Below are 44,170 nucleotides of genomic sequence, written 5' to 3'. Positions count from 1 at the left end.
ACCCAACCCTGCAAAGCGACCAACGTTGCCGGGGCCTGGCTTCTTCGAGCCTGCCTTTCCAACCGGCTCGAGAGGCCGGTTCGCCAATATTTCGCCTGGACGTTTCAACACCATATTGCGGGCCTCATCTTCCCCACATCGCTTCGCGGCAACGGCGACCGCCTGCGAAAGCCCAGGCGGCCGACGGGTGGCGCCATGGGTGTCCGATGCGATAATATCTACCCTGCCCTCGTCAATCAGCTTTTCCGAATAGTAAAGCGCCGTGCGCCCAAAAGCACCAACAATCGAGTCTGCGGTAAGCTGAACAAGGCAGCCGATTGCATTCAACCTCTCGACAACGTCGTAATTTGCCTTGATCCAGGTTAACCGCTCAGGATGGGTAAGAATCGGAATGAACCCGGCGTTTATGAGGCGCAGAGCAAGATCCTCCAGTCTTGGGGGTAGAACGTGATGCGGCGGTTCGAAGAGAAAATAACGAGATCTGTTCAAGGTCGGCACGCTACCTAGCGCCAATTGCTCCGGAAGATCCGGCGCTATATGCACGTCGGCCCCAACGTAAAGAGCAAGCGGTATTGCCGCGCGGCGTAGCGCCTGCTCCAAACCTTGAACTGCTCGGGCAATATTTGCCGATCCGTTTTCGTACATGCCTGGCACGATATGCGGCGTACACGCCATATGCGTCGTTCCATCTGCCACCGCCAGCCGCGCCATTTCCAGCGATTCAGCAAGACTGGGCGAGCCGTCATCAAGACCGGGCAAGATGTGGGAATGCAGGTCGATCATTGGCGTTTGTGGCCGCACTGAAGCAACGTGAGGACTTCTCCCCGATAATAGGCAAATGCGCCACCCGCGCGATAGCGAATGACGCATCTATCAAGCTCATGCAATGCGGTAGATGCCAGATCCAAGCTATTCGCCGACAGCGCTGTCGTCATTCTGCAAGCTGATAACCAGCGCTGCCGCGCCACCTGTCACAGCGCCGCCCAGCGGCGCGAGATGAACTCGCCCAGCACGAAGCGCATTCAGCTTCAACTCAAGCAATAGAGCGGTATGGTTGACGAATTCCATCAATATCCCGACTCCAACCGACGCGCCAAGGCTACGGCACAGAGGCGCCGGTAATACAACACAGCAGAGGCAGTCAAACGCCTCTGCTATATTGTCTACTGGGCCTAAGGGCTGACGCCGCCGCGGCCGTCGCCATCGTCCTGCGTTGCAGCAAGAATACCGGCCGCACCAACCATGCCCCCAAAAATATAGAGGTCCGTATTATCATTATTGTTGTTGGGATTGCCTGTCTGGGCGGTCTGCTCAGAACCCAGGACATTGAGGCAGATCTTGTTCTCGACGCGCGAGATGTCGAGCGTCGAATTTGCCGGGACGCTCAGATTGCAGCCACCGACATTGACGGAAGCCGATCCCCTGGCACCGACCACTACGCGGCTGCCGAAATCCAGAGCATTTCCCGCCTTGGCCGGGCCATAGCCAGCGGCTTGCGAAACCATTACGTCGCCATCGGCGTGCCCAATGGAACCAATCGAATTCGCCGCTGCCTGATAGGGTGTCGTACAGGTGCATGACGTGTCCTGAGCGAAAGACGAAACCGGGCCGAAGCCGATCGAGGCGACAAATCCGGCCAACGCAAGTTTTACAGTAAGGTTCATTCGTTTCGATCTTTTTTTCCCGCCGTACCTCAGCCCCGCCCAAGCACTAAGGTATTGAGTAAGCGCGTAACAGCTTTTTGCTTTGATTCCAATCTGTTTCGCATTTGCGAGATGACTTTTTGGTTTCCCCTGTGTTTCATTGGACACACTCACTTGGCAGATTTGAATCTTCCATTTTCGCGCCGCCCCGCTGGAAATTGTAGGAAAGACAAGTTTATTTCGCGGCATTTGATAGCCGCCATCGCGCCGATGCTTGGTACAGGGATTGTGGCCAACGCTGTTTAACGTGGGGCGTTATCGCACATTCTGTCTTTCGTTTTATGACAGGCAGTTGGCGAGCCGTGAGCTACGAACCTGATAAGCAAGATTTGTAGGTCGAACCGGCCTGCGCGGGCTGTCCGCACAAGATGCCATTCTCGGCAAGTTTCGCCGCTAAATCCATGCCATCGGACGTGAGGCACTGCACAACGATGGCATCACCAAACTTTGAGGCGACATTGCCGTCGCAAGGTGTCCCCGTGCCGACCGGCTTGCAGGTCAGAGCGAGCCCTTGGTAATCCCGGCGCGCTGCCTCCGTTACCATCGCACGCATGGATCCTGGCTTGGTAAACGCCACGCCGCACAGCACAATCTTGCGGCCGGCGACGCGAAGATCATCGACTGCCTGGACGGAAAGCTTGCCCTCAAACGGCTCAAGTGCCGCTTGTAGCTTTGGGGGTTGCGGACGAACAGGCGCCCCTTTTTCCACGATAATGACAAAGAAGCCAACCGCAAACGCCAAGGCAACAAATGCAAGCAAGCCTATTTTCTTGAGCGACAATATCCTACTCCGCCATGGCTAAGTACGCATCTCGATCGCCAACGGAAACGCCCGCGCAACCACACCGTTGTTTGGTCGCATCGATAGCGGCTGATGGGCCCCGACATTGGGTCAAAAGACCGATGTTTGGCTCGAAAAACAACAGACCGATTTCAATCGAAGGGACTTTTTTATTCTGCCAACCGCTCTATCGAGATTTGCCGATGGTGCCGTCGAGATACTGGGTCAGCGCACAGACCAGATGGTAAAAGATACTTGCCGGCACATCGGTCGCCAGCGAGCGGCCACGTTCGTCGATCCGGTCTATCCACAGGCCAAGCGGTGCCGGGTCGATGTGCCAACGGAACAGGCGACCGACACGCGCTTCGATCTCGGGCTTGAGGTCAGGTCCGCCTGAACCGTCCAGCGCAATCGCCGCCTTGATCGCTTCCGCCTGTGGCCAACTGCGTGAGACACGGTCGAGCGGCAGACCTTGCCGCGAGACGGCACCATAGGCAAGGCCAGTGGCGCGATTGAGGCCGTTGGCGATGGCTGAGGCATAGAGCTTTCTGGCAAAGCCGGTCAGTTCACTCTGGCCGCTGCGCCCGGCAAAGTCGACCAGCAGCGAGGCCCATTCGAAATGGTGGCCGGGTTCCGTCCATGTACCCTTCTCGCCCTCCGCCGGTCTCCACTCGGCGTCGAAATATTCGCCCAGCGTCCAGCTTTCCGGATCGAAGAAATGGCTGCGAAACAGATCGACGATGCGTGCGGCGCGGCGAAGATAGGCGAGCTCGCCGGTCGCTTGATGCCAGGCCAGAAAAGCCTCGAGCAGATGCATATGCGGGTTGGAACGCCGGTCGCCCGCGCCGCTCGACGTTTCGAGAAAGCCGGTCATGCGGTGATCCTCGAGATGCGCGTCTAGAAACGAAAACGTTTCTTCGGCAAGCCGTAATGCATCAGGATTGCCGACCATATGAGCATGCGCCAGCGCCAGGAGCACGCAGGAATGATCATAGGCATCCTCGACGGCGTCGGCGACCGTGCCGTTGACATTGAGCGTGCGCACCCAGCCGCCATTGTCGGTGCGGCCGTTTCTGGCCATGAATTCGAGGCCGTGGCTGATCAACCGGTCGGCAGGCCCGTCCCAGCCGCGCGCCTTGGCGACAGCGAAGGCGTAGACTTGCCTGGCCATGGTGCGCATGCGCTTGGGCTTCATCAGCGGTGTGGCGTCAAAGCCGAGCGCCTCGTGGAAACCGCCATGGCGCTCATCGACCCCGACCGTGGACCACAGCGGCACCGTCTCTTCAAACAGCCAGTGGTGCACACGGCGCCGCCAGGCGCCGCTTTCGATCACACGGTCGGCGGCGGGCGTGAACCTGGTTTCCAGCCGACCGCTCTTTTCGAGTTGCTCGACGATCTTCTTGACGTTCTGGCTGCGGCTGACCGGGGCGACGAAGGTGGCATCGGCGGTAGAGACGACGGCAACGTCCTTCAAGCCGATGGCCGAGAGCAAGCGACTGTCGCTGCGGATGTAGGAGTTCTCGCAATCGATGGCGACGACATCGCCGACGATGACATTGCCGTCATTGTCGGACGGGCCGACATCGAGCAACGACTGCCAGGAACCGAGATCGTTCCAGCGGAAGCCGGCCGGCACCATGGCGATGTGGCTGGCGCGCTCCATGATCGCATAGTCGATCGACGTCGAGGGAATGGCGGCGTAGAGCTCCAGAGGCATATACAGACCGGAAAGATCTGATGTCGCGGCCTGGTAGGCAATTTCGGTGGCCTGCCATATCTCGGGCTCGAAAGCCGTGAAGGCGTCGCGCATGGCGCTGGCGCGAAACAGGAAGATGCCGGTGTTCCAGTAGAAATTACCTGCAGCCAGGTAATTCTGCGCGGTCGCGAGGTCCGGTTTCTCGACAAAACGCGAGACATCGCAGATGCCATCCCTCTCGCCGGCGATCTCGATATAGCCGTAACCGGTCTCGGGGTGGCCAGGCTTGATGCCGAATACCACCAGCCGGCCCGCACGCGCCGCGCCGGTGCCGTTTTCCACGCTCTGCCAGAATTGCCGTGCAGTCGTGATCTCATGATCGGACGGCACCACCAGCACCAGGCTGTCACCATATTCGGACAAGGTGCGCAGGGTTGCCAAGGCAACGGCGGCGGCAGTGTTGCGGCCGGTCGGCTCGAACAAGGGGCCGCCACCGGAAAGGTCGAGGCCAGCGAGGTCGGCGTGGACGCGGTCGGCGTGCCGCTCCGAGGCAATCAGGAAAATCGGCGTTTCGCCATCCGGCCGCGCCGCCAGCCGGCGCAACGTCTTGGCCAGCATCGAGCCATCACCCGAAAAATCGTGGAACTGCTTGGGATTGTCCTCGCGCGACAGCGGCCACAGCCGTGAGCCAACGCCGCCGCTCATGACAAAACTGACGATCCGCTCGTTCATTGGGTGACACCTCTGACATTTTCAAACAAAGCAAGGAGCGCTGCCGCGTAGTCTCGGCGGCGCATTTGTTGCCGACTTTGCAGCACGGCGACACTGTCGCGGGCTAAGCGTGGGCGCTGCCCGGCTTCCAGGAGTCGCTGCGCCAGCGCTTCTGCACTATCGGGTGCGAAGAAGAGCGCGCCCGGCGCCTGCTCGCGATGCAGAGGAATGTCGGACAGCAGCATCGGCGTGCCCAGCGACTTCGCTTCCTCGACCGTGGTTGACCACCCCTCGAAGTGCGAAGGGTTCAGGAGATAGTCTGCGGCCCCGATCAGGGCGACGACATCGTCATAGGGAATCAATCCGAGGTGTCGAAAATGGCTTCCGAGCCGGTGCGTTTCCGCAAGCTCCATCAGGCGCTTGAACAATGTCGGGTCGCGCGGATCGGTGGTGCGCCCCGTGAGGATTATCGGCGGCAAGGAGTCCAGCGCCCCGATTTGGTCTATATGCTTCAACGCCTCTATGACCAGCCTATGGTTCTTGTGGATCCAAAACTGGTTGGGGAGGAAGAAGAAACGCGCAGGCAGACCATGTGCCTGGCGCGCCTCATCGGCACGCGCCACGATGGCGCCGGGATCGAGGTCGATAGCGAAACGCACGACAGCGGCCTTGTTGCGCGAGGCCGGATAGAATTTTTTGCAGTCCGCCAGCGCGTCCCCACTCGAGAGCATTATGGTGCGATTTCCGGACGTCTGCAGGCGATAGCCGAGATCCCTGCGCCACCAAGCGCTACGCGGAAAGAGGTGCGGCAGACGACGGTGCTGGAAATCCGGAATCCAGGAAACGACCGGCACTGGAAACCGGTTGCCGAACCACTGGGCGACTTCAAACACGACATCGATGCCTTGCGCAGCGACAAGATCCGCGAAGGCACGGTCACTTCCGCCAGCAAGTGCGATCAGCCCTCGCCTGCCGAGCCCCGCGCCCGTGACCCGGTCATCAACAATAGCAGGCGCAGCCAACATATGATCGAAGGCCGCGCCAATGCTTGAATGCTGCTCAGGTGCAAGAAACAGTTTCGCCTGCACCTTACCACGCAACTCAGAGGCTATGACGCTCAGCATGTTGCGTAGATAGGACTCGCCGCCTGACCAAGTTCCGCGGCCGATGAGAGTGAAGCCGACGGTAATCAAGGCGCGGAGCGTCGCAGATGACCGACCGGCTCGGCGAGAATTTCAGCGCGATACCAATCCACATAGCCGGCAATGCCCCAGCTGAGCGGCACCTGCAACTGAAGCCCCTCCGGGACGCCGGAGGGATCCGAGATCAGATTGACAGGGTCGCCCCGCCGGGATTCTCCAGAAAACGAGAGGCGATGGTTCCCTCCCCAGGCCTCCAAAACCATGCTGGAAATCGTGCTGACGGACGCAGCAGCGCCCGCACCGCCATTATAGACGGCGAAGCGCGGTTCGCCGGCAGGCAAAATGCGATGGATCAACCGCACGACATCCGAGACATGGTGCCAATCCCTCATTTCCCTACCCGTGCCGCCAAGCACAATGTCGGTTTCGCCTGCCGCGAGCCTTCCGCAGAGATCCCAGAGCAATTGCTTGCGCAACCCTTCGCCATAGACCGAAAAGAGGCGAGCCACCGAGACTGGCTGGCCGTATGCGGCACAATAAGACCGGCCAAGCTCCTCGACCATGCGTTTGTGATAGCCATAGGGAGAATAGGGATCGAGCGCCGCGTCGACCCTGATCGAACCCGCATGGCCGCCGCCATAGACGGCCGCAGAGGATGCAAGAACGACAGGTGCATCGGGTGCGCGTCGGCGCAAGAAATCGAGGACACGAGCCGCAGAGACAACGCTTTGTTCAAAGTCCTTCAGGGGATCGGCAATCGACTGGCCGACCGTCGCGCCACCCGCCAAATGATACACGGCCGATGGGCGACCATGTGCTGCCAGAGCCGCATCCATTGTTTCCACGGCTATTCCTCCGGAAAAAAATACGCCGCCGGTCGCCAACGCAAAACCCGGTGCCTCTTTTCGACCGAAGCCGATGACATGGCAGCCCTTTTGACCAAGAAAACGAGCGAGGTGCAGGCCGATGAAACCGCCGGCCCCGGTCACCCAGACAAGCTTAGCCTCTTTTGATTGCGTCAAGAAATCAGTCCTTCCCGTGCTTGTGGCAAAGGAAAGAGACCAAGCGCCCAGGCCGGCGATCAAGCGAGGCGGCAAACCTGGCGACGGCACCAAAGGGCACAGGCGAAAGGGCCAGGCGAACAACCGGGGAAAACGGACCAAAGATTTTGGCGAGCCTCTCGCGAATCTCCGATGGTGTCGTCGGGTCATAATTCACGACGGACTGGAACGAGATCAATTCGCGATCGATCGTCAGCCCGGCCCCCTGGATTGCAGCGCGGTAGCCCGCCAGCGTAAAGGCGTTCTCTCCACCATAGAGATGATGAAGCGGGTGGGCGCGCAGGAAAGGCTCGAGTTGCTGCGGCCCGGAGACCACGTGGTCACGCAACGACAGCACCGTCGCGCCTTCGCGAGAGAGACGCGCCATTTCGCGGCAGAAAGCCGGAAGGTCATGGGCATGATGGAGCACCTGCCGTGCGACGACCAAATCATAGCCTGCGGCGGACAACGGGATCGCCTCCCCAAACGCTTCGACCACATCGATGGGCGTGCCTGTGCTTTCGGCAAGCGCCCGGATCGCAGCGGCACCGACGAGTGCGCTCGGATCGGGCTCTACAGCGGTTACAGACCACCCCTCGCGCGCCAAGGCATAGGAGAGAATGCCGTTGCCGGCGCCAAGATCGAGAGCACGGCCCACCTTGCGCGGGATCATGCTGCGAACCGCGTCGAACTCCGCGCTTTCGTGATAGCGCTGCGCGGCCACGACTGGATCGTCGAAATAGGCGGCGCGGGCGAGTTCTTTCATCGAAGGCTCGCTCATGCACCAGCGGACGGCGTCTTCCCAAGTCATGGCCGCTTCAGGCATCGAGAGAAACCATGTGCTGGATCAGCGGCGCCGGATTTCCGGCGATAACTGCGCAAGGCGGCACCTTCTTTGTCACAACGATCTCGACCTTCTCGTCAGATTTGTAGATGCGCCCACAACAGCGCCGCAAGGCTCAGCTTGACGCGTGCGACAGCGCGTTCGGTCATAGGCTTGGATGCTTCGCCCGTCCACCGCTCCAGGCGGATAGTTTCCGGCGTCGATCACGCTTTGGTCAGGAGGTTGTTCCAAGCGTCCAGCTAAGCTACCGTTTCCAGACTCGTCAAGTTCAGGTCACGAGAATTAGAACCGCGCGAATTTCGTCCGCGTAAAACTCACCCCGTTGACGGCCCCGGAGCATCATGTTTTTCAAGACAGTATTCTGCGCGATATGCCTTCTAGCCGGCTCATGGCCGGCGACGGCGCAAACGCGCGAGCCATTCAAGCTTTTCGAGGCTCTGTCATTCACTGGCAGCCCCCCCGACTTCCACTCGTTCGGTTTCGAGCATCTAACGATCGCAGACCCTCATGTTCTGGGGCGGGATGTTCCCGACGCCGGCCAAGTGCAGCGAGCGTTGGCATTGCCGAGGAGCAACGAACTTCTCGCCATCGACATTGAGACCTGGCCTTTGCAAGGCGCAAAGCAAGCGTCGTCCATCGCGAAATTCCAGACGACGCTTAGCGCCTTCAGAAAGGCAGACCCGAGCATCAAGCTTGGCCTCTATAGTATGTTGCCACTCAGGGATTATTGGAGAGCGATCGGACGTCAGGGTGCTGCTGCAAGAGACGAATGGAAGCAGCAAAACACCACCATCGCGTCCTCCCTCATCCCTCATGTCGATGTGCTATTTCCCTCTCTGTATACATTTTACGGCAACAAGGATCGTTGGGTGTCCTATGCGGAAGCCAACATCGCGGAAGCGCGAAGAATCTCACAGGGAAAGCCGGTCTACTGTTTTTTGTGGCCGCAGTTTCATAAGAGCCTGGCTTTCCTGCCGGGCGACTACTGGTATACCGAACTTGACACTTGCAGGAGGCTGGCTGACGGGATCGTGATCTGGGGTACCATCGGCGGACATTCGTCGTATCGGCCCGCAAAATGGGATGAAAGAGTGGAGTGGTGGCAGGCCACCTTGAGATTCCTAGACGAGCTTAAACGAACGCCTTAGCCACGGTGCGCATGACGTTATACGCGGTCGTTGCATGTTCAACGCATTTGCCCACGGCGGAGTTATGTCCAGTTTATCTAGCGCCGCTGACGGCTCCAAATTGGGCATATGAGCGCTCCATCACGCGTCGACGTACCTGCAAATTAAACGACCTCATGGCGTTAACGCGGAAGATCAACACCGTAACGACAATCCAAAGGAATGCCGTTCCCCAGAGCGACCCGGAAAATTGCGCTCCGACGAAGGCTTGCATGGTCAAAAGCGGCAGCAGCACCAAGCGCCTGTCGGCCAGGAACTTCACCCCCATTGCTATCTTCACGAAAACCAGAACGAATATCGCAATGCCAACAAGCCCCATGGCTTGAAGGATCTCCATGAACATATTGTGCGGATATCCGAAGAAAGGCAGTTGCGTCCCGTAGCCAAACCATGGGTTTTGCTTAAACAACTCCCACGAATAAGAAATCGATGCCACACGTGCCAGCGTTGAATTGGTTTCTGCAGTTCCAGTCTCCGTAAAATGGAACTTATCGAGCAATGGAGTCATGTCCACAGTCGCCAATACCAATACCGCGGCGGCGACAAACACCCAACCCATGATCATAGTCATGAACCTGGGACGGAGCATAGGAAACAAAATGATGCAACAAGCCAAGGCAACAATTGGACCGCGAGCAGCAGCCAGATGCATAGTGAACGCCGCGGCCACAGCTACGGAAAAAATTGCGAATTTAAGAATTTTTCTTTGGGGGACTCTTATCAGAGTGTATGAAGCGATAAGTGTGGTCAGACCGACGTGGCCTATGGAAATGGGGTTCAAACGTTCGAGAGAAAGCCGGTCCGAATTATCGAACAGAACGGCATCGGAACCACTATACTCAAGCCAGACGATACCCGTCACGGCCAATGCCCCGACAATAAAAACGGCCCAAGCCACGTTGATTTCCGACCATCTGTTCGTTGCAAGGGCTAGAAGAGCCGCAGGCAGGATCGAAGTGATCGTGGCGAACACAAGACCTTCCGTCGCCTTGCCGATTCCGGAGTTGGCATCGATGCCAAGTCTCAACATGTAAAATCCGACAAAATAAAACAACCATACATTTCCGAAGCGCCAGGCTTTTTGCCGATCCGAAAACAAAAACGACAGCCCACAGAGGCAAATTACCAGAATGCGAAAGACGATCGAAAGTTGTCCATCTTCTCTTGCGGTCAAAGATGAAAGGATTGCGACCAACGGATAGCCGGCAATTGCCAGGGCAAAGCTCCATGCCCACAAATCCTTATAGACCGGAATGGGTCTGCTGACATGCATGACGATCACGGCACCTTTGAAACGGCAACATCGATACCATGTCCCTTCCAATCGAGACAATGGGCTGGCGCCGGCCAGCCAATGCGTCGCCCAGAGCCCGCGTCACGCACGGAGCGTACGATCGCGATGGAATACAAAGAACCCAATTGTCCGCTACGCCAATTCGAGAAACCGCTCGAACTGGTGTTTCTTACTATATTCTTCGCGTATGGCGCGGTTTCCCGCCCAACCGATCCTGTCCCAGTTCCCGTCTTCCAGTTGCCGCTCGATCTTTTCTGATACGTCTTGCGGGTGCTCATAGACGACCATGGTTTCTCCATCACGCATCGGCTCGGGATAGTTGCCGGAATCGGAAACCAGCAAAGCACCAGCTCCCATGGCTTCGAAACAGCGCATATTGCCTCGATCCGGCCCCGCCATGTCGATCGAGGCATTGACCACGATCTTGGCCCTTCCGAGCTGTTCATACATCGCGCGCCCGAATACGGGGGGAGCACTGACTTTACGGATCGCACGCGGGCGGCGCACCGCTCCCAGAGGGCCAAACCAGCCGAGCGGCGTTTCGGCGAGTGGCGTATAGCGTGACAGATCCAAATGGAAGACAACGCGGCGACGGCCGGAAAGACCTGCGACAGCCTCCAAAATCTGCCGCCGACGCTGATGGTGGCGGCTGTAGCCGCCGAAGAAGAGCACATCGATGTCCCTGTTCCGGTTCGCGGCAACAGCATCGAGTTCCGGATCGTGAGCAGGAAAGAAGTGGGCGGTCCTGGCGCCCTGCTCTTCCCAAAGCTTTCGCATCGACGGGAAATTGCAAACGACGAGATCATAACCGGAAAAGTCAATCCTGCCAGGTGCTGCGCGCCAGGCAATCTTTCGCCTCACATGCCCCGGCAGCCGGCGCACGAAAGAGGCGTCGTAACGAAATGGGTCGAGATTATAGAAGATTTCCGTTTTGTGATGCTCGATCTGGGCAAGGAGGATGTCAGCCAGCGGCGCAGCGTCGCCAAGTCCGTTGTCGCGCGCCCACGCCCGCTGAAGCTTTTCGTCGTCTCCGTTTGTAAAGAAAGCTTCGGGGCTGCCGGCGTGGACCGGCGACAGGATATGCGCCGCCCCGTAACGGTCGTTCAAAAACACTTCTTTCTGCCGGTCAAACCCACCAATACCCGCCACAAGACCAGCGAGTCTGATGCGATAGCTTGGAGAAATACCAGAGTTTTGGAAAAGCCGCATGGCCGGTTCCTATTGGAATTCAGTCTCGGGTTGTGGAGCACTGATGACGAAGCCGGAACAGAAAACGCCAGTCAAGGGCAACGCAAATGACCGGAGGCGCAGTATTCGGCGGCCTGCATTGTTAGCCTCCCGACGAAGGCGGCGGCGCTGATACCTTTTCGGCTACCAGAAGATAACCCATCGGCATGCTCTCGCGAGTCGCAAGCCCCAATTTCTTGACAGGCGGCAGTGCACGCATGAGCGTGGTCAGCCAATAAACCGAATTGGCAATCCGGGGCCGAGACGCCACCGCCTTCGTGGCGAGATCGGAAAGAACATCTGTGACGCCGCCGTAGGATGACAATTCGATCGTGCTTAGGCCCGCCTTCATCGTCATCCGCTCCAACGCAAAGCGGGTGTAGCGGTGATAATCGTGGGGAATCTCGTGTAGCCAGTAAAAAAACGGCACGCCGATTATCAATTTGCCGCCAGGCCTCAATGCGCGGGCTGCACTGTCGAATAGGGCCTGCGGCGTATGCAGGTGTTCGATAACATCGCTGGCGATGACCGTGTCGAAACTCCCTTCTTCCAGGGTCAACTGCTCGTTCAGGTCCGCGAACAGGTCGACGTAGGCGGCGCCATGGGTGCTGCCCGGCCAATCGACGCAGAACACATCACTGACATGGTCGCGGTAAATCCCGTAAAGCGGAACGGCGCCACAGCCCAGATCGGCAAGATGGCCCTTGGCGTGAGTAGCGATCGCAGCGGCATAGACGGACGCCAGTCGATCTGCAATCAATCGCGACCGCGCTGGTACCTGCTTGCGGCTCGAGCGCCAAACGCCCTTATCGGTGCGTTCGAACTTAGTGGGCTTCCACTGGTCGGCATTCTTCATTCAACCTGGCCCTCAGCGAAGTCGAGAGGTTCCCTCATGGCCGGCAGCACCATGGCGTGTCGAAGGCGATCGCGCGTGTGCCGTTGCGTGAAATGATCAAGCACACGCTGGCGCCCGGCATCCCCCATCTCGGCGGCACGGTGAGGCTCCGTCAGGAGACTGGCAAGCGCCTCTGCCATGCCTTCGATATCGTGTTCGTCTACAAGTATGCCGGTTTCACCATCGACAACGGCCTCTGGAATGCCGCTGTGACGCGTCGCCACAACAGGAAGTGCGCTCGCCATTGCCTCCAGGATCGATACCGGCAGGCCTTCCATGTCTCCGTTGCGGGCCGTCACCGAATGTTGCACGAAGATCGCAGCGTTTTGCATCATTCCCTGAACGAATTCAGTGCTTCGAGAGCCATGAAAACTGATACGGTCCGACAGAGTCTTCTGCTCCACTAATGCCTTGGATCGCGCCATCAAGGGCCCATCCCCAACGAAATCAAGGCGTGCCTCGGGAAACCTTGAAGCGATCCGGGCGAAAGCCTCGATGGCGAGTTGCGGTGATTTCTTTTCAACGAACCGTCCAACGAAAAGGAGCCGACCGCTTTCGCGCTTCGACGGTGTGAAGCGCTCGGGCAAAACTCCGCATGGACTGACATGCAGTTTCTCATTCGGACAGCCGATTTCAATCAGACGATCAGCGATGAAACGTGATGGCGTGATGATGCCATCAGCCATGGCGAAGAGACGCCGGTAGCGACGTCGCCATAATCGTTTCCTGGGCATCACGGTCGAATCCGCCCCATGGGCGTGGGCGTACAGTCGCACGCCGGCGCGGCGACAAGCGGGAGCAAACAGTGCGCCCATCGTAAGATATTCGACAAGGACGGCATTCACCTTGTGGGCCTTCAGAAACTCGACAACCCTGTCCTCGTCGCTCTTGCAGATCCCCTCACGCACAAACGCTAGCCAGCATTGGCGCGCTGGGATGGCAATGCGGCTAGGCAACCTGCTAAGCCCTGATGGCCGCGGGATCCCGGAAAGAACCGGATAACCGAATTGATCGGCACCATCAGGTTCCTGGCAGATGAGCACAGTCTTGCCGGGCGCAAGATAGCGGACATGATCTCGGATAAAGGTCTCGGAAGGTGTGTTGAAGAATTGCGAAACGACCGCAGTCATGACACCGTCTCCGGCTGCAATTCCGCCGGTGCAAATCTGTTTTTGAGAATACCGACAGTGGATAGAGCACTGTCACGCAATTCAAGCGTTCCCCGCCACGATTTTTCCGCTATCGATTCCTGGTTCTGCCACCAGCGCCTGGCAAGAGCGCGAAAACTATCCGGCTCAATACTATCGATAAAAGTTATGTATTCCTGCAAATCAAGCGATTGGAAAAGATCCGTCGTTTTCCTCTCGTAGCAAATCGGCAAGACTGGAACGCCTCGGCACAGACACAGAATGCACATATGCATGCGTGTGCAGATGGCGCCATCGAATTCATCAATCTTGCGAAGTAATGCTTCGGTGTCCCTGAACTGCGAATCAATCACCACGCTATTTCGAACATTGTCTGGCAGATACTTCAACACATTGCGCGCCGTGTCCGAATCGTTGAAACGATACTCGGGAACCCCCTGGCAGGTCGACACAAACGTTACTTCGGCCCCAACCTCCTCCACGAACCACGCTGCCGCTTGAGCTACCGACTGGTGGTACTTCGCTCGGCCAACTTCCGAGTCCCGCTCCCCGAAATCCGCCCATGGTCGCACCGAAACGGCGATCCTCGGCGGCCGTCCCGGCCTCGCAACCCGCGACGCCACGCGCCGCCTCTCGATCTCGTCCTGGTCCGTCAGAACGAAAACGCTGTCGGCCACTTTCTCAATGTTACCTGTGAATCCGGTGAGCTCCTTGGCAAAAGCCATGGATTTTTGGTCCCTGACCAGTATGAGAGGGCTTTTTCTCAGAACGCTGGCGAGCCGGCGGGAGATGCGGTCATCGCCGAATGGCCCCATCGATTGGGTGAAGAAAATGGGAGGTTTGCCAAGATATATGTCTCTCTCATATTCCGGAAGACGAAGGGCAACGGACCCCGGATGTTTCTTTGAAAGATACGTGCCGCCTGTTGAAACAATAAGATCTGCTGCAATGTACTCTCTTATGGCTTTAGCAACCGCGCCTCGATTCCCAGGGTACTTCAACCACCTTAAGCGCCTCTCCAAAAATATGATAGCAATTAATGTCCAATAAATAAGACTGGCTTGCACCCGGCCCTTGGTCAACCTATTCAGCAGTCGAACAAATACACTCTTCCTAATCTGCTCGGAAGGAAAAACAATAAAGTCATTGTTCGGATAATACCGTCCGGCGACTTGGGCGTCCATATCTGCGAAAACGATCTCGGTATCGTCTCCAAAGGCGGTCCTAAGAATGCGCTTTGTCGCGACTTGGATCGCGGCGTCGCCGCCGTTCAAAAAAACCGTTGTTTCGACGATAATTTTCAATGATTTAGCCCCCTGAGTGCACGTCTTTGTCCAGAAAAAGCCGCATGTCCCCTAGCATTGAACCGGCGAAACGATACGGAGCAACAACAAAAATTCCATAGATTACTATCGTGACAATCGAGTTTAAAATGATGTTGCCCCCGACCGGCAGAGACAATATGCCAGCTGAGAGGCCCACCGAACTCCCAAAAAGACGAAACAAAGCGACGATCGCAATATAAGCAAAGAAGAAGGGGCTCGCCGCCTTCACGAGGTCCGAGAACAGCAGCTCTGTATTTCTTATTGCATAAAGCCAAAGCACTGGGGTGAATACCCAAGACGTGATAGACCAAGCAAGAGCAACTCCGGAAGCACCCCATTGGACAGCAAATAAGAAGGCTGCAAAGCGAATAGCTGATGAAAAGATAGAAAAAACAAATAGCTCGCGAGCGCGCCCCATAGAGATCAGCGCCCAGCCACCAAATTGACCGGAAATACTGGTAATGAGAGACAAGGAAAGTACCATCAAAATAGTGCCGGACTTCGACCAGTTCTCTCCATAAACGAGCGCTACAATTTCCTGCGCATTGATCGTGATAAGGATACACAATATTGCGTTCATCATGAGCGTAAGTCGCATAGCGCTGAGATAGGTTCTAGCCCATTCAGCCGGCCGCGCCTGAAGTCGGCTTAGCATCGGAATGATAACCGAGCCGATTGGGCCGCTGACGAGCGTTATCGGCAACATGAAGAGTGAGTAGGCGCGCGTGTAAAATCCGAGCTCGCCGGGACCGGATTTCCAGCCAATCAGCACATTGTCAGATTGGCGGTTGATGTAGTTCGTGAACTGGGAGCCACTGTAGTGGATTCCAAAACCAATAGCCGATTTTGCATTCTTCCAGTTGGCAACCCGGGTCGGCCGCCAGGGTGACAGGATCCATAGGCCTATCGTGCCGACCGAAGCCGTGGTGAGCGTCGCCGCAGCGAGCGACCAGTATTTGAAGTCCCAGCCCCATGCCATCCAAATACCGACAGCAAATCCACACAGGAGACTGCCAAGATTCACACCTTGCAAGGACATCCACCGCATGTTCCGGACCAACAGCGCCTTGTGCTGCGCACCGGCCGCAGTGATCGGAATGGCTAACGCCAGAACCAGGATAAGATTAAAAACGCGAGGATCATTGAAGATCCAGGTTGCGACCGGCGCCATCAGCCACGTCAGCGGCATGAGCGCGAAACCCACGCCAAGGTTGACGAAAAATAGCGCGCTGACGGTGTCGTGATCAACCTCTTTGCGCTGAATGGTCACCATGGACAGACCCAAGTCGGCGAAGACTCCGACGAATGCGGTGGCGGCTGCCGCCATGGCCACGAGCCCGAAGTCATCGGGTTGGAGCAAACGCGCCATCAGCGCCATGTAGCCGATTTGGGTAAGGAGAATTAAGGCCTGGGTGCAGAGAGCGATGATCCCGCCAGATGCCGTTCGTCTCCCAAGATTGTGCTTCAGATGCGCATTGGACAGCACCGAGTCTTTTGGCAATTCCATCAGTTTACCGGACTTTCCCGGCTTCTGATTGGGTTGGCTTGCTGCCCCAAACGTTCGCGATAAAGTTCAATGTGTCGTTCCGCGACACTGGCGAGCGAAAAGTTCTCGACAACATCGGCGCGCGCGCGCTTCCCCATTTCGGCAAGGGCGCCGTTCGGAAGCGCACAAGCCTGTCTCACGGCATCCAGGAACCCGGCACTGTCTCCATTTGGTACCAGCCACCCCGTTTCGCCGTTTCGGATCATGTCCACCGCCGGTGTGCCATCATACGCGATTACAGGCGTGCCCGACGCCATCGCCTCAACTGTCACCTTGCCGAAAGACTCTTGCAGGGACGACATAAGATAGAGGTCCGCTGCCGCGTATATTCTGTTGAGCTTAACATCATCGTCCAAGAGCCCGAACTGCGTGAAGTTCTCCGGCACCGGGGATACAAGCTGCTCAAGGTTTTGCCCAAAGATGGCAAAATGCACGCGCTGATCTCCGCGATACGCTTCGAACAAAGCGGCAAGCGTCGCGCTGCCCTTGCGCGGGTTGGCCAGATTGAGCGCTCCTGCCGCCAGAATAATTCCGTCGTTCGGAAGCCCCAGCGCCGCTCGAGCCTCTACCTTGGCAATTGGCTGGAAGCGATCCAGCATCACTGAGTTCGGAATGACACGGATGTCGCGATCTTTCAGAACGGCGCTGGACCGCGCCCTTTCGGCAATGCTGTCGCTGATAGCCACGAACGTAATGTTCTTGCCGATATGTGCTGCCTTGAACGCTAGATCGTGGGGCGTGATGCCTTCGTCTAATGCGCCGCCGAGTTCGGGACAACAGCCGCAGCCTGAGCTAAAACGCTCGCACTGACCGGAGAAATGGCAGCCGCCGGTGAATGGCCACATGTCGCGTAACGTCCACACGACAGGCCGCGTCTCTGCCTTAAGCGCACGCCAAAGCGGGGGCCCAATCGTCGTTGCCCCGGCGAACTGGATGTGTATCAGGTCCGCTTCCCGGTAGGAGGGCCATTTGTGGAGGTTGAGGCCGTAAGTGATGGGTTGAAAGTTTATTGGCAGGGGTCCGAACCGGCGTTTGATCTGCCATCGCTTAAGGCGATTTCGCAGGCTGACGGGAAGTCGCGCGAGAAATGAGGAGGCTTCAGCTTTGAGATGGGAAGGCAGGTCGGATTCGACACGCCCAATAATGCGCGTATCTATACCGCGCCCGAGAAGGGCTTCGTGCAATGCGCGTATGCCCCTGCCGGCTCCCGAATGAAGGGGGCAACCGACGATTTGAACGACTTTCACTGGGCAGCCTCGCCTATAGTGCCATGGCCATCCCGGAAAAAGAGGGCGTCGATCTGGTTAAGCCGGTGGGTTTGCGGGTTGCGAAATCCGGTCCAGATGTCCCACAGGCCGAAACCCTGCTCGGCCATCCACTGCTGTAGCGCGATCCCGGAAGGTTGCCCGGCATAGAGATCGACCAGTGAAAGCTCGACGAGAACGCCTTTGATGTACGGCAGGATTGCGCTCGCGCCTCCAAGAACCAGAGCCTCGCTGCCTTGTACATCGATCTTCAAGAAGACATTGCGACCGGTCAGATCAAGGTTGGGCCAAAGCGCATCAAGCCTCTGGGTTTCGACTTCGATCTGCTTGTCCACTTTGACCTGCGGGGCCGCCTCGACGAAGCCTCCCAGCGGCTCAAGCAGCGAGCTGCTGGCCGAGCCGTGTGTGACATAAAACGTCGCCTTGCCCGCTTTGTCTCCTAAGGCCAAACGCGGCGCTACGGACCATCGGTCCCCGAAGGCCGCAGCCGCTTCAATCAAGAGCGCGTGCTCGTCAGGCAGCGGCTCGAACGAGATGACACGCCCCTCAAAGCCGTTGTTGAAAAGCTGCTGCGCGAATTGCCCCCGATTGGCACCTACATCGAGAACTGTATCGATCCCGTGCATGCGCAGGAAATGAATGAAACGAAGATCATCGCGCGAATTCAGTCCGTTCAGCCGGACTTCCAAGCCAAACCGTCGGCCGACGTCACGGATAGCCTGTTTAGTTTGCGAGCGCATGATGTTCCATTTGATGCCTGAGATTCCTATTTCTACGGTTATCGGTGCGGCTCAGCCTTGCCGCTGGTTGCTTCGGCAAACTCATTGTCACGATCTTCAAGTGCGGCGCGCAAACGTGCCACCGATTGGTCCCTGCATGTCAGTGTTATAGCGCTGGACTGCGGCAGCGCGTCCCCTTGGCCGATTTTCATGAGAACCGCCGCGCCCTCTTCAATATCGTCGAAGGCGCAACGATGAACCGGATATTTAAGATGTGACGCAATGGTATCAACATTCGATCCCCGCCGCACAATGACTTGTTTGCCAAGCTGCATGGCGCGTCCGAACAGTCCGGAAGACGAATCATAGGACGGATGGTAGCAAGCCCATAGACACGTAGCACACCGCTTCGCTGAGAGAACTTCGTCATCGGTCAGATAACGGTCAATCACCAAGCCGCCGGCCTCGCTCGCTAGTTCCGCGGACCGTCTCTGATCTTCCGGAATCTTGCCCGCAACGACAATCATTAGACGGTCCATGATGGCGGGCCTGGCCCGCAGAATTTCAGCCAGAAACGGAAACCCCTTGAGGAAGGACGGTCCGCCAAGGAACAAGAGAATGGGGCGACCCCGGGCCTTCCGTTTCAAGTCCTGCGCGAGGGCGCTATCGGGCCAATCGGAGTTCTCTATCCTCTTGTCTAAATCCCAAAACTGCGGATCGTAAATCCAGTCGTCCGCCACGCTCGCGAACCGTTTATCGAGATAGAAGGGCAGGATCGAGAGCAAGGTCACGCTTCGTAGCCGCTTGAGAAAGCGAAAAGCGTGGCGCCGCACCGTGGAATTAATGAAGCCCTGGATGAAGCAGCGTCGCGGACTCATGAAAATCGCGACCGTATGGCGACCGAGGATGGCGCGTAGTATGGCTACGGCAAAAAAGAACGCATTGTCGTCCTCAAGCGTGGCAAACAGCACTTTGTCCGCAGCCAGAAGCGTCCTCAAAGTAGAAACGCCGCGAGGTTTGATCAGTCGTGCGAGCCCTGTGACACCAGACAGGGTCTCGACATAAGATTCGCGGTGCCCAACGGGCGAGCCCACGGTAACGTAACCTCGCACGACGGCTCCATCTTCGGAGGGTGGGATACTCGATCTCATTTTGTTGTTCTAGACTGTCTGCCGCCAATCCAGATCGGTGGAGTCTCGCCCGTGCCTCGCACCCAGTCACATGCCATCTGCTGCAATCTGCCGTGCATATTCCCTAACCGGCCGCCTTAAAGTCGATGGTCAAGACCAGGTCGTCCCGGAAAGCTGCGTTGAAGATCAAATTTCCCGTCCCAGATCGCCGGCATGCCACCAAGGTAGACCGCCCACATGGAAAACGTCGAGCGGGAAGCGACAACCACGCGCGCCCGTGACAGATTGTGGATCGCCGTCAGCGCATTGCTGCTCGGATCAATCACAAGATCCCGCATACCCAGTTCGCGCGTGATGAGGTCCACGTTGCCATCCGTGAAAAGCGTAATTCGCGGCGTCGCAGTATCAAGGAGCCGTCGTGCTTCTTCGAGCGCAGCCCGATACCACGAGAAGGGCAACCGGACATTATTGCCTCCCTGATCGCTATCAGACTGTGCGAAATCACCGAGCCGGATATGAAGCCCGATGTCATAGCCGTCGTCCATTGCTCCGACGCTGTGGACCGTATCCTGAAGCCAGGCTGACACAATTTCGCTGTGACCGGCGAGGTCATGAAAATAACGCTTTAGACCCGAATAGCGCACCGTAACGCCGGTCTCGCCGCGATAGGCACCTTCGTCGACTTTCGAGCACCATTGAGCTAGCGCCCAATCGCTCCACTCAACCCCTGTGCGGTTGCGTATCACGCTGCCGTATGTTCGCGTGTCCCGCTCGCCACGGAGGAACGTTCCAAATTTCAGCTGCCTCAGTGTCGGATATACGAAGGTGCCGCCGTGAACTTTCTGCCCGATCAACGCGCGAGCGATCGGAAAGAGAAGATTGCCTAGCCCCGGCCCAGGAGAGCGAATGACACCCATGTCCCACCGACTAAGAACCGGCAGATGCCAGGGGCCTCCTCTCGCCCGTTCATTGTTGCACGCCAATCTAGCCAAGCTTTCGGACGACCAAAAACTGATCATTGAGGACGGAAAGTCTCCATTGTGTTTCCGGCAGCAGGGTTTCCAGTTTTTGGATCACTTCCGACTTCCTTGGCCATCCTGGCTCGACGCCAAAGAGTCGGAAATCATCGACCACAATTGCAACGAAATTTGAAATGAAAGGGGCGATGAGATCGAGTTCCTTCAACACCGGCTCCGGCTCGTCGCCCTGTCCCGTTTCGCCACCGCTGAAATGACCGTCAAGGAAGATAAGGGCCCTGTCCACCCGTGTAGCAATTTCCGGCAGCAGCTTGGAACCGTCGCCGAGCAACAATTCCACATTCTTCCGTGCCGCACAGCGCCGGGCGGCCTGACGATATAGTGCTTCGTCAATTTCGACTGAGACCACCTTCTCGAATAGGTAAGAAAGCCGTTTCGTCGTGACACCCTTGTAGGAGCCGATTTCCACAGCCGTCGTCGCACCTGTCATGTCCCTGCACGTTTTCAAATTGTGCAGCTTCGTCAGCGAATGCGGGACAAACTGTCGGTTGCGCAGCTTCGCAACGAGGTCAAAAACATAACCTGCTATCGGTTCTAGAATGGTCTTTGGATCATTCATCGGATAGGCTTTTCTTCATATCTTCGTTGCCATCCTGTTTCGAAACAAACTGCCCCAATTTCCGCGCAGGTTTCGCGACGAGCGCGTAGTCGATCATTCCTGATTTCAGCCATCGCCGGCGGGATGTCAGCGCTTCCAAATTGTGACGAATGTGAGACACAAGACCAGATGTGCTCCTCCCTCCTTGGAGCATGTCGATCATCACGTGGCCGATCACATCGGAGCGAAAATGGTTGAGTTCCACGGCCCTCAGCATCCAGTCATAGTCAGAGGCGGTGGCCAGAGACAGGTCAAATTCTCCCACTCGTTCGGCAACCACGCGCCTGACGTAAAACGTCGGGTGGGCCGGCATCCAGCCTGTCCGAAAACCTTTAGCTGGCCTGGGGGCGGCACGCCAACGCCGTACGACCCGCTTGTTGAGATGGTTTTCAACAAAATCCAGATCGCCATGCACGATGTCGGCCTGTTCAAGTCCTGCCGAAATTCGCGTCAGCACAGTATGGTCATGGAAACAATCGTCGGAATTCAGCACGCCTACTGCGGCTCCGGTGTAGAGACGCAATCCTTTGTTCAAGGCATCATACATTCCGCGGTCGGGCTCGCTGACGAACTGAATCTGGTCCTGCGGATACGACCGGACGATTGTCAGCGTTTCGTCCGATGACCCGCCATCGACGACCACCAGCTCTTTGTCCTGATGATCCTGGGCAAAGAAGCTATCGACCGTATGCCTGATTGTTGCGGCCGAGTTCCAGCAGACCGTCAAAACCGAGATTCTCATGTCAACTCGGTCCAACGTTCCTTACTGTGCCGCAACGCGAATGCGATCCTCGTCCAAGCGCCGGTGCTCGGATTCCCGTCTTACCGTTTCGAGATCGGACTGGACCATTTCCTGGACCATTGTAGCTAGGGAGGTTGTTGCCTTCCACCCGAGAACGCGCTCCGCTTTCGAGGGGTCGCCGATCAGAAGCTCTACTTCGGTCGGCCTGAAGTACCGCGGATCCACCTCGACCAGAACGGCGCCGGATCTTGCATCGATGCCTTTTTCGTCGATGCCGGAACCGACCCATTGGATCTCGGTCCCAACTTCGCTGAATGCAAGCTCGACAAAACGGCGGACCGAGTTCTTTACTCCGGTTGCCAGGACATAATCGTCGGGCACGTCCTGCTGAAGGATCCTCCACATGCCCTCGACATAGTCGCGGGCATGACCCCAATCTCGCTCGGCAGACAGATTGCCGAGGTAGAGTTTGTCCTGAAGGCCCAGGCTGATCGCGGCAGCTGCGCGCGTGATCTTACGCGTCACAAATGTCTCGCCGCGCATCGGACTCTCGTGATTGAACAGGATGCCGTTGGACGCGTGAATGCCATAGGCCTCGCGGTAATTTACCGCAATCCAGTAGGCATAGATCTTTGCTGCCGCATAAGGCGATCGCGGATAGAAGGGCGTCGTTTCCTTTTGCGGGATCTCCTGCACCTTCCCGTAGAGTTCGGATGTCGATGCCTGATAGAAACGTGTCTTCTTTGTCAGGCCGAGCAGCCGGATGGCCTCGAGAAGGCGTAGCGTGCCTATCGCGTCTGCATTCGCCGTATATTCGGCGGTCTCGAAGCTCACCTGAACATGCGATTGTGCTGCGAGATTGTAGATCTCGTCTGGCTGCACTTCCTGGACGATGCGGATGAGGTTCGTGGCATCAGTCATGTCGCCATAATGCAGCGACAGCCTTACGTCCTTCTCATGCGGATCCTGATAGAGATTATCGATGCGACCGGTGTTGAATGACGACGAACGCCGCTTGATGCCATGGACGTCATAGCCCTTTGCCAGCAGAAGTTCCGCCAGATAGGCGCCATCCTGGCCAGTGATACCGGTTATGAGTGCGATCTTCCTGGTCATTGTGCTTCTCCGGCGATTTCTGGAAGGCGATTGTGAGTGTCTGCCAAGCGAATAATATGATCCTCCCGCAATCAGTAAGCCTCTTCGGCTCTAGCGAGCACCAAATCCTGTCAGCATGGTTCGGATCGTACGAAACACAATCAGCACGTCGAGCCAAGGCGAAAAATTCTTGATGTAGTAGAAGTCGTAGTGAAGTTTTTCCAGAACGTCGTCCACCGCCGCAACATGGCCCTGATTGACTTGCGCCCATCCCGTAATGCCAGGCCGGACGATGTGCCGATATCGGTAGAATGGCAGCTCAGCCTCGTACCATTTCGACAGCACGAGTGCCTCCGGCCGCGGTCCGATCCAGCTCATTTCGCCGCGCAGGATGTTGAAGGCTTGTGGCAATTCGTCGATCCTGGATTTTCTCAGGAACTGCCCAAGGCGCGTAATGCGCGCATCGCCGGCCTTTGTGATGGCCTCTTCCTTCTCATCGCCAATAGCAGCGCTGAGTTTCATCGTCCGAAATTTGTAGACCTCATAGATATTTCCTCGGTACCCCATTCTTTTTTGCCTAAAAAAGGCCGGGCCAACTGAGTCGAGCTTTATTGCTATCGCCACGAATAAAAGCAATGGTGAGAAAACCGCAAGGATAAACAACGCTGAAAGCCAATCAATAGCCTGCTTTATTTTCAAATAGGCTTGGTTTGGATTCAAAGATCCCAAAGTATTTTCAGAAAGATGTTCTATTTCCACTCGACCTGTGAGCGACTCACTGATTTGTTTGACGTGGTAAACCGGCGTTCCCGAGAGCGCGCGGTCGGCGATATACCGTTCCCATTCATCCGAAAGATCGGCTCGAAGATCGGCCACCACACCGCTCGCAAATTCGACAATCGTCTCGGGCGACTGAATCCGGTGCCAACTGACGCCCGGTATGCTTTCCAGCCTATCGACATCTCCGCCGGGGATTACTGCCAACCGGTATGGGTCGAGCCGTCGCGTGGCCAAGCTCAGACCGAAATACCACAATGTCGACTGAAAGAAACTCGCAGCGGCCTGGAACCGGCTATAGTCGAACCTGAAAAAAAAGATGGTCACGAACACGAGGCCATAGGTCAGGGCGAAGGTGGGTAAGATGTAGCCAGCCGCCGCCACACCCGGAAAATTGCCGATGCGCTTGTAAAGTAAATAACCCGCCGTATGAGCGATGAATGCCGCGACAATTGTAACCTGCATATTTGATTGCAAGATTACTTGTTGGTCGAACGACATGCGGACCAGCGCGGGGACCAAGATCGCGAACGTCAGCCCACCAAGCAACTGAAAGCGCATCCGAAGCAGAAGATGCCTTTGGTTAGGAAGGTTGATGGTGGTGGTGTTCAAGTTCGTCAGGTCGCTCTCTGGGGGGTTGCCGATAAATAAGCCAGGAATTCTCAGATGTTCAACGCAAACCGCTGAGATTGATTATCAGGCTCAGTATTCCACGCGCGCGATAGGCAGCCTGACAAACCACGATCTGGCCCCAGCGCCTGAATGAACACCAAGCTGCGGCAGCGCCATTCGTATGCTTCGGCTCCAACTATGGCTACCGCACTCCCGGGTGAAACCCGAGAGCCGACCTTGCAACAGCTTGCATCGCATAACCGAGCGTCAATTACGGTTATGCGATCGCGACGAGTTCCCTCGAGTCCATGTCAACAGGGATCTCGCCATTCATGATGGCAACCAGCACTCGGGCCCTTCCGGCTGGATCGAGCCGGTCAAGGCGACCGATCATCTCCGCGAAAGGACCTGAAAGAATCCGAACCGATGCGCCCGCAGCGAGGCCTCCGCTGAAGTCAAGCAGGCCGTCACGGCCAGTCAGAGCTATGAACCGCTCCACCAACCCCGAGGGGACCGGCAGTGGCCGTTCGCCCTGCATGATGAGTGAGCGCACGCCGAACGTTCCATTGACCGAGCGCCACCGCTGCAGCGCGACATCGAGGGCGATGAACATATAACCTGGAAAATAGGCCGCCGGTCGCGTCTCGATGCGCCGGGCATGACGTGTGGTCTTCTCGCGGCGAGGTACAAACGGTTGAAACCCCTGCATCCGGAGATGCCGTTCGGCGACGTCTTCTTTTCCCGGAAACACGCTGGCGGCATACCAGCGTGCTGCGGTGCCGGTTGCGGGCCGCTGCGGCGATACAGTCGCCTTAACAGTTGTTTTTTCCGGGGTGATCACAAGTATCCTTCTCGGCGGTCTTTGGCACGGTCGGGCAAGCGTTACGACAGCGCGAAGATACCAGCAAGCAACCATGTCGTGAGAATCGATGCGGTTGATCGAATCCTGCTAATTGTCCACTACTTTAGCTGCGCCTAAAAGTCATCGCGCCGCTTTCTTTTTTAGCTATCCAGCAGCGGTATCGAGCAATTGCTCCGATATGTAGCTGCTTGATTACGCTCGCTCGCGACGAATCGCCGGCTGTTCTGGTGCTTAATCGGTCGATTTGAACATAGTGTGACGATATCGTTAGCAATGCGTTACGGAGCAGAAGCCGAACCAATTGGCGTTTCTGTCCAGCCGTTCATTGATCGTCGTCGTCACGCCGGCGAGCGTAGACGAAAGTCCGACAGGCCGTCGCTGAAACAGGACCACCCAATCACACGCCTGTGGTTGCGTGGACTCGATCAGTGCCGCCCCCAATCCATCGGCCGGAGTTCAGGAGCGTTTGAGCAGCGACCAGACGGCTGGAACAAGGCTCGCCGCCAGGCCGACCTTGATCAGGTCGCCGACGATGAAGGGCACGACGCCGAACTGCCATGATTTTTCCGGGCCGATGAGCAGCGCCAGCCAGGCAAAACCCATCGCCATCATGACGATTTCGGCAACCAGAATCGCGTTGAAGAGCTTGATCGGATGGCGGTCCCAACCGCGATCAGCGGCCCAACCGACGATCGCCGCCATGACCACGAAGCCGGCAAGATAGCCGCCGGTCGAGCCGAGCATGTAAGCGATGCCGATGCCCTTTTCCGGCGTGCCCTGGAAGACCGGGAGGCCCATGGCGCCCTCCGCCATGTAGAGAAGCAGCGTGGCAACACCGAGGCGCATGCCGAATGCTGCGGCGATCAGAAAGACGGCTAAGGTCTGCATCGAGATGTCGACCGGTCCGAGCAAAACTCTGGTCTTGGCCGACAAGGTCAGCACCAGCGTTCCGACGATCGCCAGCAAAAGCTGGGTCGCCAGGCGGGCCGCGCCCTTTTCAGGCAAAGCGAGAGAAACAAGCGGACGCATCGTCGTTGCAATTGCCATGGTCTTCCTCATATCGGACTGCCGCAGATCGCGGCCTTGCGTTTTCCTATATTGGCTTCCGTGTTATGCGGCAATCGGTTTTGCCGTCTCTAGAACAGAGCTGAACGACATTCGCCATGGTGCTGAAATTCGACACAGACTTCGACCCGTCCTACGGCCAGGGCGTGACCGTTGCGCCCGACGTGCTTCGGATTACCGCGAAAAATCCCAGCCCGTTCACCTTTCACGGCACCAACAGCTACATCGTCGGGCGCAAGACGCTGGCGGTGATCGATCCGGGGCCAGATGACGATGCGCATCTCAAGACACTGCTCGAGGTGATCGGAGACAGGCCGGTCAGCCACATATTTGTCAGCCACACGCATCGCGACCATTCTCCGCTTGCAGCGCGGCTGAAGCAGCACACCGGCGCAATTGTCCTGGCCGAAGGTCCACATCGGCTGGCCAGGCGGCTGCGCATAGGCGAGGTTAATCCGCTCGACGCCAGCGCCGACACCGCCTTTTATCCGGATATCGCGCTTCCCGACGATTCGATGGTCAAGGGCGACGGTTGGGCGATCAGGACGGTACTGACGCCGGGTCACGCTGCCAATCACGCGGCTTTTGCGCTGGAAGGAACCGGTGTCCTGTTCTCGGCCGATCACGTCATGGGTTGGGCGACCTCCATTGTTGCGCCGCCGGACGGCGCCATGGCCGACTATATGGCCTCGCTGGATCGGCTGATCGAGCGCGACGACCGCCTGCTGCTGCCCGGCCATGGCGGGCCGGTGACCGCGCCGCACAGCTTCATGCGCGAGTTGAAGACGCATCGCAGGATGCGCGAGCAAGCGATTCTGGAGCAGATCAGACGCGGCGACCGGACGATCAAGGACATGGTCAAGGCGATCTATCGCGATACCGATCCGCGCCTCCATGGCGCTGCCGGGTTGTCCGTGCTTGCCCATCTGGAGGATCTGGTGGCTCGTGGCCTGGTGAGCACCGACGGCGACCCGGCGATCGACGGCTTTTTCACTCCTATCATGTAAGCACTATTCGGCCGGGGCCGTGCCGACCTGGCCGGCGACTTCCTGATCCAGTTCGGCAAGGAAATCCACGATGCGGGCCGCATTGTCGCCAAGGTCGTAACGGCCATAACGGGAGGCCGAGCGCATGTCGACAATGACCGAATTGCCATCGTCGGTCACACGGATGGCGACATCGGCGGGAAGGCTGAGGACGAAGCTCTTGGCCAGGGCGTTGATCGTCATCTCGCTTTGCCCGACCGCACGGGGAACCGGCGCCGTAAGCTGCCAATCCCGACGATCGAGCACGGTTTCGACTGCTTCCAGGACCCGATCGAAGGGCAGATTGTAGCTGCGTCCGGTGACAAGCGGATAGGTTTCCGCCTGCAGGCGCTGCTCGCCCGGGGTCGGTGGCGAAAGCGCGTTCATTTCCCCGGTCCGGGTGCTGGTGTCGAGTACCGGCGGATCATCGAAATCCGTCGAGATGTCCCTTAGCGGCGGAGAAGTCGCTGCCCAGTAGGCGACAATGCAAAAAGGAGCAAGCACCAGCAGTGCCAGCACCGTGCCGACGGTGAGATCGCGACCGCCACGGTCGCCGAAATTCCACAGTCTCGAAAAGGCAAATCCGGCGAACAACAGCGCAAAGGCGGCAAGCAGCGCGACAATACCGAGCACCCAAAGGAAGGCCGGCGTTTCAACAAGCTCATATCGGTGGCCGACGAGGACGGTCAGGAGCAGGATCGCCGAAAAAGCGCCTGTCCGCCGCGACCAGCCGGCCGCCTTCGACGTCTGTCGCTCGGGAATTTCCATTGTTTTCTGCACTGCTCCACCCGAACGAGCGTTTAGCGCCGTTTAGCGGCGGCTTGGAAGAGAAAGACATCATCTCAGTTAATCCGTCGGCAGACGATAGTCCCTGAATTGCCGGCGCAAGGTGATCTTCTGGATCTTGCCGGTAGCGGTGTGGGGAATTTCGCCGACGAAGGCGACGTCATCCGGCATCCACCACTTCGCCACCTTGCCATCCATGAAAGCGAGGATATCCATCTTGGTCGGCTCCCGGCCCGGCTTGCGGACGACGACAAGCAACGGCCGTTCGCCCCATTTCGAATGCTGGATGCCGATGGCAGCCGCCTCCGCCACATCCGGATGACCGACCGCGAGATTCTCGAGCTCGATGGTCGAGATCCATTCGCCGCCCGACTTGATGACGTCCTTGGCGCGATCGGTGATCTGCATATAGCCGCTCGGGTCGATATGGGCGACATCGCCGGTATCGAACCAGCCTTCTTCATCGAACTGTTCGGATCCGATGCCGCCATAGTAGGCGCGCGCGACAGCCGGTCCGCGGACCTTCAAGCGTCCGAATGTCTTGCCGTCCCATGGCAGCGCGTTGTTGTCGTCGTCGGTCACCTTCATTTCGACGCCGAAGGGCGGATAGCCCTGCTTGCTCTGGACGTCGAGCCGGGCTTCGCCTTCAAGCCCGGCATAGCCGGGCTTCATTGTACACAGGGTGCCGAGCGGCGACATTTCGGTCATGCCCCATGCATGGATGACCTCAACATCGTAATTATCCTGGAACTTCGTTGTGATCGCACGCGGGCAGGACGAGCCGCCGATGACGACCCTCTTCAAATAGGGAAGTTCCTTGCCGGTCTCCTCCAGATGCTGGAGCAGCATCAGCCACACTGTCGGCACCGCGGCGCTGAACGTCACCTCTTCAGTGTCGAGCAACTCGTAGATCGAGGCGCCGTCCATCTTGCAGCCAGGCATGACCAGCTTGGCGCCGATCATCGGCGCGCTCTGGCCAAGACCCCAGGCGTTGGCGTGGAACATCGGCACGACCGGCAGTATTGTGTCGCGCGACGAGAGCCCCATCGCGTCGGGCATCGCGGCGATCATGGCGTGCAGCACGTTCGAGCGATGGCTGTAGAGGACGCCTTTCGGATCGCCTGTCGTGCCCGAGGTGTAGCACATGCCGGCGGCGGTGTTTTCATCGAACGTCTTCCAGGTGAAGGCGCCGTCGGCTTCGCAAAGCCATTCCTCATAGGCAACGACGTTCGGCAGCACCGTTTGCGGCATGTGCGCCTTGTCGGTCAGCACGATCACCTGCTTCAGCGATTTGACCGCGCTGGCGATCTTTTCAAGCAGCGGCATGAATGTCAGATCGACGAAGATCGCCTTGTCTTCGGCATTGTTCATGATCCAGACGATCTGCTCGGGAAAGAGGCGGGGATTCAGCGTGTGATAGATCGCGCCGACACCCATGATGCCGTACCAGGCTTCGATGTGGCGCGCCGTATTCCAGGCCAAAGTGGCGATGCGGTCGCCAAGCCCAAAGCCATCACGCTCGAGCCTCTCAGCGACGCGCAGGGCGCGGCGATGAATTTCGGCATAAGTGGTCCGGACGATAGGGCCCTCGATCGAGCGCGACACGATCTCGCGTTCGCCGTGCTGCCTGGCTGCGTTGTCGATTAGCTTGTGGCAAAGCAGCGGCCATTCCTGCATCAATCCGAGCATTCTTTCCTCCCATTAGTTTTTCGTTCCATTGTGGGACGAACAAGCGGATTGTCCAGCCATGACCGGGCAGAAGCAGCGCATTGGTCGAAAAGACAGGGAAAACCGCCACAATCCGGCCATCGTCGGCGTTAACTTTGATTAATTGGGCAGGGGTGCGATTGGCGAATGAAAGAGGTTCGCATGGACGCGCAGCTCGACGACAAAACTCTCGAAGATACGCTCGCCGAAAGCCTGGCCGATTTGGTGCCGGACGCCAAAACCGTTTCCGAGGACGAATTCGTCGAAGTTGTCGGCGGCGCGCTTGAGGCGGTCGGCGGCACGCTGCTGTTCAAGATGTGCGTTCAGAACGAAGGCGAAGGCCAGCACGTCGCCGCGGCTTGCGTCGGCGATGGCGGCAACCGCCAGTTCCTGCTTCTTACCTTGCCGACCGGCGGTGGTGCGCTCAAGGTCGAAACCGCGTCGAGAAGCACCAATCCGGTTGCCGGTATCGCCGCGGCCTATGCCGGGCTGTTGGATGCGTTTCAGGCTGCCGCCTGATCGGTCATCGACAAGGTCGATTTGCCGAGAGATCTGGCAACGCCAAATCGCGATGGTTTTTGAGTCCCGCATTCGACGGCGGCCTTGCGCGGCGCGCACGCCCGACACACCTTAAAGTGCGTCGCGCCAAAAGGACTTCACGCGACGCGCTTTAAGTTCTTATTTTTATACATCCCGTAATCCCAAGACCGCTGCGCATTTTGGGCGACATGCATTAGGTCGTGCAAGGAGAACCCGTCATGGACCAGATCGCTAATCCGTCACCCGGCTTTCAACGCAACCCGGGTAAAGTGATTACTGTCGAGCCCTATAGCGGAACTGTGACCGTACTTGCCGGCGACGCGGTCATCGCCTCGTCTAAGAGGGCCAAGGTGTTGACCGAATCCCCCTACCCCCGGGTCCTCTACATTCCATTCGAAGACATCGATTTCGACCAGCTTCGCAAGACGGAATTGTCGACGCATTGCCCCTACAAGGGCGATGCGAGCTATTGGAGCGTGCTGCCTGCCGCGGAAGCAGGCAAGGATGCGATGTGGGCCTATGAGCAGCCTTTCGACGAGATGATCGAAATCCGCGATCACGGCGCGTTCTATCCCAACAAGGTGACGATCGAAGCTACGCCGGACTGAGCAGGCGCGGTTTTCGAACGGCACCTCCCCTAACAATCAGTCCGTGGTGCCGTCATTGCCGAATTGTCGACATCGTTGAGCCGCACGAAGGTGAGCCCTCGCCCTTCAACGCCAGCAGACTCTGCACGACGCCTTCGCCGGCGGCATGGGTCGGCTGGTTGATATGAGCGATGATGACATCGTCAACCTTTGCCGCGGCGATGCGGCGAGCGGTTTCCTTCGCTCCCAGCAACGAACCGCCGTCGCCGTTTATCGAAAAGCCGGCGATCTTGAAGCCAAGCTTGCGTATCATGGCGATAGCCGACGGACTATGTTCGGCGGTTGCGCCGCGAAACCATTTCGGCGCCGGCTCGCCGATCCCGGCAAGGGCGGCGGCGCAAGTCAGGGGGGTACTAAATGAGCGGTAGACGATGACAACGCCAACACACAGAGGTGACGGTACAACCTATATTCGCTGGACCACGGCATGAGGGAGCGTTCGTACCAGGCGGCAATCAGCGCGGCCTGCAAGGAATTTATCGGTCGCTGTCCGGCATCCGCCGTAGTCATTGTAGTCGTCAAGGATCATGAGACCACCTGGGCTCAACACCTCCACGGTCCGTTCAAGACAGAGCTTGACTGGATCGTACCAATCGCAATCGAGATGGGCCAACGCTATTCTGCTTTTCGGATGAAAGTGCACCGTGTCTTCGAACAGACCCTTGTGAAAGACAATGCGTGCGCCATCGACCGGGACCCCAAAGTCCATGAAGCTGGTGCTCACCTTGTCGAACAGATCGCCTTGATACCCGTAGTAGGTGTCACCGCCAATACCCTTGGATCGTCCCGATCGGATGGTGTCGTAACGGGCCTTGGATTTTTCGTCGTCCTCTTCGGTCGGGCTCGGAATCATGCCAAACACGTCGTAGCCGTGGAAATGGCGGTCATCGTCGAGTTCGGACGCGATGTAGATTGCCGAGCCACCGAGTGCGATACCGTATTCGATGAAGTCGCCGGGGACCTTTTCACGCCTCACTTGCCTGATCGCATCGCGGAGGCTGATAAACTTCTCGTCCGAAAGGTACGTCAGCCGAGCGCGCTGCACCGAACTGGCGATGGCCGGCACTCTAAGCCTGTTCGCATTCTTCAGCAGGCGTCGGGTCAATCTTGTCAACATCGTGCGATGCTAGCCAGCAGCCTAGAGATTTGCAAGCGAGCGAACACGGCCTTGACGCGGAATAATCTGCAACGTCCGTTGCTGGCCCGGGTGGGTGCGAAGGCCGACAGCAGGGCAGAAACGATGTCGAGATTGGAGCTGTCACGCACGCGCTCGCGTGAACTTGTTTACAAAATCGTAATCTCGGATCGGGACGGCCAGGACCAATCGACATCGTCGATTGGTCCGAGAACCGTTAGCCGCGGTTGACCTTTGCAGCCTGTACCGCCGCCTGCGCGGCAGCCAGCCTGGCGATAGGCACGCGGTAGGGTGAGCACGACACGTAATCGAGGCCGACCTCCTCGCAGAAATGGATCGATGCCGGATCGCCGCCATGTTCGCCGCAAATGCCGAGCTTGATCTCCGGCCGCGTCGCCCTGCCTTTTTCGGCTGCCATCCGCACCAGTTCGCCGACGCCCTCAATGTCGAGCGACACGAACGGATCCTGCTCGATGATGCCCTTCTGGCGATAGGTCTCCAGGAACGAGGCCGCGTCGTCGCGTGAGATGCCGAAGGTGGTCTGGGTCAGATCGTTGGTGCCGAAAGAGAAGAATTCGGCCGCCTCGGCAATGACATGGGCGCGGAGCGCGGCGCGCGGCAGTTCGATCATCGTGCCGGTAAGATAGGTGATCTTGACGCCGGTCTCTTCCATCACGCTCTTGGCGACGGCGTCGATCCGCGCCTTGACGTAATCGAGCTCCTTCACCAGACCGACCAGCGGCACCATGATTTCCGGAACCACCAGCGCGCCGGCCTTCCTGCCGGCCTCGACGGCGGCCTCGAAAATGGCGCGCGCCTGCATCTCTGCGATTTCGGGATAAGAAACCGCAAGCCGGCAGCCGCGATGGCCAAGCATCGGGTTGAATTCGTGCAGGGCTTCGGTGCGCTGCCTGAGCTTGTCGGGCGACACGTTCATGGCGGCAGCGACTTCGGCCACCTCTTCCTCGGTCTTGGGCAGGAATTCGTGCAGCGGCGGATCAAGCAAGCGGATCGTCACCGGCAGGCCGGCCATGATCTCGAACAATTCGAGGAAATCCGAGCGCTGCATGGGCAAGAGTTTTGCGAGCGCCGTTCGCCGGCCCTTTTCCGTGTCGGCTAGGATCATCTCGCGCATGGCGACGATACGGTCGCCCTCGAAGAACATGTGCTCGGTGCGGCAAAGTCCGATGCCTTCGGCGCCGAAGGAACGCGCCATGCGCGCGTCGAGCGGCGTCTCGGCGTTGGTGCGCACCTTCATGCGACGTACGGCATCGGCCCATTCCATGATGGCGGCGAAATCGCCCGAGAGTTCCGGCTGCAGCATCGGTACGGCGCCCTTCAGCACCTGGCCGTTACCGCCATCGATGGTAATGATGTCGCCCTTGCGGAACGTCGACCCCATCGCCATCAGCGTGCCGGCTCTGTAGTCGACGCGCAGCGATCCCGCGCCCGACACACAAGGCTTGCCCATGCCGCGCGCCACCACAGCGGCGTGGCTGGTCATGCCGCCACGCGTGGTCAGGATGCCTTCCGCCGCATGCATACCGTGGATGTCCTCGGGACTGGTCTCGATGCGCACGAGGATCGCCTTGCGGCCTTGCGTCTTAAGCTCCTCGGCGTCGTTGGAGGAAAAGACGATCTCGCCGGTGGCTGCACCCGGAGATGCGGGCAGACCGATGCCGATCACATCGCGCGCCGCCTTCGGATCGATGGTCGGATGCAGCAACTGGTCGAGCGAGGCCGGATCGATGCGGGCGACGGCCTCCTCCTTTGAAATGAGCTTGTCCCGCGCCATGTCGACGGCGATTTTGAGCGCCGCCTTGGCGGTACGCTTGCCGGACCTCGTCTGCAGCATCCACAATTTGCCGCGCTCGATGGTGAATTCGAGATCCTGCATATCGCGGTAGTGCTTTTCCAGACGGTCGGAGATGGTGACGAAAGACTGGAAGGCTTCCGGCATCAGCTTCTGCAGCGACGGCTTGTCCGAGCCGGCGGCAATGCGCGCCGCCTCGGTGATGTTTTGCGGCGTGCGGATGCCGGCGACGACATCTTCGCCCTGCGCATTCACCAGGAACTCGCCATAGAGCATCTTTTCGCCGGTGGACGGATTGCGGGTGAAGGCGACGCCGGTGGCCGAGGTCTCGCCCATATTGCCGAAGACCATGGCCTGGACGTTGACCGCAGTGCCCCAGCTTTCGGGAATGTCGTGCAGGCGCCGATAAGTTATGGCGCGGTTGTTCATCCAGCTCGAAAACACGGCGCCGATCGCCCCCCAGAGCTGCTCGTGCGGATCCTGCGGAAACGGCTTGCCGAGTTCCTCCTCGACCTTGGCCTTGTAGAGTGCGATCACGCCCTGCCATTCGATGGCCGTCAGTTCGGTATCGAGTTCGTGGCCGAGCCCGCCCTTCTGGTCTTCGAGGATTTCTTCGAACACCTCATGGTCGAGGCCCATGACGACATCGGAATACATCTGAATGAAACGCCGGTAGCTGTCATAGGCAAAGCGCGCATCGCCTGAATCGGCGGCCAGCGCCTCGACCGTCTCGTCGTTCAGACCGAGATTGAGCACGGTGTCCATCATGCCGGGCATCGAAGCGCGGCCACCGGAACGCACCGACACCAAAAGCAGTTTCGAGGGATCGCCGAAACGGCGCCCGGTCAGCCGGCCGATGTGGTCAAGCGCAACCGCGACGTCCGCCTCCAGCGAGGCCGGGTACGTGCGGCCGTTGGCGTAGTAGGCGTTGCAGACCTCGGTGGTGATGGTGAACCCCGGCGGCACAGGCAGGCCCAGGCTGCACATTTCGGCCAGATTGGCGCCCTTGCCGCCCAGAAGGTTCCTGTCGCCGGCACGGCCTTCCGCAGCGCCGTCGCCAAAGGTGTAGACCCATTTGGTCATGCTTGCTCTCCGGTTGCAGGAGATTGAAAAGATTGGCGAAGCCGAAGTTTCGCCGTGTCCCATCCGAGCGATATGATGCTGCAGTGCGAAAGGCAAGCGTCGGCAAAGCCAGCCGGCTTCTACAATCGATTAAGAAAAAGCGATGGCAAAAAGACTTGCGGCTCGGCGCCCACTTGAGTAGAACATAACAGGAACCAAGGGGGGGGGGGTAACATTGTGAAACTGACCGGAAAACTCGATTATCTGGAAATGCCGGCAATTGGTGGAACGCTGGATAGGCTCAAGGCTTTCTACAGCGCCGCCTTTTCCTGGTCGTTTACCGACCACGGGCCGACCTATTCAGCCTTTTCGGAAGGTCTTGATGGAGGCTTCCAGGCTGATGCCGGGGAAGCGCCCGCCAAGCCGCTTCCCGTGCTTTATTCCGAGGATTTGGAAGAAACCCTGGGCGCCGTCGAAAATGCCGGCGGCACGATCGTCAAGCCGATTTTCTCATTCCCCGGCGGCAGGCGGTTCCATTTCGTCGATCCGGCCGGCAATGAGATGGCCGTTTGGGGTGAATAGACGCCATCGCACGACAGCAGACGATGATATGCGAAGGCCAATCTGCGGGAACCGGTGGATCAGTCCCGCGCACTTGCTATTCTCGGCATTGAGCTTTCCGTCGGCTCGTCCTATAAGGCCGCGCGCAAAGCGGGCATGTTCCCGCTGTTGGGGCGTAGCCAAGTGGTAAGGCATCGGTTTTTGGTACCGACAATCCCAGGTTCGAATCCTGGCGCCCCAGCCAGTCATCTGATAATGAAACCAACAGCTTAGTTCACCTTTAAGACAACCGAGTCGTGCAGTTGTCGAGATAAGCAATAGTCCCATTATTTCGACAGCGTCTGTAGCTGCCAAAAAAGATAAATCTCATTGCGCCGTTCCCTGCGGTGATTCCAGCGTTCTCTCCGCCAGCGCATCGGCAACGGCCATTCAACTCAGGTCGACTATTTTAGATGCTTGGATCGTCACAACTGACTTGGTGCCACTGATCCATCCGCCGCTCGCGGCTGGCCTACCTGGGCCGAGTTCGGGGCATCCTCAGCCAGGAGCGTGGTCGGCCGCGGTCCAAATGGTGCATGACCGGGGTCACCATGACGCCATGCATTACAATTGAACTTAAAACGGCGAACCAGACGGTTACCCAAAGAAATGTCGCACCCTCGAATTCAGCCTGCCCAAGTGCAAATGCGAGGTAGTAGAACGATCCAAGGCCGCGTATTCCAAAAAAGCAATCTCGGCCTTTTCGCGTGCCGACGTCTGAAATCCGATCTGTCCGCGCCCTAAGGGCAGATCACTGTCAGCGGCGACCCGGCGGCCTACATGCGGAGGCGCTATCGCGGCTTATCCTTCTCGAAATCGGTAGCTAAAGCTCGAGCAGGATTGATCCGTCCGCCGCACATCAGTTCATTGGCCATATGATCATTAGCATCGGCACAGCAACGATGACGACGAGCAACGATAGCGGCAGTCCCAGACGTGGATAATCGCTGAAGCGGTAGCCGCCCGGCCCCATGACGAGCGTGTTGCACTGGTGGCCGATCGGGGTGAGAAAATCGCAGCCGGCGCCAATGGCGACCGCCATCAGAAATGCTTCCGGCCTGTAGCCGAGATCGCCAGCAAACTCGGCGGCGATAGGCGCCATGACAAGCACGGTGGCGGCATTGTTGAGGAATGGCGTAACGGCCATGGCGGCGACAAGGATTAGCGTCAGTGCGCCGGGCGCCGGAAGAATAGTTCCCAGTTTGGCAAGCTCGCCGGCAATTACGCCTGTCGCCCCCGTACTGCGTAGCGAATCGCTCACTGGAATGAGAACGGCGAGCATAAGAAGGATTGGACCATCCAGCGATTGGTAGACCTCCCGGACCGGGATGACCTTGAAAAGCACCATCCCGACCGCGGCCGCGAAGAAAGCGACGGAGACTGGGAGCAGCCCGAATGCAGTCGCCACCATAGCGAGAGCAAGGATCGTTACCGGCACGATACCCTTGCGCACGCTACCAAGCAGGATAGCCCTTTCTGCGAGCGGCAGGCAGCCGAGTTCACGCAGTATCTCGGGTATCGTGGCTGCATTTCCCTGCAACACGATGACGTCGCCGAGCCTTAGCTGGATTTCGGCCAGCCTGCGGTCGAGGCGCTCGCCGTGACGGCTGACGGCCAAAAGGTTGACATTGAAGCGGTCGTAAAGGGCAAGGCGCTGGGCTGACCAGCCGATCAAAGAGGAGCTTTCACCGATCACAGCTTCGATAGCTACCATCTCGCTGTTGGTGTCGTCACCACCGACCCTATCGCCCGTAACGCTGAGTTTGCCCTGGGAGACAAGGCGATCCAACGCCTCTGGGTCGCCCTCGAGCAGCAGAATGTCGTCCACCTTGAGGACAACGTCGGGCAGTGGCGTCATCCGCATCGTGCGGTTGCGCAGGATCGACGTCACGATAGCATCGCCGCCGGAAAGCTTAATGAGGTCTGCGACGGTTTTCCCGAGCACCGTGGAAGCGCTTACAATTCGGGCCTCTGTCAGGTAATTCTTGATGTTGATGGCTTCATTCAGCGACCCGCCGAGCTTTTCGCGCACCGGTAACAGCCAATAGAAAAGCAGCAGGAAGATCGTTCCGGCGGCGGCCAGGGCGGCTCCAACAGGTGTAAAGTCGAACATTGTGAAGGCGGTGCCGGTCAGTTCCTCCCGCACACGCGAGACAACGATATTGGGAGATGTCCCCACCTGCGTCATGAGTCCACCGAGCAGTGACCCGAACGCCATAGGCATCAGGAATATCGAGGGTGAAACGCTTGACCGGCGCGCGAACTGGAAGGCTATCGGGATCATGATAGCCAGCGCACCGATATTCTTTACAAAGGCAGACAGGATCGTGACCACGATAACCAGCAGCGCCAGTTGCGGCCGAACGCCCGATATGTTCGGAACAAAGCGCTTGATGGCAACTTCCATGATGCCCGAGCGGGCTATGCCGGCGCTCACCAGCAGCGCACTGCCAACAATGATCACGATGTCGTCGCTGAACCCGCTAAAGGCTTCGTCAAAAGGCACAATGCCAACCGCGAGTGCAAGCAACAGTGCCGCAGCTGCGACCAGGTCATATCGATACCGACCCCATACGAACGCTGCCATCATCACGAAGGTAACGGCGAACGACAGGATTTGCGGCGTAGTCATGTCTTCGGGTGCCCCGCCGCTACTGCGGCTGATCAGAACGGCCAACCCGCCCTTTAGTTGCTTTCGCTGATCACGGCTTTGCTAACACGCTTCTGAATGCTGAACTTCCATGCTTGCCAATAAGCCCGCGTCGAGCGACGTTCCTGGCTCTTGGCGGCCATGATCCTGGTAGCGTTGCATCAAGGTGCGCGATCGGTCAGCGCGCTCGCGCCCTCCTCCGCGGCGCAATGTGCGCAGCAGTAGATAATGTCATCCTGTTCAACGCCATGTCCGATGATCCGGCATCCGCAATGCGGACAGACCGGAGCAAGTTTTTGGATTGCGCATTCGAAGCTGTCGAACGTATAGGTTTCCGCGGCCACCTTCACTTCGAAAGCCTTGTCGTAGTCATTCCCACATTGATCGCATCTGGCCATAGTTCTTTTCCTCCTTCATTGGCGCAATCTCGACCAACCTGCTGCTTGGCGATAGGTTCCCGTCAGGATCATAGGTTCTTCCTAAGGAGGAGACGAGCGTTGGCCGGCATCACGCGCGCTGTTCGATCAAGCGGATCACCTCGTCGATGCCCCGCGGCTCGATGTCGAGTTCCTTCAGGCCTGGCGCGTCTATTGATGCCACATTGTCGTGACGCATAAGATCGACCTGGTTGCGCGTTATCGGGGCGGCCGGAAGGAATTCCGCGACGCCAGCCAATGCGTTCCACGCCGCAAACGGCAGCGGCATCAGCCTGATATGAGTATCGAGCTGTCGGGCGATCTCCCGAAGCAGTTCCTTATAGGTGTAGATGCGCGGGCCACCGAATTCGAATATCGATGAACCATTGTGGTTTCGCCCGTCGACCAGCCGGCTCACTGCTTCTGCGACGTCTGCCACATAGACCGGCTGAAGCCGTGTGCCACCATCGCCGAACAGCGGATAGACCGGCAGGAGACGTATCAGCCTCACAATCGTCGTGAGGAAAACGTCGTCAGGTCCTGTCATGACGGCGGGACGAACAATGAAGGCGCCGGGAAATGCGCTCGCCACCGCCTCTTCTCCGCGCCCACGTGCCCCAATATATTTCGAATCCGATTGAGGATCGGAGCCGATCCCCGAAATCTGAACGAACCGGTCTACCCCGCCATCGCGCGACGCAGCGGCGAGATCAGCGGCAGCTTTCACATGCACGCGTTCAAACGTCTGCGCGCCCTGCTCGACATAAAGACTGACAGCATTCACGATCGCCTGTGATCCGGCAATGGCCGAGCCGATCGAGGACGCATTCAATATATCCGCCTCGACGGCTTCGGGCATCCTTGCAGTCGAAGAAAAGACCGGGCCCACACGAGCCGGGTGGCGGGATGCGGCGCGGACCGTGAAGCCTCTTTCAAGGAGCCGCTTCACGATCCTGCGCCCGAGAAAGCCTGTTCCGCCGAACACAGTGGCGATCCGTTCCGTGTTGAGATCGTCAGGATCCATCGCCATCCCTTCTTCGCGTGCCGGCCAAGCGCCTGCCGCGGGGATTGCCCCTGGCCGGCGTATGAACCAGCCGTCGAACATCAGGACGGTTGGAGAACAACGCAGGAACGCTTTTTGTTCCAGTCAGCGCTGGGTTGAACGGGGGACGGCCGATGTCGCCATAGAAGGCGAGTGTTTGACGCTGAGTTGCTTTATCCGTGCTATCAAAACCGGTCGAGGCACTGCAGCATCGAAATTGACAAATCATCGCTTGCAAATCGGTCGCCGCTGTCTTTTGCTCGCGCGACAGTTGTCCCATGACTGTTGAATGGTTGGCGAACGGATGAACAAAATCGATCGGCGACGGCCAGAGTCTGAAGCGGACGCCACCGTAAATGCCGCGCGGCTTGGAACGCGGTTGCGCCTCGCCCGGCAGACACGGGGCATGACGCTGAAGACGCTGGCGACCGCTGCGAACTGCTCTGAAAGCCTTTTGTCCAAGATCGAGAACGGCAAGGCTTCGCCATCCCTGCCCATGCTTCACCGCCTGGTCGAAGTTCTGGGGACCAATATCGGCTGGATGTTCGAACAGGTCGACGACGACGAGGCGATCGTGTTCCGCGCAGGCGCGCGGCCATTGATCTCGCTCGACGCGCTGAGGCGCGGCGAGGGCATTTCGCTTGAGCGCATCATTCCGTATTCGCCTGGTCACCTGCTGCAGTGCAATATCCATCATATCGAGGCGGACGGCGAGAGCGAAGGTCCCATCCAGCATGTCGGCGAGGAAGTCGGCTATGTGCTCGCTGGCCGGATCAAGCTGATCGTCGATGGCAAGAGCCATGATCTCGCCACTGGCGATGCGTTCGTGTTCAGGTCGGAGCTGCCGCACCATTACCGCAACATCGGCAAGGAGAGAGCCAGCATTTTCTGGGTCAACACGCCGGCGACGTTCTGACGGGCTCAGAGATCAAATTCGTTGACAAGTATTCAAGTCTCTTGAATGTTGCCCCGTGCCTGTAGCACCAATGGGACCAGCCGAACAGGTTTGGCCCGCAAGCAAGGGGAACCGTAAATGCGTCCGTTCAAACTTCTCTTCCGTTGCGCCGCCGTCATCGCCATTTGCTCGACCGCGATGGGATCGGCGTTCGCCGATACGTTCGCTCTCGTCAACATCAACCAGCAGGCCCTGTTCTTCAACCAGATCAATGAGGGCGCGCAGAAGGCGGCCGACGCCGCAGGCGCCAAGCTGGTCATCTTCAATGCCAACAACGTGCCGAGCGCGCAAAATGACGCGATCGAGAACTACATCACACAGAAAGTCGACGGCATCATTTTAGTCGCCATCGACGTGAACGGCGTCAAGCCTGCAATCACCGCCGCGAAGGCGGCCGGCATCCCCGTGATCGCCATCGACGCGCAGATTCCCGACGGCGACAACGTTGCGTTCATCGGTGTCGACAACGCCAAGGCTGGCGAGGATATCGGCAAATTCTACGCCGACCATGTCAAATCGGAGATGGGCGGCACTGCCAAGATCGGCATTGTCGGCGCGCTTAATTCGTTCATCCAGAACCAGCGGCTCGACGGTTTCAAGAAGGCGGTCACTGACAGCGGCTTGGCGATCACCTTCCTCGACACGGTCAACGGCCAGAATGTTCAGGAGACCGCAATGAGCGCTTCGGAGAATTTGATGACCGCCAATCCGGACATGACGACGCTATATGCGACCGGCGAGCCGGCGTTGCTCGGCGCTGTTTCGGCCGTAACCAGCCAAGGCCGCACCGGCGACGTCAAGGTGTTCGGCTGGGACCTAACCAAGCAGGTCATTCAGGGCATTGACGATGGGTGGGTTGCAGCGGTCGTCCAGCAGGATCCGGCCGGCGAAGGCAAAGCCGCGGTCGAGGCATTGATCAAGCTCAAGAAGGGCGAAACGGTCGAGCCGATCATCAATATTCCGGTGACCATTGTAACCAAGGACAATGTCGAGCAATACCGCGCGATGTTCCAGTAAACTGCGTCGATGACCGGTCCGCGGCGCCGCTTGAGGCTACGCCGCGGACGCTTTGCAAATCCCGTGGGATTCAAGATGAGCAGTAGCGAGACCTATCGGGTGCGGATGAGCGGCATCTCAAAGCGCTACAACGCCATCCAGACGCTCGATGATGTGTCGCTGGTGCTGAAGCCGGGCGAGGTCCTGGGACTGGTCGGCGACAATGGCGCGGGAAAGTCGACATTGAGCAAGGTGCTGTCGGGGGCGGTGGTTCCCGATGCCGGCACGATCGAGATCGATGGCATGCCGGTGACCTTCAACTCGCCGGCGGATTCGCGTGCAGCGCGCGTCGAGATGGTCTATCAGGATCTGTCGCTCTGCGACACGGTCGATGTCGCCGGCAATCTCTTTCTCGGCCGTGAGCCGCGCCGCCGCATCGCCGGCATTTCCTTTCTCGACAAGAAGCGCATGCACGAACAGACGCGCCAGATGCTCGATCGACTCGGCATCGTTATCGCCGACACGCGGCTCAAGGTCGAGAACCTGTCCGGCGGACAGCGACAGTCGATCGCGATCGGCCGCGCCGCCTCGTTCGAGCCGTCCGTGCTGATTATGGATGAGCCGACGGCAGCGCTTGCCGTCGCCGAGGTCGAGGCTGTGCTCGACCTGATCCGCGCCGTGAGCGCCCGCGGCGTCAGCGTTATTCTGATCACCCACCGCCTTCAGGATCTGTTCCTCGTATGCGACCGCATTCAGGTCATGTACGAAGGACGCAACGTCGCCGAGCGGCTGATCGGCGAAACCAATATCGAAGATGTCGTCAACCTGATCGTGGGCCGCAAATTCAGCGCTCGTTCGGCCACCAACGCCTATCGCGATGGAGCGCCAGCATGAGCGACGTGAGTTCGACCCACTCCGCTCAGTCTCGAAGGGTTCGCGAAGGCACATGGCGAGATGCGGTGCTCGCCAATGGCAGTGTCGTGTCGATCGCGTTGTTCTTTCTTGTGGTTTGCGTCATCTTCTCGGTGACGACGAACGCATTTCTGACGTCGCCCAATCTGCTGAACATCCTGCGGCAGTCGGCCCCGCTGCTGATCGTCGCCGCAGCGATGACCTTCGTCATCACCACGGGCGGCATCGACCTTTCTGTCGGCTCCGTGCTGGCGCTGGTGGCAACGTTGTCGGCGACACTGCTGCAGCTGGGCCTGCCATGGCCGGTGGTCATCCTGGCCATGCTTGCGCTGGGTGCCTTGCTAGGCGCGGTGCAAGGCTATTTCGTTGCTTATGAGGGCATCCCGGCCTTCATCGTCACGCTTGCCGGGCTTTCGGTGATCCGTGGCGTGGCGCTGCTGATCACCGGCGGCTACTCGATCCCCATCGAGCCGGGAAGCCCTTTCACGGTGCTGGGCCGCGCCTGGTTTCTTGGCGTGCCGGCGCCTGCGCTGATCGCACTGGCGATCCTTGCGATTGCCTATATCGCCTTCAACGAGACGCCGTTCGGCCGCTACGTGACCGGCATTGGAGCCAACGCCGAAGCGGTTAGACGCGCCGGCGTCAACACGCGGCTAACGACGCTTTTCGTTTACGTGATTTCCGCCGCCGCGGCAGCACTTGCGGGGATCATCATTGCGGCCCGGCTCGGATCCGGATCGTCGAACGCCGGGCAAGGCTTTGAGCTCGAAGTGATCGCTGCCGTCGTGCTTGGCGGCACCAGCCTGTTCGGCGGCCGCGGAACGATTATCGGCACGGTGCTCGGCGCGCTTACCGTGGCCGTCATCGGCAACGGCCTGATCCTGGCGCATCTGTCGCCCTTCCTGACGCCGATCGTGACCGGAACGATCATCCTGATCGCCATCTGGCTGAACTTCCGCCTGTTCCGCGGCGCCGTACGGAGCCGTTGAGCCTATGAGTGATCTCTTCGATGACGCAGCTCCCAGGCAGCGGCTGGCGATCGGGGTCGAAACCGGCCAGGTGATGACCGTGCTCGGCCCCCTTCCGGTCGAAGAAATGGGCATTACCTTGATGCACGAGCACATCTTGCTCGATGGTGCGCGCAGCTGGAAATGTCCCTGTCATCCCGACGACCTGGCGCTCGCCGAGCAGCCGGTGAACATCGAGATCATCGGCGAACTGCGCATGAACCCTTACGCCAACCGCGACAATGTTTCGCTCGACGACAGCGACCTGGCGCTGTCTGAGCTGCAACGCTATCGCGCGCTGGGCGGCCACACCGTCGTCGACGCGACCAATATCGGCATCGGCCGCGAGCCGGAGAAGCTCGCCCGCATCAGCCGCATGTCCGGCCTGAAGATCGTCATGGGCACCGGCTTCTATCTCGAGCACACCCATCCCGAA

The 44,170-nt window shown here is 58.5% G+C and carries 39 protein-coding genes, 1 tRNA gene and 3 pseudogenes; 11 read left to right on the top strand and 32 right to left on the bottom strand.

Annotation, left to right across the window (positions count from 1 at the left end; genetic code table 11):
- The 8 genes from EOA78_RS20640 to EOA78_RS20610 all read right to left on the bottom strand — a co-directional run.
- Positions 1 to 783: CpsB/CapC family capsule biosynthesis tyrosine phosphatase (locus tag EOA78_RS20640; RefSeq protein ID WP_127316734.1), on the bottom strand; the 783-nt coding region annotated here is incomplete at its 3' end.
- A 126-nt stretch (positions 784 to 909) separates the two neighbouring features.
- The gene (locus EOA78_RS36075) at positions 910 to 1,068 is read right to left on the bottom strand and encodes a hypothetical protein (protein ID WP_164783851.1); all 159 of its coding nucleotides are present in this window, start codon (positions 1,066 to 1,068) and stop codon (positions 910 to 912) included.
- A 104-nt stretch (positions 1,069 to 1,172) separates the two neighbouring features.
- Positions 1,173 to 1,892 carry a hypothetical protein gene (locus EOA78_RS20635; RefSeq protein ID WP_245477620.1) on the bottom strand — a complete coding sequence of 240 codons (720 nt, stop codon included), beginning with the start codon at positions 1,890 to 1,892 and terminating at the stop codon, positions 1,173 to 1,175.
- Positions 1,893 to 2,010: 118 nt separating this feature from the next.
- Positions 2,011 to 2,484, bottom strand: a complete 474-nt coding sequence (locus EOA78_RS20630; protein WP_127316733.1) for a hypothetical protein — start codon at positions 2,482 to 2,484, stop codon at positions 2,011 to 2,013.
- Positions 2,485 to 2,671: 187 nt separating this feature from the next.
- Positions 2,672 to 4,912, bottom strand: a complete 2,241-nt coding sequence (locus EOA78_RS20625; RefSeq protein WP_127316732.1) for an AGE family epimerase/isomerase — start codon at positions 4,910 to 4,912, stop codon at positions 2,672 to 2,674.
- Entirely contained in the window at positions 4,909 to 6,084 is a 1,176-nt protein-coding gene (locus EOA78_RS20620; protein ID WP_127316731.1) for a glycosyltransferase family 1 protein, read from the bottom strand. Before EOA78_RS20620 ends, EOA78_RS20625 begins: the two co-directional genes overlap by 4 nt.
- Entirely contained in the window at positions 6,081 to 7,055 is a 975-nt protein-coding gene (locus EOA78_RS20615) for an SDR family oxidoreductase (RefSeq protein ID WP_164783850.1), read from the bottom strand. The genes EOA78_RS20620 and EOA78_RS20615 overlap by 4 nt, the downstream gene beginning before the upstream one ends.
- Before the next feature lie 4 nt (positions 7,056 to 7,059).
- On the bottom strand, positions 7,060 to 7,899 hold the full coding sequence (locus EOA78_RS20610) for a class I SAM-dependent methyltransferase (protein ID WP_127316729.1): 840 nt from the start codon (positions 7,897 to 7,899) through the stop codon (positions 7,060 to 7,062).
- 359 nt (positions 7,900 to 8,258) lie between these two features.
- Between EOA78_RS20610 and EOA78_RS20605 the strand changes: the two genes are divergently transcribed.
- The gene (locus tag EOA78_RS20605) at positions 8,259 to 9,065 is read left to right on the top strand and encodes a hypothetical protein (RefSeq protein ID WP_127316728.1); all 807 of its coding nucleotides are present in this window, start codon (positions 8,259 to 8,261) and stop codon (positions 9,063 to 9,065) included.
- Positions 9,066 to 9,138: 73 nt separating this feature from the next.
- Here the strand turns inward: EOA78_RS20605 and EOA78_RS20600 are convergent, their stop codons facing one another.
- The 16 genes and pseudogenes from EOA78_RS20600 to EOA78_RS20525 form a co-directional block, all read right to left on the bottom strand.
- Complete coding sequence (locus EOA78_RS20600) at positions 9,139 to 10,377, bottom strand: O-antigen ligase family protein (protein ID WP_164783848.1); 1,239 nt, start codon at positions 10,375 to 10,377, stop codon at positions 9,139 to 9,141.
- A gap of 153 nt (positions 10,378 to 10,530) precedes the next feature.
- Positions 10,531 to 11,607: a glycosyltransferase gene (locus EOA78_RS20595; protein WP_127316726.1), complete on the bottom strand. Its 1,077-nt coding sequence runs from the start codon at positions 11,605 to 11,607 to the stop codon at positions 10,531 to 10,533.
- Between the two features lie 121 nt (positions 11,608 to 11,728).
- Complete coding sequence (locus tag EOA78_RS20590) at positions 11,729 to 12,481, bottom strand: class I SAM-dependent methyltransferase (protein ID WP_127316725.1); 753 nt, start codon at positions 12,479 to 12,481, stop codon at positions 11,729 to 11,731.
- Positions 12,478 to 13,650: a glycosyltransferase gene (locus EOA78_RS20585; RefSeq protein WP_127316724.1), complete on the bottom strand. Its 1,173-nt coding sequence runs from the start codon at positions 13,648 to 13,650 to the stop codon at positions 12,478 to 12,480. The genes EOA78_RS20590 and EOA78_RS20585 overlap by 4 nt, the downstream gene beginning before the upstream one ends.
- Complete coding sequence (locus EOA78_RS20580; protein ID WP_127316723.1) at positions 13,647 to 14,972, bottom strand: polysaccharide pyruvyl transferase family protein; 1,326 nt, start codon at positions 14,970 to 14,972, stop codon at positions 13,647 to 13,649. Before EOA78_RS20580 ends, EOA78_RS20585 begins: the two co-directional genes overlap by 4 nt.
- Before the next feature lie 4 nt (positions 14,973 to 14,976).
- On the bottom strand, positions 14,977 to 16,500 hold the full coding sequence (locus tag EOA78_RS20575) for a lipopolysaccharide biosynthesis protein (protein WP_127316722.1): 1,524 nt from the start codon (positions 16,498 to 16,500) through the stop codon (positions 14,977 to 14,979).
- Positions 16,500 to 17,786 (bottom strand): glycosyltransferase, encoded by a 1,287-nt coding sequence (locus tag EOA78_RS20570; protein ID WP_127316721.1) that lies wholly within the window; start codon positions 17,784 to 17,786, stop codon positions 16,500 to 16,502. Before EOA78_RS20570 ends, EOA78_RS20575 begins: the two co-directional genes overlap by 1 nt.
- Positions 17,783 to 18,544, bottom strand: coding sequence for an FkbM family methyltransferase (locus EOA78_RS20565; RefSeq protein ID WP_127316720.1), 762 nt, complete (start codon positions 18,542 to 18,544; stop codon positions 17,783 to 17,785). The genes EOA78_RS20570 and EOA78_RS20565 overlap by 4 nt, the downstream gene beginning before the upstream one ends.
- A gap of 38 nt (positions 18,545 to 18,582) precedes the next feature.
- Positions 18,583 to 19,521: a glycosyltransferase gene (locus tag EOA78_RS20560; RefSeq protein ID WP_127316719.1), complete on the bottom strand. Its 939-nt coding sequence runs from the start codon at positions 19,519 to 19,521 to the stop codon at positions 18,583 to 18,585.
- 269 nt (positions 19,522 to 19,790) lie between these two features.
- Entirely contained in the window at positions 19,791 to 20,570 is a 780-nt protein-coding gene (locus tag EOA78_RS20555) for a hypothetical protein (protein ID WP_127316718.1), read from the bottom strand.
- A 67-nt stretch (positions 20,571 to 20,637) separates the two neighbouring features.
- On the bottom strand, positions 20,638 to 21,249 hold the full coding sequence (locus tag EOA78_RS20550) for a class I SAM-dependent methyltransferase (RefSeq protein ID WP_127316717.1): 612 nt from the start codon (positions 21,247 to 21,249) through the stop codon (positions 20,638 to 20,640).
- Positions 21,242 to 22,030, bottom strand: a complete 789-nt coding sequence (locus EOA78_RS20545) for a glycosyltransferase family 2 protein (RefSeq protein ID WP_127316716.1) — start codon at positions 22,028 to 22,030, stop codon at positions 21,242 to 21,244. Before EOA78_RS20545 ends, EOA78_RS20550 begins: the two co-directional genes overlap by 8 nt.
- A pseudogene (gene gmd / locus EOA78_RS20540) lies at positions 22,027 to 23,146 on the bottom strand (GDP-mannose 4,6-dehydratase). Before gmd ends, EOA78_RS20545 begins: the two are co-directional and overlap by 4 nt.
- Positions 23,147 to 23,236: 90 nt before the next feature.
- Positions 23,237 to 24,514 carry a sugar transferase gene (locus EOA78_RS20535; RefSeq protein ID WP_245477619.1) on the bottom strand — a complete coding sequence of 426 codons (1,278 nt, stop codon included), beginning with the start codon at positions 24,512 to 24,514 and terminating at the stop codon, positions 23,237 to 23,239.
- Between the two features lie 277 nt (positions 24,515 to 24,791).
- Complete coding sequence (locus EOA78_RS20530; protein WP_164783845.1) at positions 24,792 to 25,355, bottom strand: transcription termination/antitermination NusG family protein; 564 nt, start codon at positions 25,353 to 25,355, stop codon at positions 24,792 to 24,794.
- Between the two features lie 477 nt (positions 25,356 to 25,832).
- Positions 25,833 to 26,423: a biotin transporter BioY gene (locus tag EOA78_RS20525; protein WP_127316713.1), complete on the bottom strand. Its 591-nt coding sequence runs from the start codon at positions 26,421 to 26,423 to the stop codon at positions 25,833 to 25,835.
- A 116-nt stretch (positions 26,424 to 26,539) separates the two neighbouring features.
- On the opposite strand from EOA78_RS20525, the gene EOA78_RS20520 reads away from it, so the two are divergent.
- Positions 26,540 to 27,448: an MBL fold metallo-hydrolase gene (locus EOA78_RS20520; protein WP_127316712.1), complete on the top strand. Its 909-nt coding sequence runs from the start codon at positions 26,540 to 26,542 to the stop codon at positions 27,446 to 27,448.
- 3 nt (positions 27,449 to 27,451) lie between these two features.
- Here the strand turns inward: EOA78_RS20520 and EOA78_RS20515 are convergent, their stop codons facing one another.
- Complete coding sequence (locus EOA78_RS20515) at positions 27,452 to 28,234, bottom strand: DUF1499 domain-containing protein (protein ID WP_127316711.1); 783 nt, start codon at positions 28,232 to 28,234, stop codon at positions 27,452 to 27,454.
- A 78-nt stretch (positions 28,235 to 28,312) separates the two neighbouring features.
- Positions 28,313 to 29,941 carry a fatty-acid--CoA ligase gene (locus tag EOA78_RS20510; protein ID WP_127316710.1) on the bottom strand — a complete coding sequence of 543 codons (1,629 nt, stop codon included), beginning with the start codon at positions 29,939 to 29,941 and terminating at the stop codon, positions 28,313 to 28,315.
- 180 nt (positions 29,942 to 30,121) lie between these two features.
- Between EOA78_RS20510 and EOA78_RS20505 the strand changes: the two genes are divergently transcribed.
- Both EOA78_RS20505 and EOA78_RS20500 read left to right on the top strand, forming a co-directional pair.
- A complete protein-coding gene (locus EOA78_RS20505) occupies positions 30,122 to 30,478 on the top strand; it encodes a hypothetical protein (RefSeq protein WP_127211407.1) in 357 nt (118 codons plus the stop codon).
- A gap of 239 nt (positions 30,479 to 30,717) precedes the next feature.
- Entirely contained in the window at positions 30,718 to 31,107 is a 390-nt protein-coding gene (locus EOA78_RS20500) for a DUF427 domain-containing protein (protein WP_127316709.1), read from the top strand.
- 36 nt (positions 31,108 to 31,143) lie between these two features.
- Here the strand turns inward: EOA78_RS20500 and EOA78_RS20495 are convergent.
- From EOA78_RS20495 to ppdK, 3 genes and pseudogenes are all read right to left on the bottom strand, one after another.
- Positions 31,144 to 31,483: pseudogene (locus tag EOA78_RS20495) on the bottom strand (polysaccharide deacetylase); the annotation flags it as partial.
- A gap of 69 nt (positions 31,484 to 31,552) precedes the next feature.
- Entirely contained in the window at positions 31,553 to 32,251 is a 699-nt protein-coding gene (locus tag EOA78_RS20490; RefSeq protein WP_206533471.1) for a TylF/MycF/NovP-related O-methyltransferase, read from the bottom strand.
- Between the two features lie 247 nt (positions 32,252 to 32,498).
- Positions 32,499 to 35,177: a pyruvate, phosphate dikinase gene (gene ppdK / locus EOA78_RS20485; RefSeq protein ID WP_127316707.1), complete on the bottom strand. Its 2,679-nt coding sequence runs from the start codon at positions 35,175 to 35,177 to the stop codon at positions 32,499 to 32,501.
- A gap of 216 nt (positions 35,178 to 35,393) precedes the next feature.
- Between ppdK and EOA78_RS20480 the strand changes: the two genes are divergently transcribed.
- Both EOA78_RS20480 and EOA78_RS20475 read left to right on the top strand, forming a co-directional pair.
- Positions 35,394 to 35,738, top strand: a complete 345-nt coding sequence (locus EOA78_RS20480; protein WP_127316706.1) for a VOC family protein — start codon at positions 35,394 to 35,396, stop codon at positions 35,736 to 35,738.
- 148 nt (positions 35,739 to 35,886) lie between these two features.
- A tRNA-Gln gene (locus tag EOA78_RS20475) sits at positions 35,887 to 35,961 on the top strand.
- 654 nt (positions 35,962 to 36,615) lie between these two features.
- Here the strand turns inward: EOA78_RS20475 and EOA78_RS20465 are convergent.
- The 3 genes from EOA78_RS20465 to EOA78_RS20455 all read right to left on the bottom strand — a co-directional run bounded on the left by EOA78_RS20465 (position 36,616) and on the right by EOA78_RS20455 (position 39,846).
- A complete protein-coding gene (locus EOA78_RS20465; RefSeq protein ID WP_127316735.1) occupies positions 36,616 to 38,388 on the bottom strand; it encodes an SLC13 family permease in 1,773 nt (590 codons plus the stop codon).
- Between the two features lie 179 nt (positions 38,389 to 38,567).
- Complete coding sequence (locus EOA78_RS20460; RefSeq protein WP_245477617.1) at positions 38,568 to 38,756, bottom strand: hypothetical protein; 189 nt, start codon at positions 38,754 to 38,756, stop codon at positions 38,568 to 38,570.
- A 157-nt stretch (positions 38,757 to 38,913) separates the two neighbouring features.
- Entirely contained in the window at positions 38,914 to 39,846 is a 933-nt protein-coding gene (locus EOA78_RS20455) for a complex I NDUFA9 subunit family protein (RefSeq protein WP_245477615.1), read from the bottom strand.
- A 322-nt stretch (positions 39,847 to 40,168) separates the two neighbouring features.
- On the opposite strand from EOA78_RS20455, the gene EOA78_RS20450 reads away from it, so the two are divergent.
- The 5 genes and pseudogenes from EOA78_RS20450 to EOA78_RS20430 form a co-directional block, all read left to right on the top strand.
- On the top strand, positions 40,169 to 40,780 hold the full coding sequence (locus tag EOA78_RS20450; protein ID WP_095518422.1) for a cupin domain-containing protein: 612 nt from the start codon (positions 40,169 to 40,171) through the stop codon (positions 40,778 to 40,780).
- A gap of 117 nt (positions 40,781 to 40,897) precedes the next feature.
- Positions 40,898 to 41,836: a substrate-binding domain-containing protein gene (locus tag EOA78_RS20445; RefSeq protein WP_127316703.1), complete on the top strand. Its 939-nt coding sequence runs from the start codon at positions 40,898 to 40,900 to the stop codon at positions 41,834 to 41,836.
- Between the two features lie 75 nt (positions 41,837 to 41,911).
- Positions 41,912 to 42,709, top strand: coding sequence for an ATP-binding cassette domain-containing protein (locus tag EOA78_RS20440; RefSeq protein WP_127316702.1), 798 nt, complete (start codon positions 41,912 to 41,914; stop codon positions 42,707 to 42,709).
- Positions 42,706 to 43,716, top strand: coding sequence for an ABC transporter permease (locus tag EOA78_RS20435; protein WP_127316701.1), 1,011 nt, complete (start codon positions 42,706 to 42,708; stop codon positions 43,714 to 43,716). The genes EOA78_RS20440 and EOA78_RS20435 overlap by 4 nt, the downstream gene beginning before the upstream one ends.
- Positions 43,717 to 43,720: 4 nt before the next feature.
- Positions 43,721 to 44,170 (top strand): annotated as a pseudogene (locus EOA78_RS20430) (phosphotriesterase-related protein); the annotation flags it as partial.

This window comes from Mesorhizobium sp. M5C.F.Cr.IN.023.01.1.1, assembly GCF_003997585.1.
GTDB lineage: Bacteria > Pseudomonadota > Alphaproteobacteria > Rhizobiales > Rhizobiaceae > Mesorhizobium > Mesorhizobium wenxiniae.
Note: the sequence above shows the minus strand (reverse complement) of the source record. Positions and strands in the feature narration are given on the sequence as shown.

Coding starts and splice junctions, on each gene's coding strand:
- EOA78_RS20625 (WP_127316732.1), bottom strand. CDS start 4,912: ATGAACGAGCGGATCGTCAGTTTTGTCATGAGCGGCGGCGTTGGCTCA.
- EOA78_RS20545 (WP_127316716.1), bottom strand. CDS start 22,030: ATGAGAATCTCGGTTTTGACGGTCTGCTGGAACTCGGCCGCAACAATC.
- EOA78_RS20515 (WP_127316711.1), bottom strand. CDS start 28,234: ATGGAAATTCCCGAGCGACAGACGTCGAAGGCGGCCGGCTGGTCGCGG.
- EOA78_RS20575 (WP_127316722.1), bottom strand. CDS start 16,500: ATGGAATTGCCAAAAGACTCGGTGCTGTCCAATGCGCATCTGAAGCAC.
- EOA78_RS20500 (WP_127316709.1), top strand. CDS start 30,718: ATGGACCAGATCGCTAATCCGTCACCCGGCTTTCAACGCAACCCGGGT.
- EOA78_RS20565 (WP_127316720.1), bottom strand. CDS start 18,544: ATGCGCTCGCAAACTAAACAGGCTATCCGTGACGTCGGCCGACGGTTT.
- EOA78_RS20595 (WP_127316726.1), bottom strand. CDS start 11,607: ATGCGGCTTTTCCAAAACTCTGGTATTTCTCCAAGCTATCGCATCAGA.
- EOA78_RS36075 (WP_164783851.1), bottom strand. CDS start 1,068: ATGGAATTCGTCAACCATACCGCTCTATTGCTTGAGTTGAAGCTGAAT.
- EOA78_RS20435 (WP_127316701.1), top strand. CDS start 42,706: ATGAGCGACGTGAGTTCGACCCACTCCGCTCAGTCTCGAAGGGTTCGC.
- EOA78_RS20605 (WP_127316728.1), top strand. CDS start 8,259: ATGTTTTTCAAGACAGTATTCTGCGCGATATGCCTTCTAGCCGGCTCA.
- EOA78_RS20590 (WP_127316725.1), bottom strand. CDS start 12,481: ATGAAGAATGCCGACCAGTGGAAGCCCACTAAGTTCGAACGCACCGAT.
- EOA78_RS20440 (WP_127316702.1), top strand. CDS start 41,912: ATGAGCAGTAGCGAGACCTATCGGGTGCGGATGAGCGGCATCTCAAAG.
- EOA78_RS20520 (WP_127316712.1), top strand. CDS start 26,540: ATGGTGCTGAAATTCGACACAGACTTCGACCCGTCCTACGGCCAGGGC.
- EOA78_RS20525 (WP_127316713.1), bottom strand. CDS start 26,423: ATGGCAATTGCAACGACGATGCGTCCGCTTGTTTCTCTCGCTTTGCCT.
- EOA78_RS20550 (WP_127316717.1), bottom strand. CDS start 21,249: ATGAATGATCCAAAGACCATTCTAGAACCGATAGCAGGTTATGTTTTT.
- EOA78_RS20465 (WP_127316735.1), bottom strand. CDS start 38,388: ATGACTACGCCGCAAATCCTGTCGTTCGCCGTTACCTTCGTGATGATG.
- EOA78_RS20610 (WP_127316729.1), bottom strand. CDS start 7,899: ATGCCTGAAGCGGCCATGACTTGGGAAGACGCCGTCCGCTGGTGCATG.
- EOA78_RS20555 (WP_127316718.1), bottom strand. CDS start 20,570: ATGGGTGTCATTCGCTCTCCTGGGCCGGGGCTAGGCAATCTTCTCTTT.
- EOA78_RS20510 (WP_127316710.1), bottom strand. CDS start 29,941: ATGCTCGGATTGATGCAGGAATGGCCGCTGCTTTGCCACAAGCTAATC.
- EOA78_RS20455 (WP_245477615.1), bottom strand. CDS start 39,846: ATGGATCCTGACGATCTCAACACGGAACGGATCGCCACTGTGTTCGGC.
- EOA78_RS20505 (WP_127211407.1), top strand. CDS start 30,122: ATGGACGCGCAGCTCGACGACAAAACTCTCGAAGATACGCTCGCCGAA.
- ppdK (WP_127316707.1), bottom strand. CDS start 35,177: ATGACCAAATGGGTCTACACCTTTGGCGACGGCGCTGCGGAAGGCCGT.
- EOA78_RS20585 (WP_127316724.1), bottom strand. CDS start 13,650: ATGACTGCGGTCGTTTCGCAATTCTTCAACACACCTTCCGAGACCTTT.
- EOA78_RS20635 (WP_245477620.1), bottom strand. CDS start 1,892: ATGCCGCGAAATAAACTTGTCTTTCCTACAATTTCCAGCGGGGCGGCG.
- EOA78_RS20445 (WP_127316703.1), top strand. CDS start 40,898: ATGCGTCCGTTCAAACTTCTCTTCCGTTGCGCCGCCGTCATCGCCATT.
- EOA78_RS20450 (WP_095518422.1), top strand. CDS start 40,169: ATGAACAAAATCGATCGGCGACGGCCAGAGTCTGAAGCGGACGCCACC.
- EOA78_RS20600 (WP_164783848.1), bottom strand. CDS start 10,377: ATGCATGTCAGCAGACCCATTCCGGTCTATAAGGATTTGTGGGCATGG.